Genomic DNA, 56,491 nt, shown 5'->3' with positions numbered 1-56,491 from the left:
GCGACGAATCCTTGAGCGGCCCGCCGCGACAGCAGCTTCACCGCCATGCCCCCACCGCAGCCGACGTCCAGCACCCGCTGACGGCCGCGCACGTCCATGTGCTCGATCGTCCACTCGGTGAGGCTCCGGTGCTGCACCGCCATCAGATTCCCGAAGAACCGCCCGGCGCGCCCGGACGGCCTGCGGAAGTTCTCCTCCATGAGCTCCAGCGGCCTTGCCAGCAGTGTCCCGATCATGGGTGTTCCTTTCCCGGTGAGCCCGGCGTCCGTGTGGTGCTGAGGGAAACGGTCGAGTGGTCTACGGCCGCTCACCCGCGGGGACCGAGCGCGGGCCCCGCCGCACGGCGGGCGGTGCGGTCCATCGCGGCCAAGTAGCCCCGCAGGAGCGGCCGGGCGGGTCCCGACACCGGCAGGCGGGGTGCCCGGGAACGGTGCCAGGGCAGGGGCTCGGGGGTGTCCGCGTCGCCGAGGAGGGCCGCGGCGAGGTAGGAACCGTGGGCCACCGACATCGCGAGACCGTGCCCGTTGCAGCCGCCCGCGTACCAGACACCGGGCCGCCCCCGGACCGGCCCCACCACGGGGAGGCCGTCCGCAGTGACCCCGATCCCGCCCGCCCACCGGTGCGTGACCTCCACCCCGGCCAGCGCCGGGTGCAGCGCCCGCAGCCACTGCTCCAGCCGGTGAAAGGCGAAGACCCGCAGCACGGCTCGACGGCGGGGCCCGATCCCGTCCGGGCACAGGGCGGTACCGCCCCCGACCACCAACCGTCCATCCGCGGTGAGACGGAAGTACGGGGCCAACGGCACCGCGTCGATCACCGCGAGGCCACCGTGACCGAGCAGCGCCCGCGCCTCATGTCCCAACGGCTCCGTCGCCACCGCGTGCACCTCGAGCCCGAGCACCGTGCCCACCGGCAGCCCGAGCCCGACCACCCCGGCGTTCACCGCCAGCACGGACTTCGGCGCCCTCACCGTGCCGTGCGGGAAGAGCAGTTCGGGCTCCTGTCCGTCCCCGCCGCGCACTTCCCGCAGCGGGCTGCCGCCGTAGAGCCGTACGCCCTTGGCCACGCAGGCCCTCGCCAGGGCCGCCGTCAGCGCGGCCGGGTCGAGGGTGGCGGTGTGCCGGTGGAGCAGGCCCGCGTGGTACGGCACGTCGACGCGGCGCCGGATGTCGGCGGCGCAGAGGACGGGCACCTCCAGGTCCAGGGCCCGGTAGGCGGCGGCCTGCCGGGCCAGGGAGGCGAGCCCGGTGCGGGAGCGCGCGGCGACGATCTGTTCCCCGTCCGCGCAGGGCACCCCGAGCCGGTCGCACAGCTCCACGACCCGTCGTACCGCCTCGACGCTGGCCCGGTGCATCCGGCGGGCGGCGGCGGCCCCGTGCCGGCGCACCGCCCGGTCGACCGGCGGACCCACCCGCGGCCCCAGCAGCCCGGTGCCCCGCCCGCTGGCCCCGGCCGCAGGCCGCCGCGCGTCCACCACCACGATGTCCAGGGAGGGTTGACGTTCCGCCAGGTGGTACGCCGTGGACAGTCCTACGAGCCCCGCGCCCACCACCGCGACATCGGCACCGATCCGGCCGCGCACGGTGGACGGCGGGTCCGTGCCGTCCGGGTCCCCGGACTCCCAGCAGGGCGTGCCCGGCGCGAACAGGGTCACCGGGGCGCCCCTTCCCCGGCCCCCGACAGCGACCCGAACCGCCGGTCGTGCCAGAGCAGGGGCCGGCCCGACGCCACCTGCACCGCGGCCACCCGTCCCACCACCGCGCTGTGGTCGCCGTAGCGGCGGATGTCCTCGACCAGGCAGACCGACCAGCCGAGCGCGTCGCCGAAGACGGGTGCGCCCAGGACCCGGCGGAGCGGGACCTCGCGGAACCGCTCCGCCGACGAGACGGCCGGATCCGCGAAGCGGGCGGCTCGCGAACTCTGGCTGTCCCGCAGCAGGTTGACCGCGAAGACGCCCTGGCCGCCGATCGCCGACAGGGTGTGGGAGCCGTTGCGCAGACAGGCGAGGAGGAGGGGCGGGCGGGCCGAGAGGGAGGTGAGGGAGGAAACGGTCATGCCGGTGGGGCCGGCCCCGCCCTGGGTGGTGATGACGGTGACGCCGGAGGCGAGTTTCGCGTACAGGCGCAGGCAGTGCTCGGTGTCGGGGCCGGGTTCGTCCCGCAGCTGTTCGCCCGGGTCGAACGGCCGGGCCAGGGCCAGGTCAGCCATGCGCGGCGTCCGCGAGACCGGCCGGTGACACCGCGCCGAGCAGACCCTGGAGGATCTTCTCGATGTTGGTGCGTAACGTCGACTCGGCCACCGGGTCGAGGATCTCGGCCAGCGTGGGGATCCCCAGGTCGAACGAGGCCCGGAAGGTGACGGTGGTGCCGTCCCCGTGCGCCTCGCAGGCCCAACTCCCCTCGAAGGTCTCGAAGTCACCGCTGAGCTGCTCGAACGCGATGGAGAGCGTGGCCGGCGAGAAGGTGTCGCGTTCCGTCCAGCGCATCAGCCCGTTGCGGAAGGAGACGGTCCACGCGGAGACCACGGAACCGTCGGGACGCGGCGGCTGCACCTCCACCGCCCGTACCGTCGTGGTGAGTTCGGGGTACCGGCTGAAGTCGCTGATCCTCCGGTAGGCGTGCTCGGGCTCGATGCCCTGAGCCGTCATCCGGACTGTCACATGGCGCATGGTCTACGTCCTCACTGGCGTGGGGGGGCTGTGGTGCTGATGTCGTGACGGTCAGGCGAGGCGGGCGTGCACGGCCCGCAGGGCATCGGCGAAGGCGTCCAGGAAGAGCCGGACCTCGTCGGCGTCGGCGATCGCCGGGGGCGTCAGCCGGAGCACGCGTGTGGAGTTGAGCGAGTGGTTGACCAGGACGCCGCGGCTCACCAGCTCCAGCAGCGTCTCGCCGACGGCCTGTGCCTGGGCGAACTCGATCCCGATCAGCAGTCCCCTGCCTCGGACCTCGTGCACCAGGCGTTCCCGGTAGGGGGCGCAGATCTCCTCGACTCCCGCGAGCAACTGCCGCCCGAGCACGGCGGCCCGGCCCACGATGTCCTCGCGGTCGATCGTCTCCACCGCCGCCAGCGCCGCCGCACAGGCGATCGGCGAGGCACCGAAGGTGGAGGTGTGGAGGTAGGGGTCGCGCGAGAACGGACCGTAGGCCTCCTCGGTCGCCACCATCGCGGCCACCGGCACGACCCCGCCGCTCAGCCCCTTCCCCACGAGAAGGACATCGGGCACCACTCCCTCGGCATCAACGCCCCACCAACCACCCAGCCGACCCAGCCCGGTCTGCACCTCGTCCACGATCAGGAAGGCGCCGTACGTACGACACAGTCCCGCCGCCTCCGCGAGATACCCGGGCGGCGGAATACGCACCCCGCCCTCCCCCTGCACCGGTTCGAGGATCACGCAGGCCCGGTCGCGACGCCCACGGAGTGCCGCCTCCAGCTCGGCCAGGTCCCCGTAGGCGACCTGCGCGGTGTCCGGCAACAGTGGCTCGAAGGGCTGCTGGTAAAGGGAGTTGGCGGTGACGCTCAGCGCCCCGAGTGTCTTGCCGTGATAGCCGGACACGGTGGTCACCAGCGCGTTGCGCCCATGGGCACGGGCCAGCTTCAGCCCCGCTTCGGTCGCCTCGGCACCCGAGTTGACGAAGTGGACGTGATCGAGACCCACCGGGGTCCGGGCGGCCAGCCCGGCGGCGGCCCTCGCGGCAACGGGCTCCAGGAACACCCGGGTCGCCAACGGATGCGCGTCCAACTGCCGCCGCACCGCGTCGAGTACGGCCGGATGCCGATGCCCCAGGATGAAGACGCCGTAGCCCCCGAAGTCCAGGTACCGACGCCCGTCGTCGGTATGCACCCAGGCACCCTCGGAGTACACCTCGGCCATCCCACCGAGCACCGTGCCCATGACCGCCCGACCGGTGCCGAGGTGACGGCGGTAGAGCTCGGCGGTGTCGGGGGGCGGGGCTGCGGGAGCGGGGACTGCCGGCTCTATGGGGGCGGGAGCGGGAGGGGCCACTTCTACGGCGTCTACGGCGGTCATGACGCCAGCTCCGCCGGGGTCTGGGCCGGCCGGGGCCGCCGTAGGCCTCCTCGGCCGGTGGCCCAGCACTCCACGTTGCGGGTCAGCGCCGAGCGGATCGCGGCGCGGGTGGGGGCCGTGCCGCAGTGCGGTGTGCCCAGGTCGGAGGCGAAGGGGAGTTCCCGCTGGAAGACCAGCAGCAGCTCGGCGTAGTCCTGGAGCCGGCGCCGTACCAGCGCGGGGAAGGACGGACCCTCCAGCAGCGGGAGCAGCAGGCGGTGCACCGCTTCCACGGGGATCAGCCGCGGCGGGTGCGGGCGTTCACCGTGCTGTCCGGCGAACTCCAGGCAGATGTCGACGACTTCCCGCTGCAGGATGGCCTCGCGCCCGGCGGTCAGCCAGTATTCGCCCTGCGCGACCCCGGATCTGACCAGGTCGCCCACCGCGCGGGCCACCACGTCCTGCGGCACCATGTCGATCCGCGTCCCGGGCGAGCCCGGGAGCACCGGGACCTGGCCCTTGACGATCCCTCCCAGCGCCCGGGTCAGACCCTGCACGCGGGCGATCCGGCCGGTGGACGAGTCGCCCATGACCAGGGACGGCCGCAGGATGACCCCGGGCACCTCGGCCGACCGTACGGCCTCCTCGGCCGCCGTCTTGGAGGCGAGGTACGCGGCCGCCCCGGGAAAACGCTCCCGTTCCTCGGCCGCGAGCGGGTTCGCCACGAAGGCGGTGCTCATGTAGAAGAAGGGCGCGTCGGCGCGGGCCGCGAGGTCGAGCATCGAGCGCGTGCCGTCCAGGTTGGTGCGCCAGATGTCGGCCGGGTCCAGCCGCCAGTTGGTGGCGGCGGCGGAGTGGACGACCACGTCCAACTCGGCGGCCAGGTCCAGCCGTTGGGCGGCGGAGAGCCCCAGGCCGGGGGCGCACAGGTCCGCCGTCACCTCCCGTACCCGGGGGTCGTCCAGGGGCGCCCGGTGCCGCAGGCAGATCAGGTCGTAGTCGTCGCAGAGCTCGTCGATCAGGGCTTGGCCGAGTACGCCCGCGGCGCCGGTGAGCAGCAGGGTCGGGCGTGGGTTCCGGGGGCGGGGGCGGGACGGACCGGTGGGTTCTGGCGGCATGGTTCGGAAACTCCCATCGGGTGGGGGGTGTTGGGGTGGGGTGGGGTCGGGTGGGACGCGGTTCGCGTGGACGTGGGGAATCGCACCCGGGGTCGGATCAGGCGACGGTGAGCGGGCCGTCGGCAAGGTGGGCCGCCAGCGGGCCGGTCATCCTGGACCGGGCGGGCGGGTGCAGGGAGAGCCCGTTGGCGCAGGCGGCGAGGTGTCCGACCTCGTCCGAACTCATGAAGTTGAGGCCGCCGAGCAGTTCCACCGCCCGGGGGACGATGCGGGCCAGGGCGTCCTGGACGGAGTACCGCACGTACAGCGAGTCGGCGAGCGTCGACTCGTCCGGGCAGCCCTCGTCGAGTCGGCGGGCGACACCTTCCGCGGCGGCCATCGCACCCTCGGCCTCCACCAGCAGCCGGACCCGCTCGGACTCGGGCACCCGCTCGTTGCGCAGCACCCGTTCCACCAGCGCACTGGCGACCCCGAGATAACTCCCCGTCATCAGCAGCTCGAACCAGACAAGGCCCGCGGTCTGCAGCTCGTCCAGCCGCCCGTCCGAGCCCGAGGTGCGCAGCAACAGTTCCGGCGGCACGAGCACATCCGTGAGAGTGACCTGGTCGCTCTCCGCCCCCGACAGGAAGGAACTGGTCCAGAAACCGCTGACACTCACGCCCTCGCTCTCGGCGGGCACCAGCGCCACCGCCAGCTCGTCGCGCGCCCCGTGCTCACCGGGTACCAGGACGCTGGCGGTGAGCAGATCCATGGACCGGGCGAGGCTGCACGGACGCTTCACCCCGCTGATCCGCACCCCGTCGGGTCCCACCGTGGCGGTCATCGACGGCGAGAGGATGCCGGCGCCGGGCCGCCCCTCGGCGAACCCGGAGGCCACCAGCCGATTCCCGGAGGCCACTCCCTCGACGAGCATCCACTCCAGCCCCTCGCCGTCGGTGACCAGGCCGACCAGGGTGGCCATGGAGAAGTGGTGCATGGTGGTGGCCACGGCCAGGGAGGGCGACCTGCTGCCCAGCGCACGCTGCACCCGCAGGGCGTCCAGCGCGGTGGCCCCCTTCCCCTTGCAGGCCACCGGCACCAGCAGACCGGGCCCCCCGCTGTCACGGAAGAGCCCGATACCCGGGCTGCGCGGACTCTCCAACTCCATGAGCGGCACCGCCCGCAGACTCTCGTCGAGCCCCGGCAGCATTTTCGTCAGTACGGCGCGTTCGCGCTCCAGAAACCTCATGTGCTCCCCTGCTCCGGGACGACCCGGTCGCGCTGAACCCCGTCCGGCGGACGGGAATGACGGGTGACGGGAATGGTGGGTGACGGGTGACGGGTGGCTGGTGACGGGTGGCGGGTGGCGGGTGGCGGGAATGACGTAGGGCAGGACTGGTCGGATGGCGGAACTGATCGCCGAGGCCCTACAGCGCCCGCGTGGCCCGCAGCAGCTGCCACACCGCCGCAAGACCAGGCCTCCCCTGGAAGGCGATGTACTCGGGCAGCACCACATGAGGCGCCCACTTCCGCTTGTACTCGAGCTGCGCGGCGGCCGGATAGATCCGCTCACCGTGCTGGGCGAGCAACCGCACGCAGCGCGTGAACGTCCGGCTCGCACACGGCAGTTCGTGCTCGTCGGCAAGACCGGTGAAGGGCGTGAAGCCGAAGTGCAGCCAGCCCGCGCCGTCGGCAGACATCCGCTCCATCGCGGTCGCGTTCAGCGCCTCCATCACCCCGGGCGGAGCGTCCGGAGAACGCCGGCTCAGGTCGTGCAGCCAACCCGGCCGACTCCCGAAGACCGGCGAGTAACTGATGTACCCGACGGCCACCCCGCCGATCCGCCCCACGAACAACCGCCGGTGCCGCTGCGCCAGCCCGGTCCGCTCACCCACCAGGAACCGGAGTTCCTTCGCACCGCCCTTGCCCTGCAGCCAGGCCCGGTCGATCAGATCCAGCTCGTTCCGCACCTCGTCGTCGGCCACGGTGGGTGCCTCGACCACCTCGAGACCGGCGCGACGGGCCCTGGATATCTTGTTCCGCAGCCGTACGAAGGCCGACCCGCGCAGCGTGAACCGGCCCAGGTCGACCGCGTACGACGCCCCCAGCTGATTCACCGTGAACCCGTGCGCCCCGTACAACTCGGCGTCCGCCCGCTGCAGTTGTACGGCCACCAGCCGCCGCGGCCGGGCCTGCGCCGCGAACGCGTCCAGCAGCCCCGCGCGCTGCTCCTCCGCCGCGAAGGGCCCCGCGAACTGCAGCAGGTGACGCCCCGACCGGCGATAGACGCAGGTGCCGTCGAACCGTGGATCCCGGAAGTATTCATTACCCTGATTGAGGGCAAGAAAAGAACTCGGATTGTCACTGTGCCGGACCAGGGTCTCAAAGACGGACGGCATCAGCACCCCTTCGGAAGTCACCGGAATCCCTTCCGGCCGAATTCGAATACGCCCGCTCGAATTCGAGGTACGCCGGATGCGGATCCGGCTCGAAAAGCACCCCGAACGGCTTGAGCGAATTCCCGAACAGGGCACGGTCCCCCAACAAATGCAGGGGAAGAGCGAGCAGCGCCCACTCCGGCTCCACCAGCACCGCCCACACCCCGGCCACGACCCCCGCGGTCACCAGGCTGTGCATGGTGTTGTACGCCACGAAGTACCAGCGCGAGATACACCCGCCCCGACTCCTCCGGAAGGCCAGGGCACCGGGAAGATAACCGACGACATCAATGACGACGAAGAGGGTGACGAAAACCCCCCACCGAATCTCCGAAAAATGCCACACGGCAAGCACGGCACACACGACCAGGCCACCCAGCCATTCCATGCGCAACAGCAGGAAGGTGGTTCTCGTCTCGAATCTGTTTTTCGCGTCCATGTACCCTCCGCCCTTCACCCTTGTTTACGGGGGAACCGACGGAAACCCTCACAGGAAAACAAATACAGAATTAATAACTCTTACGATAAACCCACGAGTACGGGACGTAGGCATCCCTGACGGAAGTCAACGGGTGATCGCGGGCCCTGCCCGGCACGAGCGCAGGGCCTGGCGGTGCAGGGGGAAAATCCAGGGGAGCGGGCGGCCGCGCGCTGCTACGGTCGGGCACCATGAGCTGGCTCCCCGATGACTTCGTCCACCCCGTCCTGGTACCACTGCCGGACGGTGGTCATCACCTCCGGCCGATCGGGGAGGCGGACACCGCGCTCGACTATCCGGCTGTGATGGGTTCGCGCGAACGGCTGTGGACCATCTTCGGCCCGGCCTGGGGCTGGCCCGCGGCCACCATGACCTACGAGGCCGACCAGGCCGACCTGCTGCGGCACGAGAAGGAGATCGCCGCGCACCAGTCCTTCAACTACGCGCTGTTGGACACGGCGGAGACAGCTCTGCTCGGCTGTGTCTACATCGACCCACCGGAGAGGACCGGCGCGGACGGCGAGATCTCCTGGTGGGTGGTGGACGACCTGGTGGGCAGCAAGGTCGAGCAGGCCCTCGACGCGCTGGTGCCGCAGTGGATCGCCGCGGACTGGCCGTTCGAGCAGCCGCGCTTCCTCGGCCACGAGATCTCCTGGTCGGACTGGCTCGCTCTGCCGAAGCATCCCGAGACGTAAGTCGTTGTTGCCCGTACCGATCCTGAGGGCTGTCGATCAAACGGGAGTCTCGATCGGGTGCCCGAAGCCGGCAACGGGCATAAGCACAGGGCCTCTTGGTAGCTCAGGGTTGCAAAGCCAACCGAGATCCAGGGGCCCTGTTGCCGTTGGACGGACGCGATCCGCTACCTGGTCGCGGGCGGGAACCCGTGACGGGCGATGCCCGCGGACTGCCCTGATCGGGGCCGGGTCGACGCCTTCTTCCGCCGGCGGCGCGAGTACGGGCTGCTCGCCAAGTTCCACGACCGGCTGCGCGGGACGGTCCGTGAACGCGAGGGCCGCGAGGCCGAGCCCACGGCGGGGATCATCGACGCGCAGTCGGTGCGGGCCGCCTCACGCGGCTACGACGGTGGGACGAAGGTGCCGGGACTACGAGACCCAGCCCGCCACCAGCGAGGCGATGATCCGCTGGTCGGTGGTCACGCGGATGAGCGGGCGTCCGGGACGGCCACGGGCCGCCGGCCGGCGCGGTGTTGACGTATCCGACGAGCGTGAGCGCGGCGGCGACACGCGGGCCCCTGCGGGGGAGAGCACGGAGATGAGGCCCCGGCGGACAGCGGACTCGACCGCATCCACGTGCTCCCCACGACGGGATCCAGCCGACAACGGCCAACGCCGGACCGTCAGTTGGAGACCCGGCGTTCCCTCCAGACAAGAATCGCCTCGCCCACGAGCGCGAGGATCACCAGCACCGCACAGCATGCGAAACCCAGCAGCCCGGCCACGACCACGTAGAGCGAACCGGGGTCCGTGCACGCCCAACTGGACGAGCAGTCGACGGTCCTCGGGTCCGCCCGCGGCCCCGTCGTGAGCCCGCCGACGACGACGCAGAGCACGGAGACGACGGCCGCGCCGGACAGCAGGGCCCACCGGACCCACCGGGCGCCCCACCACGACAGGATCCATCCCCCGACGATCACCGCCGGCAGGATGAACACGTAACCGGGGACTAGGCCCACTGTGAGTCTCTCCGCGACATCGAGGTGAGACGGGTCTGCCGTTGGGTGATGTGGTTGCCCATGTCGATCAACCCTACGGTGGGGTGCTTGACGGTCGGCAGGTCACCCTTCGGCTTCCGCGTCCTCACCTCCAGGCCGAGGCCGAGGTCGAGGTCGAGCCGGTCGCCGGACCTGAGCTTCACGCGCGTGAATGCGGCCACGGAAGCGGAATGTCTACCGCAGAGCCCCCACGGGTCATCCCAGCACGATCCCGGCACGGGGCCATGCGGTACCACCGCCCAGCCGAGGAAGGCATCCATCACCAATCCGCTCTCTGCTGGGGCGAGCGCGTACGCCTGATCTCTCCGCCGAAGCGCACACTGTTGCTGATCTGATGACGGCATTGCGAACACTATTGATGTTCCATATGTTCGAAGCTACGGTGTGTGACGTCTTACGCCTGACCTTCCGGGGGCCCGTCTTGTCACCTGTACTGGCCGCGGGCGCCGCACCCGCCCCGTCCGCGATGCGCGCGGTATGGGGCTCGCCGCTGTACCGCGGGGCGACCGTCGCGCTGTTCCTGTCCGGGCTCGGGGCCTCGGCCGCCGCACCGCAGATCACCCTGTTCCTGGTCGATGACCTGCATGTCTCGCTGACCACGGCAGGCCTCTACTACCTCACGAGCATCACCGCCCCGGTCGCCGGATATATCGTCGGCGCCCGCTCGGACCGCACGGGAAGACGGCTAGGGCTGTTCCGGCTGTGCGCCGTGGCCGGGTTCCTCGGCTGGTGCGCCATGGCCTTGGCGGACCAGGTGTGGATGCCGTTCGTGATCAGTGCCGTGGTTCTGGCGTTCGCGGGCGGTGCCGGGTCGCAGCTGTTCGCCGCGGTCCACGACGACCTGCGGGCCACTGCCAGCCCGGTCGGGGACGGGGTCGTCTCGGTCGTACGCATGGCGCTGACGGCCGGATGGATCGTGGGCCCGGTCGCGGGCTCACTGCTGGCCACGGCGGCGGGCCCGCGTGCGATGCTCGTGGCCACCGGGCTGTGCACCCTGGCGCAGATCCTCCCGATGGGCCTCGCGGGCGCCCGCTCGGCCCCACCGGGCGAGCAGGCCGCAGACGCGTCCCGAGCGTCGGCCGGGCGGCGCGTCGGGGTGCGGGGCATGCTGCCCCTGCTCGCCTTCACCGGGCTGTACGTGCTCGTCTACGCGGGAGAGCCGATCAAGTACGGCTACCTCACGATCTACATGCACGACGACCTGCGCCTGCCGACGGCGGTCAGCGGCGCCGTCATCGGCATCCAGCCCTTGATCGAGCTGGTCCTGATGCCGGTGGCGGTGGTCGTCGCCCGCCGGACCGGGATGATGCGCCTGATGGTCCTCGGCGCCGCGTTCGGCGTCGGCGCGAACCTGTGTTTCGCGCTCACCGGCAGCGCGGCGGGCATGTTCGCCGGCCAGGTCCTCATGGGCGGGGTGTGGGGGGTGTTCGCCGGCCTGGGCATCATCGTCGCCCAGCGCCTGCTGCCCGAGGCCGTCGCGACCGCCTCGGCCGTCTTCATGAGCTCGACCGCGATCGCCAGCGCCCTGGGCGGACTGACCGGCGGCCTCGGCGTGGCCGTGCTGGGACTGCCGCACGTGTTCCTCGCACCGGCCCTGTACGGCCTGGTTGCGACGGCCGGCATCGCCGTCATGAGCCGGTCCCGGCACGCCGTGGGCTGACGTCACCGACGGGCACCTCGCGGTCGGCGCCCCTGAGACACACCATCGGCATCGAGGCTTCTGCCGCGGCCCTGGCGCGTACGGGTACCGACCGCGGACACTGCCGCGGCAGGGGCCGACGGTCGCCGAGGGGCCCAGGGGCGGAGACGAAGCCGACTTCGCCAGCCGCACCCGCCTGTCCACATCCGGGCGCTGGACCCGCTCCGAGCACACCCGCATCCCGCATCCCGCATCCCGGACAACAGCGCACCGCCGTTGCCGAGGTCGCGGCCCGGCTTCCCGGCAACGCGGTGGCCCGGGGACTCTGATCGCTGTCAGACAGTTCTGACGACTGTGCCGACCCCTTCGAGCGCTGCCACTTCGTCGGCGGGCGCGGTGGTGTCGGTGACGAGGGTGTGCACGAGCGCGGAGGGGCCGACGTAGGCGTGGGCGGTGCGGCCGAGTTTGCTGCCGTCGGCGGCGGCGATGACGCGGCGCGTGGAGGCGATGATCGCCTTCTTCACCGCCGCGTCGTCGAGGTCGTAGGCGGTCAGGCCCTCGGCAGCGCTCAGGCCGCAGCAGCCGACGATCGCGGTGTCGAAGCGCAGCGCCGCCAGCGAGGCGAGTGCGAGGGGGCCGGTCAGGGCACCCTCGGCGGCGCGGGGCCGTCCACCGGGCACCATCAACTTGGTCGGGCCGGGAGCGTCGCCGAGTACGTGAATGGCCTGCAGCGACAGGGGCATCACGGTGATGTGCCGTCCACGCAGCAGGCGGGCCACCTCCAGGCAGGTGGTGCCGCTGTCGAGCAGGACGGTCTCGCCGTCAGCGATGAGCCGGGACACCTCGGACGCGATCCGGCGCTTCTCGTCGGCCGCCTCGTGGGCGCGCAGCGCGAAGGGCGGTTCCTCACCTCTGAGCAGCAGGGTGAGCGCCCCGCCGCGGACGCGCTGGAGGGCACCCTGCGCGGCCAGTGTGTCCAGGTCACGCCGGATGGTCATCTCCGAGGCGCCGGTCAGCTCGGCGAGTTCCGGGACCGTCGCACTGCCCGACTCCCTGACGGCCCGGGCGATCAGCCGGTGCCGGTCCGCGTTGCTCATACCGCGATTGAACACCACCCAGAAAGAACATCCAAACCGCGCGAATCTGCATATTTCAAACACAATACCCGTTCGCGATGACGGTTTACCTGAGCAGCCCCCTTCACCCCGCCCGTGCGGCGACCTTCGTCGACGTCGCCTTCGGCCAGGGCGCACACGACAGGTGATGACGCATCAGACATCCCAGCACCATCCCAGCACCATCCCGGCACCATCCCGGCACCATCCCGGCACGGGAACGAGCCAGGGGTCCGACTCCGAAGAGTCGGACCCCTCTTGACCTGCTCATTCAACAAATGCGACGTGATGGAATCGCGCCTACACGTTGAACCGGAACTCCACCACGTCCCCGTCCTGCATCACATAGTCCTTGCCCTCCATACGGGCCTTCCCCTTGGCCCGGGCCTCGGCGACCGACCCCGTCTCCACCAGGTCGGCGAAGGAGATGACCTCCGCCTTGATGAAGCCCTTCTGGAAGTCGGTGTGGATGACGCCGGCGGCCTCGGGGGCGGTGGCGCCCTTCTTGATGGTCCAGGCGCGGGACTCCTTGGGGCCTGCCGTGAGGTAGGTCTGGAGGCCGAGGGTGTCGAAGCCGACGCGGGCCAGGGTCGTCATGCCGGGCTCCTCGACGCCGACCGACTCCAGGAGCTCCATCGCCTCCTCGTCGTCGAGCTCGGCGAGGTCCGCCTCCAGCTTGGCGTTGAGGAAGATCGCCTCGGCGGGGGCGACGAGGGCGCGCTGTTCGGTCTTGAAGTCCTCGTCCACCAGCTCGTCCTCGTCCACGTTGAAGACGTAGAGGAAGGGCTTGGTCGTCAACAGGTGCAGGTCGTGCAGGAGTTCCTCGTTGCCGGAGCCCTGGACGATGCCCTGCGAGAAGAGGGTGTCGCCCTTCTCCAGGATCTCCTGCGCCGCCTCGACCGCCGCGACCTTCGGGCCGATGTCCTTCTTGATGCGCGACTCCCGCTGGAGGCGCGGCAGGACCTTCTCGATGGTCTGCAGGTCGGCGAGGATCAGCTCGGTGTTGATCGTCTCGATGTCGTCCTTCGGCGAGACCTTGCCGTCGACGTGGACGACGTTCTCGTCCTTGAAGGCGCGGATGACCTGGCAGATCGCGTCGGACTCACGGATGTTCGCGAGGAACTTGTTGCCCAGGCCCTCGCCCTCCGACGCGCCCTTCACGATGCCCGCGATGTCGACGAAGTCGACGGTCGCCGGGAGGATCTTCTGCGAGGAGAAGATCTCGGCCAGTTTCGTCAGACGCGGGTCGGGGACGCCGACCACGCCGACGTTCGGCTCGATCGTGGCGAACGGGTAGTTGGCCGCCAGCACGTCGTTCTTGGTCAGGGCGTTGAACAGGGTCGACTTGCCGACATTCGGCAGACCGACGATTCCGATCGTGAGCGACACGTTGCGACTTCCCGTACGTGAGTGGCGTGAGAGCAGTGGAGGGGCCCGGCCGGGGCTGCGGAGACCGGGGCCCGGGGCCGATCCACCAGTCTACGGCGTGAGCCGCGCCCTCCCGGCTCCGCGTCGAACACGTGGCCAAGCTCTGCCCATCGGCGTGTCTGAGGACCTATTCGGCACATAAACCGACCTAAGTTGGTCCAGTGGAGCAACACAGGACACGACCCCCACAGCCCGGCGCAAGACGCGGGGCCCCGCCTCTGCCCCCGCAGGCGGGCCGGGGCCCGAACGGCGGCCCGGCCCGCACGACCAGGCCGAACCCGCAGGCCCGCGGCACCGCGCAGCGCCGTCCGGCGGCCGTACGACGCCCGAGCCCTACGGCGGCCGAGACCGTACGCCAGCTGCCGAACCCCCGGCTCACCGGGCTCGGCGGCGGGCTGTTCTGCGCGGCCGTGATGTTCGTGCTCGGGTGTATCGACCAGTTCCTGTTCGGGGCGTCGCTGACTGTCTACAGCGTGCTGTTCGTGCCGGTGTGCGTGCTCACCGCGGTCTGGATCCGGCGCGGCGACCTGCTGACCGCACCGGTCGTCGTACCGATCGCCTTCGCCGTCGGCCTCTTCCCGCTCGCCGACGGCAGCGGCGGCCTCGGCAACCGCCTGATGGGCCTGTTCACCGGCCTCGCGACGCAGGCCGGCTGGCTGTACGGGGGGACGCTCATCGCGGGCCTCATCGCGACGGTCCGCAGGGTCCGGCTGCTGAGGCGGCGGCGACGGGCGTGAGTCCCCGGGCTCGGGCAGCCGGAACACTGACCTTGGGGCGATTCCGGGGGCCGTTCCAGGGGGGCCGCAGGACTGACCCCGGGGGCGATACCGGGGGCCTCCCAGGGGGTAGCTCCGGGGCAGGGGCCCAGAGGCGATCCCAAGGCGGGCTCCAGGACAGAGACCGGAGTCGATTCCCGGGCCCGTCCCAGGGGGCCAACTCCCGGACCGGGGCCGGGACCGGGGCCGGGGTCAATCCCAGGACCGGTTCCGAGGCCACCGGTCTTGGGGCGGTCGTAGGGCCGGTTCCGGGGCCACCGGTCTTGGGGCGGTCGTAGGGCCGGTTCCGGAGCTGGAGACTCATCCGCGGAGCGTTCCGCGTCGGCCGAGCCGTCCTCCGGGACCGTAGAAGCCCGCCCGAACCCGCGCGCTCGGCGACCAGTGCCGCCGCCTCTTCGCACAGGCCGCGGCGGACTCCCTCCGTAGTCACCCGCCACAGGCCCCCGCCTCGCGGCCGACGCCCACCGGCCACCGAGCCCCAGCCACCACCTCCGCCGGCACAGACCCGCACCGCCGACCCGCACCACCAACAACCGACCCCTACCGACCGCTAGCCCCCGCTAGTCATCCCCCGCCGCATGCATCGCCGCCCCCACGATCCCCGCGTTGTTCTGCAGCTGCGCCGGGACGATCTCCGCCTTGATGTCCTCGATGAAGTGCAGGAACTTGTCGGCCTTGCGGCTGACTCCGCCGCCGATGATGAAGAGCTCGGGCGAGAACAGCATCTCGACGTGGGCGAGGTACTTCTGGACCCGGTGGCCCCAGTGCTCCCACGTCAGCTCGCCGTCCTCCTTGGCCTTGCTGGACGCCTTCTTCTCGGCGTCGTGGCCGTTCAGTTCGAGGTGGCCCAGCTCCGTGTTCGGCACAAGGATGCCGTTGACGAAGAGGGCGCTGCCGATGCCCGTGCCGAAGGTCAGCAGGATCACCGTGCCCTTGCGGCCCTGGCCGGCGCCGAAGTGCATCTCGGCGACGCCCGCCGCGTCCGCGTCGTTCACGACCGTCACCGGGAGGCCGCCCAGCCGGTCGGCGAACAGCGCGCCCGCGTCCTTGTCGATCCAGCTCTTGTCGACGTTCGCCGCCGTACGGATCGTGGCCCCGCCGGTGACCACACCCGGAAACGTGAGCCCTACCGGTCCCGTCCAGCCGAAGTGGTCGACGACTTCCTTCACGCCGTCGGCCACTCCGTCCGGTGTCGCCGGGTGCGGGGTCAGCACTTTGCACCGCTCTTGGGTCAATTCGCCCTTGTCCAGGTCCACAGGGGCGCCCTTGATCCCGGATCCACCGATGTCCACGCCGAAGATCTGCATGGATCCACGCTACGACGAACGACTGACAGTCACTGCCCGGAGGGTGCCGTACGGTCCGAACCGGTGCGCTCGGCGACCAGCGCGGCCGCCTCTTCGCGCAGGTCACGGCGGAGTTCCTTGGGCAGCGAGAACGTGATGGACTCCTCGGCCGCCTTGACCAGCTCGACGTCCTCGAAGCCGCGGCCGGACAGCCACTCCAGGACCTGCTCGACCAGAACCTCCGGCACGGACGCTCCCGAGGTGACGCCGACCGTGGTCACGCCCTCCAGCCAGGCCTCCTCGATCTCGTCGGCGAAGTCCACCAGGTAGGCGGCGCGGGCGCCGGCCAGCTTGGCGACCTCGACGAGCCGTACGGAGTTGGAGGAGTTCTTCGAGCCGACCACGATCACCAGGTCCGCCTCCTCGCCCATCTGCTTCACGGCGAGCTGGCGGTTCTGCGTGGCGTAGCAGATGTCGTCGCTCGGCGGGGAGATGAGCAGCGGGAACTTCTCCTTCAGGGCGTCGACCGTCTCCATGGTCTCGTCGACCGAGAGGGTGGTCTGCGACAGCCATACGACCCTGGACGGATCCCGCACCTCGACCTTGGAGACGTCGGACGGGCCGTCGACCAGGGTGATGTGGTCGGGGGCCTCTCCGGAGGTGCCGATGACCTCCTCGTGGCCCTCGTGGCCGATGAGCAGGATGTCGAAGTCGTCGTTGGCGAAACGGACGGCTTCCTTGTGAACCTTGGTCACCAGGGGGCAGGTCGCGTCGATGGTGGCGAGACGGCCCTGCTTGGCCTCGTCGTGGACGACGGGCGCGACGCCGTGCGCGGAGAACATGACGATGTTCCCCTCGGGGACCTCCTCGGTCCGCTCGACGAAGATCGCGCCCTTCTTCTCCAGGGTCTGGACGACGTACTTGTTGTGCACGATCTCGTGCCGGACATAGATCGGAGCCCCGTACTGCTCAAGGGCTTTCTCGACGGCGATCACGGCGCGGTCCACGCCCGCGCAGTAGCCCCGGGGGGCGGCGAGCAGGACACGGCGGCCAGACGAAGCAGTCATGCGTCCCATCGTAAGGCCGCGCTCGACGGGTCAAAGATCGCGTCCTTGGGGAGACTGGCGTGGGGAACGGGAGGGGTGGGGCCGGGCACGACGTACGGGAGACGCGAGATGGCGGACAGGGACAGCGGTACGGCCACGGAGCCGGAGACCTCGGCCGGCGACGGGCCCCAGCTGCGGCGCAGCCTCGGTTTCCGGGATCTCGTCGTCTACGGGCTGCTGTTCATCGCCCCGATGGCGCCGGTCGGCGTGTTCGGCACCCTGGACGCCAAGTCGCACGGGGCCGTCGCGCTGGTCTACATCGTGGCCACGGTCGCGATGGCGTTCACCGCGTTCAGCTATGCGCAGATGGTGCGGGTCGTCCCTCAGGCGGGCTCGGTGTTCGCCTACGCGCGCGTGGGGCTCGGCAAGGAGGCCGGGTTCATCGCCGGCTGGATGGCGATGCTGGACTACATCCTGATCCCCGCGGTCGCCTACCTCTTCTCCGGGATCGCCATGAACGCGCTGGTCCCGGACGTCTCGCGGTGGGTGTGGACCGCGCTGGCGGTCGTCATCACGACCTGCCTCAACCTCTGGGGTGTGCGCGCGGCGGCCCGCGTGGGCTTCCTCGTCCTCGCGATGGAGATCGTCGTCCTCGTCATCTTCATCGTGTCGGCGATCGTCGTCCTCGCGCGCGACGGCGCCGAACGGGGCTGGCTGTCGCCGCTCTCCGGGGACGGCACGCAGGGCGCGTTCGCGCTGTCGGCGGTGATCGGCGCGGTCTCGGTGGCCGTCCTGTCCTACCTGGGCTTCGACGCGGTGGCCACCTTCGCGGAGGAGGTCACCGGCGGCTCCGAGAAGGTCGCCAGGGCGCTGCTGTTCTGCCTCGCCCTGGCCGGTGTCCTGTTCATCGCCCAGACGTACCTGGTCGCTCTCCTGGAGCCGACGACGTCCGCCCAACTGGCCGCCGACCCGGGCAGACAAGGATCGGCGTTCTACGACGCGGTCGACGTCTCGGTGGGCGACTGGCTGCACAACCTGGTCGCCGTCAGCAAGGCGATCGGCGCGGCGTTCGCGGCGCTGGCCGGGCAGGCGGCGGCGGCCCGCCTGGTCTTCGCGATGGCCCGCGACCGACGCCTCCCCCGCGCCCTGTCGAAGACCGACGACGGAGTACCCCGGGTCGCCCTGCTCTCCGCGGCGGTCATCACCCTGATCGCCGCGGTCTGGGCGACCCGCCGCGACGACGGCCTCGACCACCTGGTCTCGGTCGTCGACATCGGCGCGCTCACCGCGTTCACGCTGCTGCACGCGAGCGTGGTGGGCTGGTTCGCGGTACGGCGCCGGGGCGGCCCGGTGGTGTGGTGGCGGCACGTGCTGGTGCCGGTGCTGGGGGCGGCAATCACCATCGCCGTGATCGTGGAGGCGTCCGGGACCGCGCAGGTGGTGGGGGCGATCTGGCTGGCGGTGGGGTTGGCGGTGCTGGCGGTGCAGTCGCGCGGGGCGGTCCGGCAGTAGCTCCCCGGCGTGTGGGTGGGGGCGGGCGCCTCCCCGGGGGCTCCGCCCCCAGCCCCCCATCGGCCCTGAAGGGGCCTCGTCCTCAAACGCCGGACGGGCCGATTCTGCACGGCCTGCGTTGAGAGCGTGCCGGGCGGACTGGACATGCGCGACCTGGGTTGAAAGGGCGCCGGACGCACTGGGTACGCGTGCCCTGCCTTGAAAGGGGCCGTCGCCGGCCTGCCTCGGAAAGACGCCCGGCGGGCTGGATCGTGTCGGCCCGCGTCGAGCACTGACCGTCCGGCACCGCCAGGACGGCCGGTGGCCCGACCGACGACTCGGCCGACACGTCAACGGCAGCCCCACAACCACGACCGCCGGCCCGACCACCGACCCACCCCCCATGTGCCGCCCCACTCCACGCCTCGACCCCGTTGTCACAGGTGGCCGTTACTCTCGGGCGCATGGCTCTCAACACGGCTCCGGACGCGCCGCTCCCCGTCGGTGAGGTCTCCCGGCTGATCGGCGGGTGGATCGACCGGCTGGGTGCGGTGTGGGTCGAGGGGCAGATCACTCAGTTGTCGCGGCGGCCCGGTGCCGGTGTGGTGTTTCTGACGTTGCGTGACCCGTCGTACGACATCTCGGTGAGCGTGACGTGCTTCCGGCAGGTGTTCGACGAGGTCGCCGATGTCGTCAGCGAGGGCGCGCGGGTGGTCGTACTCGCGAAGCCGGAGTGGTACGCGCCGCGGGGGCAGCTGTCGTTGCGGGCGACCGAGATAAAACCGGTCGGGGTCGGGGAACTCCTCGCGCGGCTGGAGCAGTTGAAGAAGTCGCTGGCCGCGGAGGGACTGTTCGCGGCCGACCGGAAGAAGCCGCTGCCCTTTCTGCCGCAGCTGATCGGGCTGGTCTGCGGGCGCGCCTCGGCGGCCGAGCGGGACGTCCTGGAGAACGCGCGGCACCGCTGGCCCGCGGTCCGTTTCGAGGTGCGCAACGTGCCCGTGCAGGGCGTGCACGCCGTGCCGCAGGTCGTGCAGGCCGTGAAGGAACTGGACGCGCTCGACGGCGTGGACGTGATCATCGTGGCGCGGGGCGGCGGAAGCGTGGAGGACCTGCTGCCGTTCTCCGACGAGCAGCTCGTACGGGCCGTGTCGGCCTGCCGTACACCCGTCGTGTCCGCGATCGGGCACGAGCCCGACAACCCCCTCCTGGACTACGTCGCCGACCTGCGCGCCTCCACGCCCACCGACGCCGCGAAGAAGGTCGTACCGGACGTCGGCGAGGAGTACGAGCGCGTACGGCAGCTGCGCGACCGGGCCCGGCGGTGTGTCGTCGCGTTCGTGGACCGGGAGGAGCGTGGGCTGGCGCAGGCGTTGTCACGGCCGTCGATACAGGATCCGCACCGGATGATCGACGAACGCGCGGACCATGTCGCCGCCCTCCTCGACCGCGGCCGACGCACCCTCGGCCACCTCCTGGACCGCGCCGACTCGGAGCTGACCCACACGCACGCGCGCGTGGTGGCCCTCTCCCCCGCGGCCACCCTGAAGCGGGGGTACGCGGTGCTGCAACGGCCCGACGGGCATGTCGTCCGCGACCCCGACGAGGTGAGCGCGGACGAGGTGCTGCGCGCGCGGGTCGCCGAGGGTGAGTTCTCCGTACGAGTGGATACATAGGGTGGGCGAATGACCAGCAAGGTGACGGAAGAGGCGCTCGGCTACGAGCAGGCACGCGACGAGCTGATCGAGGTCGTACGGCGACTGGAGGCGGGCGGCACGACCCTGGAGGAGTCCCTCGCCCTCTGGGAGCGCGGCGAGGAACTGGCCAAGGTGTGCCGCCGCTGGCTGGACGGAGCCCGGGCGCGACTGGACGCGGCGCTGGCGGAGGAAGAGGAAGAGGGCACGGCCGGGGAAGCGGACGGCGAGTAGCGGGAGGGGACGACTCCCGGGGCGGGCGGCTCGCGCGGGCAACGGCTGGCGGGCAGCGGGTCGCAAGGAGCGGCAGCCGGCTGCGGACAGCAAGCCGAAGCGGCGGCCGGCGGCGGATAGCAAGCCAAAGCGGCCGCCGGCCGGCGCGGCGACGGCGAACGGCCGGCAACAACCAGCAGCCGACGACTCTCAGCGGACGGCGAAAACAACCGCCGCCAGCCAGAGGCAGACGGGCGACTAGCACCCGCTGGCAACAACCAGCGGGTTGCGGCAGCCGCCAACTGCCAGCAACGGCGCCCAGCTGGCAGCGGCCAGCAGCCGAGGACTGACAGCCGGCCGAGGACAAGTCACAACAGCCGACAACCAGCGACGGACCACACGTACCGCCCGCTGGCAGCCGACCGCGAGTCACAGGAGCCGACAGCTGTCAGCATCGGCGAACAGTTGGCAACGGCTGGCAGCCGATGGCAGGTATCGGCTGCTGACAACCCGCAGCGGACGGCACATAGCGTCGGCCGACAGCCGAGTTGCGGCGAGCGCCACTTGGTCGCGCCCGCGATCAGCTAGCAACTACTGGCCGCGGACGGCGAGTTACGACAGCCAGCGGCTGCCAGCCAGCCTCGCCGGCAGAGACCCGTCAGTGACGGCGGGCAGCCCGTATCCACTGCCGCCCTCTGTCGCCCGCCGCCGCCAGCGCCAACCCACTCACCAGCAACAGCCACCCCCGGCAAACCGCCCCCGCACCGATCCCGCGTGATACGGATCACCCCGCTCCAGTTTTGGTTGAATATTGAACCTCATGTCGCGTACGGTCGGTCTCGTCAGCCTATCCGGACCACGGTCCGGTTCCGGTTTCCGGCCACCCCGAGGAAGTCGTATGTCTCTCGTTCTTGACCCCGCCGCCCAGGACCTGCTGTTCCGCGAGGCCCGCACCGCGAACACGTTCACCGACGAGCCGGTGACGGACGAGCAGGTGCAGGCGATCTACGACCTGGTCAAGTACGGCCCGACCTCCATGAACCAGTCGCCGCTGCGCATCACCCTGGTCCGCTCCCCCGAGGCCCGCGAGCGCCTCGTGAAGCACCTCTCCGAGGGCAACCAGAAGAAGACCGCCGCCGCCCCGCTGGTCGCGATCCTCTCCGCGGACAACGAGTTCCACGAGGAGCTCCCGAACCTCTTCCCGCACTTCCCGCAGGCCAAGGACGCCGTCTTCGGCGAGCGTTCGGTCCGTGAGGGCAACGCCGCGCTGAACGCCGCCCTCCAGGCCGCGTACTTCATCATCGGCATCCGCGCCGCCGGCCTCGCCGCCGGCCCGATGACCGGTCTCGACTTCGCGGGCGTCCAGAAGGAGTTCCTGGACGGCGACCACACCCCGTTCGTCGTCATCAACATCGGCAAGCCGGGCGAGGACGCCTGGTTCCCGCGCTCCCCGCGCCTTGCCTACGACGAGGTCGTCACCACCGTCTGAGGCACAGAACACCCATGGCACGCGGAAGGCCCCCGGCGCACACGGCGCCGGGGGCCTTCGTCACACCTGTCGGGCTACTTCGTCCTCAACGCCTTCGCCATCTCCGTCAGTTGATCGAACGACCCCGTGCCCGCCACGACCGTGGTCGAGCCCTTGTCCGCGAGCACGAGCGCGTCGTAGCGGCCGCCGGTGTAGCGGGTCCAGGTGTGGCCGTCGATGTCCTGGGTCGTCTTCGTCGCGGCGCCGCCCTGGCTGGCGGTGTCGATGAAGTCGGCCGGCTTCTGAGTCGACTGCTCTATCTGCACGTACTGTCCGCCGGGGGCACTGAATCCGAGGTGCCAGGCGTCGAACGCGGCGCCGTCGTAGCTGACCGAGGTCGCCTTCCAGGTCTTCGACAGGCCCTCCGGGGCCGCCACCGGGTACGGCGCCGCGCGGCGTGCCGTGAGCAGCTCCACGCGGTAGTCGACCCGCTTGATGTCGGGAGCGTGGTCGCTGTGCGGGATGAAGATGTAGACGATCGCCGCCGCGATCCCGATCAGGCCCAGGGAGAGAATCATGTCCCGGACCGTCTTCTGCTTGCCGTTCTGCTTACCGTTCGAACCTGCCACGTCCCTATCGTCGCAGGTGCCCTGGTCCGCTCATCCGTGGGCCCCCCTGCTCATTTTGTCTGCCTGGCGATAGAGTCGGGGCCATACCCTCATCCGGCCGTCGTCGTATCAGAAAGGTGCGCTCCGATGACCGAGCATCATCATCTGCCGTCCGAACTCGAAGTCCCCTCCGAGGCCCCCGACCGCAACCTCGCCCTGGAACTCGTCCGGGTGACCGAAGCCGCCGCGATGGCCGCGGGCCGCTGGGTCGGGCGCGGTGACAAGAACGGCGCCGACGGTGCCGCCGTGCGCGCCATGCGGACCCTCGTCTCCACCGTCTCGATGAACGGCGTCGTCGTCATCGGTGAGGGCGAGAAGGACGAGGCGCCGATGCTCTTCAACGGCGAGCGCGTCGGCGACGGGACCGGGCCGGAGTGCGACATCGCCGTCGACCCGATCGACGGGACCACCCTCAACGCCAAGGGCATGCCGAACGCGATCGCCGTGCTCGCCGCCGCGGACCGGGGTTCGATGTTCGACCCGTCCGCCGTGTTCTACATGGACAAGCTCGTCGCCGGGCCCGAGGCCGCCGAGTTCGTCGACATCGAGGCCCCGATCTCGGTGAACGTCCGCCGGGTCGCCAAGGCCAAGCGGGTCACCCCCGAGGACGTCACCGTCGTCGTCCTGGACCGGCCGCGGCACGACGGCATCATCAAGGAGATCCGGGAGACCGGTGCGCGGATCAAGCTGATCTCCGACGGCGATGTCGCGGGCTCGATCCTGGCGCTGCGCGAAGGCACCGGCGTGGATCTGCTCCTCGGCATCGGCGGCACCCCCGAGGGCATCATCTCGGCCTGTGCCGTGAAGTGCCTCGGAGGCGTGATCCAGGGCAAGTTGTGGCCCAAGGACGACGCCGAGCGGCAGCGGGCGCTGGACGCGGGGCACGACCTCGACCGCGTGCTGACCACCGACGACCTGGTGTCCGGCGAGAACGTGTTCTTCGTCGCGACCGGGATCACGGACGGCGAACTGCTGCGGGGCGTCCGGTACCGCGCGGAGACCGCGACGACCGACTCCATCGTGATGCGGTCCAAGTCCGGGACCGTCAGGCGAATCGATTCGGAACACCGGCTGAGCAAGCTGCGGGCGTACAGCGCGATCGACTTCGACCGGGCCAAGTAGCCACGACATAGCGACAACAGGCCACGACCACACGGTCGTACGTGAAAGGGGCGCCCCCGGTGCGGTGGGGGCGCCCCTTTCTACGTCGGTCGGTCAGCCGGCCGCCGCTATACGGCCCGCCGCTCGCGCCTTCTGGAGTTCCAGGTCGCGGCGGCGGCGCCTCGCCAGGACCACGCGGCGCTCGGCGGCGGTGAGGCCGCCCCAGACGCCGTAGGGCTCGGGTTGCAGGAGTGCGTGCTCCCGGCACTCGACCATGACCGGACAGCGGGCGCAGACGCGCTTGGCGGCGTCCTCGCGGGAGAGTCGGGCGGCGGTGGGTTCCTTGGAGGGTGCGAAGAACAGGCCTGCCTCGTCGCGCCGGCACACCGCTTCGGTGTGCCAGGGAGCGTCTTGGTCCCTGTCTCGCGCAGGCACCCGCTGAGCCGGGACAGCAGCTACCTGCAGGGACGAATGCGGCGGTTGCAGCACGGTCTACTCCTGACGACGGCTTCGCGAGCGAGAGACGATGCAGCAAGGCCTACCCGCTGTGCGCGCGCCTATGCACTGAGTTCCGAACCGCTGGTTTTCGGGCGCTTCTGCGCGATGTCAGGGCCGTACGGGTGTGGACCGATCAGCTCCACATGTGTCCCGATTCACAACCGTCAACGGTCCAAGTGTTTGCGCAAATTCTTGTCGACCTTGCGCTGAACCCGATCGAGAATGTCCGCAACGAGCTTGCCCCGCTTGGGTTTTGCCTCGATGTTTCCGAGGACGGCCCATCCGTCGACATAGACCACGGGCGCGTCCGGCTCGACGGAATCCAGCGTGTCCACCTCGAAGTTGCCGAGGACCCCGCCGCCGGTGCCGCGCAGCGACACGTTCTCCGGGACGCGGATCTCGACGTTGCCGAAGACCGAGACCGCCTTGATGACGACCTGCTGGTACTCGAAGATCGCCTCGCTGAGGTCGATCTCGACACTGCCGAACACGGCGTACGCGTGCATACGGCGGCCCGCGCGCCAGCGGCCCTTGCGCATCGCGGCGCTGAACACCGCCACCACGTGCTCGTCGGCCTCGGCCGGGATCGCGCCCTCCGTCGGGCGGTTCGGAGCGGGGCTGTACGACGGGGTCGTCGCCCGGTGTCCATGGGCGGCCGGCAGATCCTGGATGAAGACCTCCAGCTCGCCGACCGTCTTGGCGCTCAGCACCCCCTCGACCCGCTCGGCGTGCTCGTCCGCGTCCAGGCGGCCCTCGGCCAGGGCCTCGCGCAGGATGTCGGCGATGCGGTCACGGTCGGCGTCCGAGGCGCGCAGCGCGGAGCCGGGCGGGTCCGCGACTGCGGGCGCGGGCTGCGGGGCCGTGGGCGCGGATGCGGGCTGCTTCTGAAGGTCCACGGCAGCAGCGTACCGAAACGCGATAGATCGCGACTAGGGGTGTGGACAACGTTGGCGTGGCGGATGTCCGGCGAACTGAGCCTTACCTCACAAGCTCGCTGTCAGTGGCAGGTTCTACGCTGGTGAGCGCCCGCCAGTGTCGGCGGGCGGCCGTCTGTCGAGTGAGGAATGGGCTGCGATGCCTGAGTTCGCGTACACCGATCTGCTCCCCATGGGAGAGGACACCACCCCGTACCGGCTGGTGACCTCCGAGGGTGTCTCCACCTTCGAGGCCGACGGGCGGACGTTCCTCAAGGTCGAGCCCGAGGCGCTGCGCAAGCTCGCCGCCGAGGCCATCCACGACATCCAGCACTACCTGCGGCCCGCCCACCTCGCGCAGCTGCGCCGGATCATCGACGACCCCGAGGCGTCGAACAACGACAAGTTCGTCGCGCTGGACCTCCTGAAGAACGCGAACATCGCGGCCGCCGGTGTGCTGCCCATGTGCCAGGACACCGGTACGGCGATCGTCATGGGCAAGCGCGGGCAGAACGTCCTTACGGAGGGCGGCGACGAGTCGGCCCTGTCGCGCGGCATCTACGACGCCTACCTCAACCTCAATCTGCGGTACTCGCAGATGGCCCCGCTGACCATGTGGGACGAGAAGAACACCGGGTCGAACCTGCCCGCCCAGATCGAGCTGTACGCGACCGACGGCGGCGCCTACAAGTTCCTGTTCATGGCGAAGGGCGGCGGCTCGGCCAACAAGTCGTTCCTCTACCAGGAGACGAAGGCGGTCCTCAACGAGGGCTCCATGATGAAGTTCCTGGAGGAGAAGATCCGTTCGCTCGGTACGGCCGCCTGCCCGCCGTACCACCTGGCGATCGTCGTCGGCAGCACGAGCGCCGAGTACGCGCTGAAGACCGCGAAGTACGCCTCCGCGCACTACCTGGACGAGATCCCGGCGGAGGGTTCGGAGCTGGGGCACGGGTTCCGGGACAAGGACCTGGAGCAGAAGGTCTTCGAGCTGACGCAGCGGATCGGGATCGGGGCGCAGTTCGGCGGCAAGTACTTCTGCCACGACGTTCGGGTGGTGCGGCTGCCCCGGCATGGTGCGTCCTGCCCTGTCGCCATCGCCGTGTCCTGCTCCGCCGACCGGCAGGCCGTCGCGAAGATCACCGCCGAGGGCGTGTTCCTTGAGCAGTTGGAGACGGACCCGGCGCGGTTCCTGCCGGAGACGACCGACGAGCATCTCGACTCCGCCGAGGAAGATGTCGTGCGGATCGATCTCAACCAGCCCATGGACGACATCCTCGCCGAGCTGACCAAGTACCCGGTGAAGACCCGGCTTTCGCTCTCGGGGCCGCTTGTCGTGGCGCGTGACATCGCGCACGCCAAGATCAAGGAGCGGCTCGACGCGGGCGAGGAGATGCCGCAGTACCTGAAGGACCACCCGGTGTACTACGCGGGGCCCGCGAAGACCCCTGAGGGTTACGCGTCCGGGTCCTTCGGGCCTACGACCGCCGGGCGCATGGACTCGTACGTCGAGCAGTTCCAGGCGGCGGGTGGGTCCAAGGTGATGCTGGCCAAGGGGAACCGGAGCAAACAGGTCACCGACGCGTGTGACGCGCACGGTGGCTTCTACCTCGGGTCGATCGGTGGGCCGGCCGCTCGGCTCGCCCAGGACTGCATCAAGAAGGTCGAGGTCGTCGAGTACGAGGAGCTCGGCATGGAGGCGGTCTGGAAGATCGAGGTCGAGGACTTCCCGGCGTTCGTCGTGGTCGACGACAAGGGCAACGACTTCTTCCAGAACCCGGCGCCGGAGCCCACGTTCACGCATATTCCGGTGCGGGGGCCGGGGCTGGCCTAGCAGTTTTCTCGCCCCCGCCGCCCCTACCCGTCCCATCCCCAGGGGCTCTGCCCCGTTTCACCCCGCCAGGGGGCTCCGCCCCCTGGACCCCCGTTCGGCCCCTAAGGGCCTTGTCCTCAAACGCCGGACGGGCTGGAATGTCCCGCATGTTGTCCCAGTTCGTCCCAGGGACATGCGGGACGGCATTTTCAGGTGCTTTGCCGGAAAAGCTCCGGATCGACTGGACCACACCCCGTGGTCCTCGGTCGACTCGGAGGAACCCCCCATGTTCGGACGCACTCTGCGCAACGGACTCGTCGCCGCGGTCGCGGCCGTCGCCGTCTTCCCGGTGACGGCCGTCGCCGCCACCGCCACCCCCGCCCCGCACCACGTGACCGCCCACCACGTGACGCGGCACGCGGTGGGTCAGGTCACCACCCGGCACTTCAAGCGGCTGAACGTCCGTTCCGGCCCGGGCACCGGGTACCGCGTGGTCGGTTCGCGGCGGGTCGGGCGGACGCTGCCCATCGTCTGCAAGACGTACGGATCGAACGTCTACGGCAACCACCGCTGGTACAAGCTCCCGCACCACGAGGGCTACGTCTCCGCGCACTACGTCAGCAACCGCAGCGCCGTCCGCTGGTGCTGACCCTCGTCTGACCCACGGCACCACCCGGCGGGACGGCCCCATGCGTCCTGCCGGGTGGTGCCAGGTCAACACCCCTTCATATTCCGGTGATCGGGGTGTGGCACGCGGCCGGCCCCGGGAACGGATCACGGCGTTCACCCCGGTACGGCGAGGAGCAGGATGGAAAGCCACGTGACGGTCGAGCAGCAGCAGCCTCTCTCCGGCCCTTACGACGACGCGGGGCCGCTCCTGACCGAACGGCTCCGGCTCCTCAAGCGGCGGACCGGGCTGAGCCTGGCCGCGCTGGCCGCCGTCACCCCGTTCAGCAAGTCGACCTGGCACCGCTATCTCAACGGCGACCAACTCCCGCCCCGGGCAGCCGTCGAGGCCCTCGCCCGGCTCGCCCGCACCGACCCCGGCGCGCTGCTCTCCCTGTGGGACACAGCGGTCCAGGAGCAGTCCAGGCCGTCCGCCACTCCCCCCGCACAGCCTCCGGTCCCGGCCGCGCCGCCCGTGCCGTCTGCGCCGCCCGTGCCATCCGTACGACCCCGTCGGCTGCGTGCCCCCGCCCGCGCCCTCGTCGCGCTCGCCGCCATGGCCACCACCGTCGCGGTAACCGCCGGTGCCGCCGACGTCCTCGACCACACGGTGGCCTCGTGCCGGGGCAGCGGCTGTCAGGGGGCCCTCCCGTCCTCGGAGACCTGCGCGCGGGACGCCCGTACCGAGAGCGTCGTGAACCGGGCCCGTCAGGTCGTGCTGCTGCGGTACTCGCCGTCCTGCGCCACCGTCTGGTCGGAAGTGCGCACCCGGGTCGGCGGGTCCCGGGAGATCTCCATCAGGGCGGGACAGGACGAGCTGTCCGCCGAGTACCCCGGGGACCGCTCGGACGGTTACAGCAGCCCGATGCTGGCCACCCCCGACCCGCGCGGGGCACAGGCCTGTGCCGAGGTGGGCGGACAGCCGGTGTGCACCGGGCCCGGCCGCTGAGCGCTCGGCCGAGACACTCCGTTTCCGTCCGCTGAGGTGGGAACACGGGAGGTGTCCGCGATGCTGTCCCCCACAGGAGGTGATCGGCGATGGCCGACGGTCAGACAGTGGGTCCGTTCCGTATCGAGCACGATTCGATGGGGGAGGTGCGGGTCCCGGTCGACGCGAAGTGGCGGGCGCAGACCCAGCGGGCGGTGGAGAACTTCCCGATCTCGGGGCAGCCCATCGAGCGCGCCCACATCGAGGCGCTCGCCCGGATCAAGGGCGCCGCCGCGAAGGTGAACGCCGAACTGGGCGTACTCGACAAGGACATCGCGGAGGCGATCCAGGAGGCCGCCCGTGAGGTGGCCGCCGGGAAGTGGGACGAGCACTTCCCGATCGACGTGTTCCAGACCGGGTCCGGGACCTCGTCCAACATGAACACCAACGAGGTGATCGCCACCCTCGCGACCGAGCGGCTCGGCAAGGACGTCCACCCGAACGACCACGTCAACGCCTCGCAGTCGTCCAACGACGTCTTCCCGTCCTCCATCCACATCGCGGCCACCGGTGCCGTGATCCACGACCTCATCCCCGCGCTGGAGCATCTCGCGGGGGCACTGTCGCGCAAGTCCGTCGAGTTCGCCGATGTCGTCAAGTCCGGGCGGACCCACCTGATGGACGCGACGCCGGTGACGCTGGGGCAGGAGTTCGGCGGGTACGCGGCCCAAGTCCGGTACGGCGTCGAGCGGTTGGAGGCCTCGCTGCCCCGGCTCGCGGAGCTGCCGCTGGGCGGGACCGCCGTCGGGACCGGGATCAACACCCCGCCCGGGTTCTCCGCCGCCGTGATCGCCGAGGTGGCGCTGGTCACCGGGCTGCCGCTGACCGAGGCGCGGGACCACTTCGAGGCGCAGGGCGCGCGGGACGGGATCGTCGAGACCAGCGGGCAGCTGCGGACCATCGCCGTAGGCCTGACGAAGATCGCGAACGATCTGCGGTGGATGGCGTCCGGGCCGCGGACCGGGCTCTCGGAGATCTCGCTGCCCGATCTGCAGCCGGGGTCCTCGATCATGCCCGGCAAGGTCAACCCGGTCATTCCGGAGGCCGTGCTGATGGTCGCCGCGCAGGTCGTCGGCAATGACGCGACCGTCGCCACCGCCGGGGCAGCCGGCAACTTCGAGCTCAATGTGATGCTGCCGGTGATCGCCAAGAACGTCCTGGAGTCGATTCGGCTGCTCGCCAACGTCTCGCGGCTGCTCGCCGACCGGACCGTCGAGGGGATCGTCGCGCACCGGGAGCGTGCGCGCGAATACGCCGAGTCCTCGCCGTCCGTGGTCACTCCGCTCAACAAGTACATCGGGTACGAGGAGGCCGCCAAGGTGGCCAAGAAGGCACTGGCGGAACGGAAGACGATCCGCCAGGTCGTGCTGGAGAACGGCTATGTGGAGCGCGGTGACCTCACCGAGGCACAGCTCGACGAGGCCCTCGATGTCCTGCGGATGACGCGTCCGTAACCAATTGTCGCCCTGGCGTGAACCGTGACGCGCACCGCAGCGTCGTATGCCCCGGGCACCTAATATCTCTTCATGACAGACGGTGGAGCGGTACGAGCGGTGGAAGCGGGTACGTCTACGGCCTTCTGGGCGCCCGGGGATCAGATCCTGTGGCGCTACCGGGAGAACGCCGGACCGCGCTTCCACATCGCCCGCCCCGTCACCGTCGTCCGGGACGACGAGGAGCTGCTCGCCGTCTGGATGGCGCCCGGCACCGAGTGTGTGAGACCGGTGCTCGCGGACGGTACGTCGGTGCACGGGGAGCCGCTGGAGACCCGGTACACGAAGCCGCGTACGGTCCGCCGCGACCACTGGTTCGGCACGGGTGTGCTGAAGCTGGCGCGGCCCGGTGAGCCCTGGTCGGTGTGGCTTTTCTGGGAGCCCGGATGGCAGTTCAAGAACTGGTACGTGAACCTTGAGGAACCGCAGGTCCGTTGGGACGGCGGGGTCGACTCGGTGGATCACTTCCTGGACATCTCCGTGCACCCGGACCGCAGTTGGCGCTGGCTCGACGAGGACGAGTTCACGCAGGCCCAGCGGGACGGTCTGATGGATCCCCAACTGGCCGAGCGGGTAAGGGAAGCGGGCCGGTCCGCGGTGGAAGTGATCCGCGCGTGGGGGTCTCCGTTCGCGGACGGGTGGCAGCACTGGCGCCCGGATCCGTCCTGGGCTGTACCTTCACTTCCGGAGGACTGGGACCGCACCCCCGCGCACATGTCCACATGAGACCCTTGATGCGCCCCCGGTGCGCAACCGTAGGATCGTCCTCCGCAAGGGCACCGCACAACTCCCGGGGCATGTACCGGGACTGACCAGACGTCACCGAGGGGCGGCAGGACGTGAGCGAGGGGTATCAGGGCGACACCGGAGCGAGCCGCCGGTCCGCCGGTGGCACAGGAACAGCCTCTGACCACGCGGGAATTCCGTTCCTGGGGCACGTATTCCGGGTATCGGCATTTCGGCGGGACGATCCGCACGCGCGGCGTGCGGTCCCGGACGGACGGATTCGACACGAGTGACGGAGCACCCCACCTCCTTCGAGCGCCCGAGCGGCGCCGACCCCGCAGACCCCCGCGGGGCGCTCCTGCACACCTCGACGCCGTCCAGGCCGTCCGGTGGAGCCGGCTTACCGGCACAGGCACGCACCGGCGAGCCGCCGGGTACGAGCACGTCCCGCGCCAAGGGGAAGGACCCGGCAGGTACCCCTGTGAAGCCCGACACCGCAGGTGGCTCCGAGCACTCCCAGCCCTCGGCCGCCGAACCCGACACCCATCGCCCCCGCCCCTCGCCCGACGGCATCCCGGCCCAGCCGGGCGGCGCCGAGGTCTCCGACGCGGCCGCCAAGGAACGCCGTACGGGACAGGGGCTGCCGTCCGGCGGTCCCATGCCGATGCGGCGGGACGGGGACCGGCTGCGCTTCGTGGGCGCCGCGACCCGGCGGATCGCCCGCGGCATCGACCTCGACGAGATCGTCATGGGGCTGTGCCGGGCGACCGTACCGACGTTCTCGGACGCGATCCTGGTCTATCTCCGCGACCCGCTCCCGGTGGGCGACGAGCGGCCCACGGGTCCCGTCGTGCTGCGCCTGCGCCGTACCGACCGCATCCCGGAGGAGCGGGACACGGAGAACGGCTTCATGCCCGCGATACAGCCGGAGCAGCCCTCCGAACTGTCCGCGGTCACCGCCGAGTTGTGCGAGGTACGGCCCGGCGGCGCGCTGAACGAGGTGCTGCGGGGCGTCCGTCCCGTCTTCGCCGACTCGCCCGCCGCCCGCGCCGCACTGCCCGAACTCCTCGGTGAGGGCGGCGAGTTGATCGTCCCGGCCGGTCAGCGCGCGATCCTCGCGCCGCTGCGCGGCCGGCGCCGGGTGATCGGCGCCGCGCTCTTCCTGCGCCGCCCCGAGCGCATGGCGTTCGAGGCCGACGACCTCCTGGTCGCCGCCCAACTCGCCACGCACAGCGCGCTGGGCATCGACAAGGCGGTCCTCTACGGCCGTGAGGCGTACATCGCCGACGAGCTCCAGCGCACCATGCTCCCGGAGACCCTGCCCCGCCCCACCGGCGTGCGGCTGGCGTCCCGTTACCTCCCCGCCGCCGAGACGGCACGCGTCGGCGGCGACTGGTACGACGCGATCCCGCTGCCCGGCAGCCGGGTCGCCCTGGTCGTCGGCGACGTCATGGGCCACTCCATGACCTCGGCCGCGATCATGGGCCAACTCCGCACCACCGCCCAGACGTTGGCCGGTCTCGACCTGCCCCCGCAGGAGGTCCTGCACCACCTCGACGAACAGGCCCAGCGCCTGGGCACCGACCGCATGGCGACCTGCCTCTACGCGGTCTACGACCCGGTCTCGCACCGCATCACCATCGCCAACGCGGGACACCCGCCGCCGGTGCTGCTGCACCTGGGCGGCCGGGCCGAGGTCCTCCGCGTGCCGCCCGGCGCCCCGATCGGCGTCGGCGGGGTCGACTTCGAGGCCGTAGAGCTGGACGCGCCTGCTGGAGCGACGCTGCTCCTCTACACGGACGGGCTCGTCGAGTCGCGGCTTCGGGACGTCTGGACCGGGATAGAGCAGCTGCGCGAGAAGCTCGCCGCGGTCGCGCAGCTCACCGGACCCGATCATCCGCCGCCCCTTGAGGCCCTGTGCGACGAGGTGCTCGACATGCTCGGCCCGGGCGACCGGGACGACGACATCGCGCTGCTCGCCGCCCGCTTCGACGGGATCGCGCCGAGCGACGTGGCGTACTGGTTCCTCGACCCGGAGGACTCGGCCCCCGGCCAGGCCCGCCGGCTGGCCCGCCGCGCGCTGGCCCGCTGGGGCATGGAGGACATGAGCGACTCGGTGGAGCTGCTGGTCAGCGAGGTCGTGACCAACGCCGTGCGCTATGCGTCACGGCCGGTCACGCTCCGGCTGCTGCGGACCGACGTGCTGCGCTGCGAGGTCGGCGACGACGTGCCCCAGCTGCCCCGGCTGCGGCAGGCGCGGGCCACGGACGAGGGCGGACGCGGGCTGTATCTGGTCAACAGACTGGCCCGTCGGTGGGGAGCCACGCGGCTCAGCACCGGGAAGGTGGTCTGGTTCGAACTGAACCGGAATTAGACCTCGTCCAAAAGTTGCCGACATACCGGCGTCGGAGTTGACTGCTGGGGTACGCGAAGCGAAAGCGACCTACTTTCTTCCGAACAGGAGGACGCTCGTGACGCAGGCACCCCAGCACACTCCGTACACGACGAACAACGTCGGCATTCCGGTGGAGAGCGACGAACACTCGCTCACCGTCGGACCCGACGGCCCGATTCTGCTCCAGGACCACTACCTCATCGAGAAGATGGCCCAGTTCAACCGGGAGCGGGTCCCCGAGCGGGTGGTGCACGCCAAGGGATCCGGTGCGTACGGCTTCTTCGAAGTGACCAACGACGTCAGTCAGTTCACCCGGGCCGACCTCTTCCAGCCGGGCAAGCGCACCGAGATGCTGGCGCGGTTCTCCACCGTCGCCGGTGAGCAGGGCTCGCCCGACACCTGGCGCGACCCGCGCGGCTTCGCGCTCAAGTTCTACACAGAGCACGGCAATTACGACATGGTGGGCAACAACACCCCGGTCTTCTTCGTCCGGGACACCATCAAGTTCCAGGACTTCATCCGCTCGCAGAAGCGCCACCCGGCGACCGGGCTGCGCAGCAACGACATGCAGTGGGACTTCTGGACCCTCTCCCCCGAGTCGGCGCACCAGGTGACCTGGCTGATGGGCGACCGGGGCATCCCGAAGACGTACCGCCACATGAACGGCTACAGCTCCCACACCTACATGTGGATCAACGGCGCCGGTGAGCGGTTCTGGGTGAAGTACCACTTCAAGACCGACCAGGGCATCGAGTACCTCACGCAGGCCGAGGCCGACGAACTCGCCGGGTCCGACGGCGACAAGCACCGCCGTGATCTTCACGAGTCGATCGAGTCCGGGAACGCGCCGAGCTGGAGCCTCAAGGTCCAGATCATGCCGTTCGAGGACGCCGCGGACTACCGCTTCAACCCCTTCGACCTGACGAAGGTCTGGCCGCACGGGGACTACCCGCTGATCGACGTCGGCCGCATGACCCTGAACCGGAACCCGGACGACTACTTCGTCCACATCGAGCAGGCCGCCTTCGAGCCCTCGAACCTGGTGCCGGGCATCGGCCCCTCGCCGGACAAGATGCTGCTGGGCCGGCTGTTCTCGTACCCGGACACCCACCGGTACCGGATCGGCCCCAACTACACCCAGCTGCCGCCGAACCGCCCACACTCCCCGGTCAACTCGTACGCCAAGGACGGTCCGATGCGGTACGAGGCGTCCAACGCGGCGCGGCCGTACGCCCCGAACTCCTACGGCGGCCCGGCCGCCGACTACGGGCAGTTCGGCGAACCGGCGAGCTGGCAGACCGCCGGTGAACTGGTCCGCGAGGCAACGAAGTTGCACGCCGAGGACGACGACTGGGGCCAGGCGGGCACGATGGTCCGCGAGGTCCTCGACGACGCGGCCCGCGACCGGCTCGTGGCGAACGTCAGCGGCCACCTGAAGGCCGACGTCTCCCGCTCGGTCCTCGACCGCGCCCTGCAGTACTGGCACAACATCGACAAGGAACTCGGCGACCGGATCGCGGCGAACTTCGCCTAGCGGTACGGGAGTTCACCCAGCGGCACACGAGAGGGCGCCCGGCGAAGTGCCGGGCGCCCTCTCTCCGTGCGACCCGACTACTGGTTGAGCTGGTCGAACGGGTTGTCCGTGTTGCCGTCGGTCGGTGTCACCGGCGGACTGATCGTCGGCGTCGGGGTGGGTGTCGGGGTCGGCGTCGGAGTCGGGGTCGGCGTCGGTGACTCCGTCGTCGGGGTCGGCGACGGCGACTTGGTCGTCGGGGTCGGGGACGGCGTCGCCGACTGGGTCGGGGTCGCCGTCGGCGTGAAGTCCGGCTCGACGGCCGCGCCCTGGTCGGTGTCCAGGTCGAACTTGCCGTTCGCCTTGGTCACTCCGAACATGTACGTCGCCCAGATCTGCGCCGGGTAGCCACCACCGTTGATACGGCCGCCGCCCGCGGTGATCAGGCCGGTCGCACCGGTCAGCGGCACCTGGTTGTGCGTCGTGGCGTCCTCGCCGAACAGGCCCACCGAGGTGACCAGGTCGGGTGTGTAGCCGGTGAACCAGGCCGACAGGTTGTTGTCGGAGGTACCCGTCTTGCCCGCGACCTGCTGCCCGTCGCGCTTGCTGTTCTCGGCCACCGACACCTTCGCCGTACCGTCGTCGACCACACCGGTCAGCACCGAGGACACCGTGTCCGCGGCCTCGCGCGGGATGACCTGGGCGCCGATCGGGTTCGGCATGGTGACCGTGCGCGTGTTGTGCGCGACCGACTTGATGATCGCCGGGGTGACCTTCTTGCCGTGGTTGTCGAAGGTGGCGTAGACGCCGGCCATCTCCATCGGACTCGCGCCCATGGTGCCGAGGGTCTGCGCCGGTACGGCCTTCAAGTCGTCGGTGTTCATGCCCAGTTCGCCCGCGGTCTTCATGACCTTGTCCATGCCGACGTCGACACCGAGCTGCGCGAAGACCGAGTTGATCGACTTGTTCATGGCCGTCTGGACGGTGACCTTGCCGTAGCTCTGGTCGTCCTCGTTCTCCGGCGCGAACCCGATGTCGCTGCCCACGACCGGGCGCTTGCTGGTGCCGTCGTAGAGCGTGTCGGTCGTGATCGTCTTGCCGGACTGCGTCTTGGCCTGGTCGGCCAGGGCCGCGGCCAGGATCACCGGCTTGAAGGTGGAGGCGGGCTGGTAGTCGGTGCGGGTCGCGTTGTTCCTGAAGTGCTTCAGATAGTCCACACCGCCGTACATCGCCACGACCGCGCCCGTCTTCGGGTTCACGGACGCCGCGCCGGGCTGGACGTTGCCGTCGACCTTGCGCTTCTTGGCGTCGAGCTTGCCGGTCAGCTGCGACTTGACCGACTTCTCCAGCTGGGCCTGCTTCTTCTTGTCGATGTTGAGCGTGATCGTCCAGCCGCCCGCGTCGACCAGCGCCTCGGCCTCCTTGGTGTCGGAGGCCTGCCCCGAGGAGATCAGCTGCTTCTCCAGGGCCGCGTTGGCGGCGGTCACCATGTAGCCGGTCTGGCCCGCCATGCCGGCCTCGGGCTTGGGCGCCTTGGGGATCGGGAACGTCATGGCCTCGCGCTTGGTGGAGCTCAGCCAGCCCTGCCCGACCATGTTGTCCAGGACGTAGTTCCAGCGCGCCTGCACCAGCTTCTTGCCGGTGTCGGTCGCGATCGCCCAGTCGTACTGGTTCGGCGCCTGCAGCAGCGCGGCGAGATAGGCGCCCTGCCGCACGTTCAGGTCCTTGGCGTCGACCCGGTAGTAGGCCTGGGCGGCGGCCTGGATGCCGTAGGCGCCGCGGCCGTAGTAACTGGTGTTGATGTACCCGGCGAGGATGTAGTCCTTGGACTTCTCGCGGTCCAGCTTCAGCGAGATGACCATTTCCTTCAGCTTGCGCGTGACGGTCTGGTCCTGCGTCAGGTAGTAGTTCTTCACGTACTGCTGGGTGATCGTCGAACCGCCCTGCGCGCCCTTGCCGGAGACCGTGTTGAGCAGGCCGCGGGCGGTGCCCTTGAGGTCGACGCCGGCGTCGCTGTAGAACGTCTTGTTCTCGGCGGCGACGAACGTCTCCTGGACGGCCTTGGGGACCTGCGAGAGGTCGACGTTCTCGCGGTTCACATCGCCCTTGCGGGTCAGGATCGAGCCGTCGCTGTACTTGTAGACGTTGCTCTGCAGCTTCGCGTCGGCGTTGCCCGCGGGGATGCTGATCATCATGTAGAGCACGATGAACGCGCCGATGCCGAGCAGGCAGAAGCCGAGGAACGTGCCGAGGATCTTCTTCCAGGTGAAGAGCCTGCGTATGAAGCTCTTGCCGCCCTTGGCGTCCTTGCCGCCCGTGGCACCCGCGCCATCCGCCCCCGACGAGCGGCGGGTCTTGGGCGCCGCGCGGTGGCCACCGCGTTGGCGCGCTCGTCTCTCTTCCGCTCGTCCCATGAGTCCGTTTCGCTCCGCTTCGCTCTCTTGTGCTCTGGTGTCACACAGGTTCGCCCGTCAAGTCAGCTCAGAAAGCTAACACCAGGAGTTGTGACAAAGGGCTGTCGATCCGGTCCATTACGGACGTGACAATCAGCACCCGTCCTTATGGAACCGACGTACGAGAGGGGTTGAGGGTTGCCGTACCCGGGTAAAGTGATATCACTTTGATTCAACCAAGCTACGGGGGAACACCATGACCACCGAAGTACCCGCGGACGTACCCGACATGCCTGCCCCGCGCGTGCGGGAGTTCGCCGCGCACAGCATCGGCGGCGCGCTCGCGCTCGCCCTCGGCCTGACCGGGCTGCTCGTCTCCGCCGGACTGCTGGTCGGAGCCGGTGCGGTCGACTCGGGCGGCGCCAAGGCCGCGCTGATCATCGGCGGCGTCCTCGTCCTGCTCGCCGCGTTCATCGCGATGCGCGGGCTGAACACGGTCGCGCCGGGCGAGGCGCGGGTCGTGCAGCTCTTCGGGCGGTACCGGGGGACGATCCGGCAGGACGGGCTGCGCTGGGTGAACCCGTTCACCTCGCGCACGAAGATCTCGACCCGGGTCCGCAACCACGAGACCGCGGTCCTCAAGGTCAACGACGCCTACGGCAACCCGATCGAGCTGGCAGCGGTCATGGTGTGGAAGGTCCGCGACACCGCGCAGGCCACCTTCGAGGTGGACGACTACAGCGACTTCGTCGCCATCCAGACCGAGGCGGCGGTACGGCACATCGCCATCGAGTACCCCTACGACTCCCACGACGAGGGCGGACTCTCGCTGCGCGGCAACGCCGAGGAGATCACCGAGAAGCTCGTCCTCGAACTGAGCGCCCGCGTCGAGGCGGCCGGCGTCCAGATCATCGAGTCCCGCTTCACGCATCTCGCGTACGCGCCCGAGATCGCCTCGGCGATGCTCCAGCGGCAGCAGGCCGGTGCGGTCGTGGCGGCCCGGCGGCAGATCGTCGACGGCGCGGTCGGCATGGTCGAGGCCGCGCTGGCCCGGATCACCGAGCAGGACATCGTGGAGCTGGACAACGAACGGAAGGCGGCCATGGTCTCCAACCTCCTGGTGGTGCTCTGCGGGGACCGGGCACCGCAGCCCGTGCTGAACACGGGCACCCTGTACCAGTGACCGAACCTTCCGAGGCCTCCGAGCCGAAGCGCCGGCCGCAGCAGCGCAAGCAGGTGCTGCTGCGGCTGGACCCGGCCGTGTACGAGGCGATCGCGCGCTGGGCCGGGGACGAACTGCGGTCCGCGAACGCGCAGATCGAGTTCCTGTTGCGGCGGGCGCTGGCGGAGGCGGGCCGGTTGCCCGGTGAAGCTGGACCGCTGCCTCGTCGTGGCCGGCCTCCTGGGGGCTCCGCCCCCAGACCCCCGTCGGCCTGAAGGGCCTCGTCCTCAAACGCCGGACAGGCTGAATCATGCCCACCGGCATGTGGCAGAACCGTGACAATCGGCTCCCACCTGCGCCTCCGTACCCCCCGCCATGATCTACACACCGTGCGTATACACACCGCGTATACCCCGTGTGTAGAGTGCTCCGCATGTCCATCGGTCACACCCTTCTGGGGCTCCTGGAGTCCGGCCCGCGCCACGGTTACGACCTGAAGCGGGCCTTCGACGAGAAGTTCGGTCACGACCGGCCGCTGCACTACGGCCAGGTCTACTCGACGATGTCCCGCCTGCTGAAGAACGGTCTCGTCGAGGTCGACGGCATCGAGGCCGGCGGCGGTCCCGAGCGCAAGCGGTACGCGATCACCGACGCCGGGATCACCGACGTACAGAAGTGGCTCGCGACGCCGGAGAAGCCCGAGCCGTATCTGCAGTCGGCCCTCTACACCAAGGTCGTCCTCGCGCTGCTGACGCACCGGAACGCGGCGGAGATCCTCGACGTGCAGCGTTCCGAGCATCTGCGCAGCATGCGCATCCTGACCGACCGCAAGCGCAAGGGCGATCTCGCGGACCAGCTGATCTGCGACCACGCCCTCTTCCATCTGGAGGCCGACCTGCGGTGGCTGGAGCTCACCGCCGCGCGCCTCGACAAACTCGCCGAGGTGGTGGCCAAGTGACGACACATCCCGCCGGTTCCCTGCTCGCGGCCCAGGAGCTGCGCAAGGCCTACGGGCCGACGACCGCGCTGGACGGCGCGGAGTTCTCTATCCACCCCGGCGAGGTCGTCGCGGTGATGGGGCCCTCCGGGTCGGGGAAGTCCACGCTGCTGCACTGTCTCGCCGGGATCGTGCCGCCCGACTCGGGCTCGATCACGTACAACGGGCAGGAGATGGCGACGATGAGCGACGCCCAGCGCAGCGCGCTGCGCCGCTCGGAGTTCGGGTTCGTGTTCCAGTTCGGGCAGTTGGTGCCGGAGCTGACCTGCGTCGAGAACGTCGCGCTGCCGCTGCGGCTGAACGGCACGCACCGCAAGGAGGCCGAGCGGACCGCGCTCGGCTGGATGCAGCGGCTCGAGGTCGACGACCTCGCGAAGAAGCGGCCCGGCGAGGTCTCCGGCGGTCAGGGGCAGCGCGTCGCCGTGGCCCGCTCGCTGGTCACCAGCCCGCGGGTGCTGTTCGCCGACGAGCCGACCGGCGCCCTCGACTCGCTCAACGGCGAGCGCGTGATGGAGCTGCTGACCGAGGCGGCCCGGTCCACGAACGCGGCCGTCGTGCTGGTCACGCACGAGGCGCGGGTGGCCGCGTACTCGGACCGCGAGATCGTCGTACGGGACGGCAAGTCCAGGGACATGGAGCGCATCGTATGAACGTGCGTCAGTGGTCGGCCGACTTGGCCATGGGGGTGCGGTTCGCCTTCGGCGGCGGGCGTGAGGGCTGGGTGCGGGCCGTCCTGACGGCCGTCGGCGTCGGGCTCGGGGTGGCGCTGCTGCTGCTCACCACCGCGCTGCCGAACGCGCTGTCCGAGCGCGACGCGCGCGGCAACGCCCGGATGGACTTCACGTACAGCGGGAAGCAGTTGGCGAAGGCGGACAACACGCTCATCGTCGCCGACACGCACACCACGTTCCGCACCAAGGATGTGCGGGGCCGGCTGCTGGAGCCCGAGGGTGCCAAGGCGCCGCTGCCGCCCGGGGTCGCGAAGTTCCCCGCGGTGGGCGACATGGTCGTCTCCCCCGCGCTGGAGAAGCTGCTGAAGTCGGACTCCGGAAAGCTGCTGCGCGAGCGGCTGCCCTACCGGATCACCGGCACCATCGCGGACCAGGGACTCATCGGGCCCGCCGAACTCGCCTACTACGCGGGCGGGAAGGGACTGGAAGGGCGTCAGTCCGGCGGCACCGTCGAGCGCATCGACTACTTCGGGCCCTCCCCGGGCAACACGCCGGACAAGCTGGACCCGGTGCTGCTCCTGCTGATCCTGATCGTGTTCATCGTGCTGCTGCTGCCGGTCGCCGTGTTCATCGCGGCCGCCGTGCGCTTCGGCGGCGAACGCCGGGACCGACGGCTCGCGGCGCTGCGGCTGGTCGGCGCCGACGGGCGGATGGCGCGCCGGATCGCGGGCGGCGAGGCGCTCGCGGGGGCGCTCCTCGGGCTCGTCTTCGGCACCGGATTCTTCCTGGCCGGGCGGCAGTTGGCGTCCCTGATCGACGTGCGGGACATCAGCCTGTACCCCAGCGACCTCAACCCGTCGCCCGCGCTCGCCCTGCTCGTCGCCGTCGCCGTACCGGCCGCGGCCGTGCTGGTGACACTGCTCGCGCTGCGCGGGGTCGTCATCGAGCCGCTCGGTGTGGTCCGCAAGGCGAAGCCGCCGCGCCGCCGGCTGTGGTGGCGGCTGCTGCTGCCGCTGGCCGGTCTCGCGATGCTCTACCCGATGACCGGCAAGGGCGACTCCAACGGCAACTTCAACCAGTGGCTGGTGATCGGCGGCACGGTCCTGCTGCTCGTCGGCGTCACCGCGCTGCTGCCCTGGGTCGTCGAGGCCACCGTGGCGCGGCTGAACTCCGGCTCGGTGTCCTGGCAACTCGCCGTCCGCAGGCTCCAGTTGAGCAGTGGTACGGCCGCCCGGATGGTCAACGGCATCGCGGTCGCGGTGGCCGGGGCGATCGCCCTGCAGATGTTGTTCTCCGGCGTCCAGGGCAACTACACCAAGCCGACCGGCAACGACCTGCGCCGGGCCCAGATGGAGGTCTCCATCGACAGCGGCACCTCGCTGGCCGAGGCCGACCACAAGCTCGCGGGGACCAAGGGCGTGCGCGCCACGTCGGCCATCTCGCAGACCACGATCGGCGAGCGGGCGAAGAACCCGGACGACGTGGCGGAAGTGGCCGTCGGCAGCTGCGCCCAGCTGAGTGAGGTGGCCCACCTGACGGCCTGCCGCAACGGTGACGTCTTCCGGATCACCGGCGGCCCCGACCCCGGGGCCACCACCAAGACGGAGCAGCTGGCCAGGGCCGGCCGAACGGTGTACTTCGACCCGTCGTACGACGAGATGCCGAGCGCACCGGCCACCTGGAAGATGCCGGCCGGAGTGAAGACGGCGACCCACCGCGAGGACCCGAGCGGCTACGCGCGTGACGGACTGCTGATCACCTCGGGCGCGCTGCCCGCGAGCGCGGTGAAGGGCCTGGAACAGAAGGTGTTCGTCTCGCTCGACCAGTCGGTGCCGGACGCGAGCGACCACGCGCGGAACACCGTCGCGGGGATGGACCCGCTGGCGGACGTGTTCGTCATGTCGGCCAACGACGAGTCGCCGCAGTTCCGTTCGATCCGCACCGGGCTGTTCATCGGTGCCGGCTGTGTGCTGCTCCTGATCGGTGCGAGTCTGCTGGTCTCGCAGCTGGAGCAGTTGCGCGAGCGCAGGAAGCTGCTGTCGGCGCTGGTCGCCTTCGGCACCCGGCGGCGCACGCTGAGCCTGTCGGTGCTGTGGCAGACGGCGATCCCGATCGGCCTCGGCCTGGTGCTGGCCACGGTGGTGGGGCTGACCCTGGGCGCGGTGCTGCTGAAGATGAGCGCCACGGCGATCCGGATCGACTGGTCCAGTGTGCTGGCCATGACCGGCATCGGCGCGGGGGTGGTCCTGGCGGTGACCCTGCTGAGCCTGCCGCCGCTGCTGCGGATGATGCGGCCGGACGGCCTGCGCACGGAGTAGTACTCCATCCGCGGCCGCCCGCCCGCCCCGTCTCAGAGCCCGTACTCCCGCACCACGCGCCGGACTTGGGCGAAGAGCATGCCCACGTTCACGGACTTGCGGCAGACGACCACGGCGACGACGTCCTGTTGCTCGGTCATCCGCACGAACAGATGGGTGAGGTTCTCGCTGTTGACGAGGATCTCCTGGAAGTAGTGGTGGTCACTGGTGATCCCGCGGCGTTCCTTGAAGACGTCCTCGATCATCGCGACCGTCCGGCCCTGGAACAGGTCGAGGGTCGCACCCGCCAGCAGGTCGAGGACCTCTGGCGGGTGGTTGTCGATGGTCTCGTACGACAGCAGCATGCCGGTGGACATGTCGACCACACCCGAGGCCACACAGTCGGGGGCATCGGTGCGGAGGGTTTTGACCAGGCCCATCACCTGGTCGGAGAATCCTGGGGTCATACGTTTCGTCGCCATCCCTTCACACTCCTTCTGACGCCTTCTCCGTGAGGATCGACTCGATCCGGTCGAGCGTCGGCCGGGCCGCGAGGTGCAGCCGGTCGACGTCCATCCCCTCGTCGCCGAGCACCACCATCAGCGCGGTGTCGCCCACGGCGTAGGTCGCGGCGCAGCCGTGACTGCCGTACGTCACGGTCTGGCGCAGCGTGCCGCGGTCGGTGGCCTCGGCGGTGCGCCGGGCCAGGCCCAGGCCGGCCGCGGCCAGCGCGGCGAGGGCCTCCGGGTCGATCGTGTCGGCGGTGTCGGCCGCGATGAGCAGTCCGTCGGCCGCCGTGAGCGCGGTGTCGGTGATACCGGTCACCTTTTCCCGCAGTTCGCGCATTTCCAAAGTCAGGGCTTTGTGATCCACTTACTCAACTCCCCTAAAACTGATCGCATTTGTCCATCGGGGTCATTTCCAGGTTCCGTTCCGCAGGCGGAAGAACCCTTTCCAACCCGCCCCGCTCTTCTCGGGGACGAGAGTCTCGGTGATCCCGCTGGCGCCCGGATTACGGCGGGGCAGCTCGGCGGGCGCGGTGAACTGCGGCGGTGGGAGCGCCGGTTGCTCACGACGGCGTACGACGGGTGCCTCGGCCGGCACCCGCACCGGGATCGGCACGGGGCTGTCCGCGCACTCCAGCAGTCCCTCGGCAAGCATCCGGGCGACCTCGGCGGTGACCGGGTAGACCCCGCGCCCGGTACGGAACGCGAGATCGCGTGCGGTACGGCGGCCGTCGACATGGGCGAGCAACTCCCGTTGCAGCAGCCCGAGTCCGGCCTCGTCGAGGACGTGCGCCGGGGGCCGCGGGCGCTCCCGGTCGGGGCGTACGGGATACGGCAGCGCGGCGATCGCGGCGGCTTTCCGGACCGCGTCCTGGAGCAGCCGGGAGGAGGGCTCGCCGAGCGTGACCGGGGCGAACGGCCGCTCGTCCGGGGCGAGTTCGCAGTCGTCGATGTCACCGGCGACGACCGCGAAGGCCGCGTCGTGAAGGGCCAGCACACACACGATCCGCAACTCGGCGGCGCCCGCGTACCCATGGGCGACCAGCCCGTCCAGCGGCCAGCGCGTGCCGCCCGACTCCCGTACCAGATCGGCCCATTGCTCGCCGCCGACCCGGCCGGAGCGCAGCAGCAGCGCCTCGGGGCCCGGAGCACCCGGACTCTCCACGGCTACGACGAGTCCGCCGCGCAGATGGAAGGTGCCGCCGGGTCTGCCGGACACCCGCAGTCCCCCGGTGAACTCCTCGCGCCCACAGGTCGCCAGAGCCCGCGCGAGCAGGTCGTGACCGACCCGGCCGAGGGAATCCCGAATGCCCGACATCACTCCCCTAGGCTTTTCGTACACGCAACTGACGTGTAGCACTGAGGGGTGAAGGTGTATCAGTCCGCGCGCATATTCCGGACGGGTTCTTCCTACCTGCCTGCGGGTGACGGAAGTTGAGAATTCCCGCCGTTCGATTTCCTTTGTCCGACGCTCATTTGACCGAACGGGGGCGGGTCAGTTGCCGGTGCCCAACACCCTTACGGGCAGCGGCCGTAGCGCCTCGCGCAGGGCGGTGGCCAGTTCCTGGTACTCGGCGCGGCGGGCCGCGCCGGTGCGCATCGCGAGGGCGATCCGGCGGGTCGGGGCGGGCTCGGTGAAGTAGCCGGTGAGGAGCTGGTCGCTGCGGGCCGTCTCGACGCGGACAGCGGTACGGGGCAGGAGCGTGACCCCGAGGCCGCCGGCGACCAGTTGCACCAGCGTGGACAGCCCGGCCGCGGTCGTGGTGACCGGGGCGTCCGCGCGCCCGGCCTCGCGGCAGATGTCGAGGGCCTGGTCGCGCAGACAGTGCCCCTCGTCGAGCAGCAGCAGGTTCAGCTCGCGCAGCGCCTCGCGCGGGATGCCGGTCTGCCCGCCGAGGGGGTGACCGAGCGGGGTGACGAGCACGAAGTCCTCGTCGAACAGCGGGAGTTCGACGACTCCGGGCACCCCGAGCGGCACGGCGAGCAGCAGCAGGTCGAGGCGCCCGGTGGTCAGCCCTTCCAGCAGGTTCGCGGTCTGCTCCTCGTGCACCTGGAGATCGAGGTCCGGGTACCGGTCGTGCACCAGCCGCAGCACGGTCGGCAGCAGATACGGCGCGACGGTCGGGATGACCCCGAGCCGCAGCGCCCCGGTGAACGGCGCCCGCACCGCCTCCGCCTCCTCCAACAGCGCCACGACCTCCTCCAGCACCGCCTTCGCCCGTACGGCGAGCCGCTCACCGGCGGGCGAGAGCAGCACCTTGCGGGTGGTGCGCTCCAGCAGCGTGACGCCGAGGGTCTCCTCCAGCGCGGCGACGGCACCGGAGAGGGCGGGCTGGCTCATGCCGATCGCGGTCGCGGCGTCCCGGAAGTGGAGGTGCTCGGCGACCGCGGAGAAGGCGCGCAGCTGCGCGAGGCTGGGCTGGCGCCTCTTACTCGTATTACTAACGGTCACTGATAACCGCCTCCGATCAACACGACCCAGTGTAGCTATTTCCACAATCAATGCACGTTGTGCCAGGATCGGGGCCGACCAACCCACGAGAAGCACCCATTCCGCTTGGGTGTTGCTCCGCTGCAAGGAGAGCCTGTGCTCACTGTCGGTGACAAGTTCCCGTCGTTCGATCTGACCGCCTGTGTCTCGCTGGAGAAGGGCCAGGAGTTCCAGCGGATCGACCACAAGACCTACGAGGGCAAGTGGAAGATCGTCTTCGCGTGGCCCAAGGACTTCACCTTCGTGTGCCCCACCGAGATCGCCGCCTTCGGCAAGTTGAACGACGAGTTCGCCGACCGTGACGCCCAGGTGCTCGGCTTCTCCGGCGACTCCGAGTTCGTCCACCACGCCTGGCGCAAGGACCACGACGACCTGCGCGACCTGCCGTTCCCGATGCTCGCCGACTCCAAGCACGAGCTGATGCGCGACCTCGGCATCGAGGGCGAGGACGGCTTCGCCAAGCGCGCGGTGTTCATCGTGGACCAGAACAACGAGATCCAGTTCTCCATGGTGACCGCGGGCTCGGTCGGCCGTAACCCGAAGGAGGTCCTCCGGGTCCTCGACGCGCTCCAGACCGACGAGCTCTGCCCGTGCAACTGGACCAAGGGCGACGACACGCTGGACGCGGGCGCGCTGCTCGCCGGGGAGTGACCTGAGATGTCACTGGACACCCTGAAGTCCGCCATACCGGACTACGCCAAGGACCTGAAGCTCAACCTCGGTTCGGTCATCGGCAACTCCGACCTGCCGGCGCAGCAGCTGTGGGGCACGGTTCTCGCTACGGCGATCGCGTCCCGGTCGCCGCTTGTACTGCGGGAGTTGGCGCCGGAGGCCAAGGCCAACCTGTCGCCCGAGGCGTACGGCGCGGCCAAGTCCGCCGCCGCGATCATGGCGATGAACAACGTCTTCTACCGGACGCGGCATCTCCTGTCCGACCACGAGTACGGCACGCTGCGGGCCGGGCTGCGGATGAACGTCATCGGCAACCCCGGGGTCGACAAGGTCGACTTCGAGCTGTGGTCGTTCGCCGTGTCCGCGATCAACGGGTGCGGGATGTGTCTCGACTCGCACGAACAGGTGTTGCGCAAGGCGGGTGTTGAGCGCGAGGTGATTCAGGAGGCGTTCAAGATCGCGGCGGTTGTGGAGGCGGTGGGGGTCACGCTGGAGGCGGAGGCGGTTCTGGCCGCTGAGTGACTTCGGCTGACCGTCCGTCTCGCTGGGGGCTTCGCCCCCAGACCCCCGTTTCCCGCCCACCCACCCGTTTACTGGCGTTTGAAGGTGAACCTAAAAGCGCCCGTAAACGGGTGGGTGGGCAAAGACCCGGAGCCCCCAGGGTTTTACGGCGCCTGGTCCGACGGTTCCGGATCGGGCGCCGGCAATGAGGACACCGCCGTAGCTCCCCGCCCCGGTTCCTGGGAGTACGACTTCAGGTAGCTCACCACCGTGTTCAACACCGCCACCAGCGGCACCGCCACCACCGCTCCGCCGATCCCCGCGACCATCCCACCCGCGGCGACCGAGAGGACCACCGCGAGCGGGTGCACCCGGACCGCGCGGCCCAGGATGAAGGGCTGGAGGATGTGGCCCTCGATCTGCTGGACCGCGAGGACCACCGCCAGGGTCATCAGGGCCGTGAACACGCCCTGGGTGACCAGCGCGACGACGACCGCCAGCGCGCCGGACGCCACCGCGCCCACCAGGGGGATGAACGAGAACAGGAAGATGAACACGGCCAGCGGTACGGCCATCGGCACGCCGAGGAAGTAGATGCCGACGCCGATGCAGACCGCGTCGATGAACGCCACTATCACCGTGCCCCGGACGTAGGCCGTGAGCGTGCGCCACGCGCGGGGACCCGCGCCCGCCATCGCCGGCCGCGCCGCCGCGGGCACCAGCTTCAGCGACCACTGCCAGATGCGCGGGCCGTCGTAGAGGAGGAAGAGGGTCGAGAAGACCGTCAGGAGGATGCCGGTCAGGGCCTCGACGATGACCTGGACGCCCTCCAGGCCCGCCGACGTGATCTGGTCGGTGTTCGCGCCGATGGCCTCGCGGAGGTTCTTCGCGATCTGGTTGATCTGCTTCTCGGTGACGTGGAACGGGCCCTTGAGCAGCCAGTTGCGCAGGTCGTCGACGCCGTTCTGGACCTGGTCCGAGAGGTTGTCGATGTTCGCCATGACCTGCCAGGTCACGAACCAGCCGATCAGCCCCATCACGATGAAGCCGAGGATCGCGGTGAGCGCCGTGGCGACGCCGCGCGGGAAGCCGTAGCGGATGAGGCGGGCGACCGTCGGCTGGAGGAGGGCCGTGATGAGGAGGGCCGCGACGAAGGCCAGGACGACCAGTTGGACCGCGCTGATGACGCGCATCAGGACCCAGACCGTGCCGGCCAGGATCAGCAGCCGCCAGCCGGCCTCGGCGGCGACACGCACGCCCCAGGGCACGGCGAGCGCGGGGTCCGGGCGGTCGCGGGCGATGGTGACCGGGACGGGCTCCCGGGGCTCGGGGTGTTCGGCGGGCGGTTCGGGCGCTGCCTCGGTGTGTTCCTTCGCCACCTCGGCGCGGCGCTCGTCCAACCGCTCCCCCATCTCGCTCAGTCCGGCACCGACCTTGCCGAGCCATCCTGGTACTCGCGACATGATGCGTCCTCTTCCCCCGTCCTGCCCCACTACTCCCCCCTGGAGTCGCTGCGAGTCCGACCGTACAGGGCGAAGGCCCCTCCCCCTATGACGGGGAGGGGCCTCGTGAGGTTGAGCGGCCCGGAACGGGCGTACGACCTAGTACCAGCTGTTCGCCTGCCAGAACGACCAGGCCTCGCACGGGCTGCCGTAGCGGCTGTCCATGTAGTTGAGGCCCCACTTGATCTGGGTGGCCGGGTTCGTCTGCCAGTCCGAACCGACCGAGGACATCTTGGAACCGGGCAGGGCCTGGAAGAGGCCGTAGGCGCCGGAAGAGGCGTTGACCGCGCGGTAGTTCCAGCTGGACTCGTGGTCCACGATGTTGCTGAAGCACTGGAACTGGCCGCTGGGCACCATGGAGGCGGCCATCGACTGGATCTGCGCGACCGTGTAGGAGCTCTGCACGGGGAAGCTCGACGAGGAGCTGCTCGCCTTGGCGGACGCGGCCTTCGCCGCGGCCTTCTCCTTGGCCAGCTTCTCCGCCTTCTCTGCAGCCGCCTTCTTGGCGACGGCGGTCTTGGCGGCGGCCAGGCGGGCCGACTCCTCCGCGTCCTTCTTGGCGCTGGCGTCGGCCTGGATCGCCTGGGCGTCGGCCTGCTGCGTCAAGGAGGCGGTCTGCACCTGGGCCTGCTGGCCCGTGGGGATGTCCGCCAGGAGCGTGGTGTCGGCTGCCGTCGTCTCGGCGTCATTGTTCTGCGCCTGTGCGACGCTGCCCGAGGCAACGCCTACGACGCTTCCGACGGCGGTGACCGCGGTGGCCGAAGCCACTGCGAATCCCCGGACCGAAATCCGGCTCACACGGTGTCCTTCCAGCATCGTCCGCTTCGGTGACCCTGGCGGACGCAATCGTGCCCCTGAACGCTGGCCTCCCAACTACGGGGTCACGGGAGGCACGGGCCCGGTGGGCAACTCCCGCTCGGGGAGCGCCGCGTGGAGAGCGGGCGGCATACGACTTCGCTGTGGAGTTGGCTGTGATGCTCAAGTGGTGCGTACCGCTGGGGGTACACGTGTGTCGTATGCGGGGCCTGACAGGAATGAGACTCTGCCGTAACCGGACGCCGAGTGGCAATTCTGAGTTGCGTGTGAAAGCTCACATCCCGTTTGCCCCACGGGATTTCGAGAAACAGCGGGACGCCGAAGCGCCGCCCCGCTAAGCTCATCGGCTTTACGGAGCGGCGCCAACTGGCCTGTACTACCTCAGATTTGACCGTCCTCCAGCATTTCGGTCACAAGCGCCGCGATCTGGGACCTCTCGGACCTCGTGAGGGTCACATGCGCGAAGAGCGGATGACCCTTCAGCTTCTCCACCACGGCGACGACACCGTCGTAGCGGCCGACCCTGAGGTTGTCCCGCTGGGCCACGTCGTGGGTGAGGACCACCCGCGAGTTGGCGCCGATCCGGGACAGGACGGTCAGCAGGACGTTCCGCTCCAGGGACTGCGCCTCGTCCACGATCACGAACGCGTCGTGCAGCGAGCGTCCGCGGATGTGGGTGAGCGGCAGGACCTCGAGCATCCCGCGGGCGGTGACCTCCTCGATGACCTCGCGGCTGGTGACCGCGGACAGCGTGTCGAAGACCGCCTGGGCCCAGGGGCCCATCTTGTCGGCCTCGGAGCCGGGCAGATAGCCCAACTCCTGTCCGCCCACCGCGTACAGCGGCCGGAAGACCATCACCTTCTTGTGCTGGCGGCGCTCCAGGACCGCCTCCAGGCCCGCGCAGAGCGCGAGCGCGGACTTGCCGGTGCCGGCCCGGCCACCCATGGACAGGATCCCGATGTCCGGGTCGAGCAGCAGATCCAGCGCGATGCGCTGCTCCGCGCTGCGGCCCTTGATGCCGAACGCCTCCCGGTCGCCGCGCACGAGGCGGACGTTGCCGTCGGCCGTGACCCGGCCGAGCGCCTTGCCGCGCTCGGACTGGATCGTCAGACCGGTGTGGACAGGGAAGTCCGCGGCCTCCGGGACGTAGACGTGGCCCTCCTCGAAGAGGATGTCCACCTGTTCGCCCGGCAGGGTCAGTTCGGACATTCCGGTCCAGCCGGAGGAGCCCGTGATGGCGAGCTCCGCGCGGTACTCCTCGGCGAGGAGTCCGACGGAGGACGCCTTGATCCTGAGCGGAAGGTCCTTCGACACGACGGTGACGTCGTACCCCTCGGCCTGCAGGTTGCGGGCGACCGCGAGGATGCGGGAGTCGTTGTCCCCCAGGCGGTAGCCGCTGGGCAGCACGCTGGGGTCCGAGTGGTTGAGCTCGACCCTGACGGTGCCGCCGAGTTCCCCGATCGGGATGGGGGCGTCGAGGCGACCGTGCCGGACGCGGAACTCGTCCAGCAGGCGCAGGGCCTGCCGGGCGAAGTACCCGAGTTCGGGATGGTGCCGCTTGGCCTCCAGCTCTGTGACCACGACGATCGGCAGCACGACTTCGTGCTCGTCGAAGCGGTTCAGTGCGTTCGGGTCGGCCAGCAGAACGCTGGTGTCGAGAACATAGGTGCGCCGGTCAGGCATACGGCGCTTTGTGCTGGTCACCACGGAAGGACGTACCCCCTCGGAAGAGGTCGGGGAGCGACGGAGAGGAGCTGGACCGGTCCAGGCCGCATTGCGCGGGCCGAGAACCGGCCCTCCGTCTCGCCCGTACTGACCGCACGGTCGAACTGGTGCAAAGGGCCTCCCGGGCGGACGGCCCCGTGCCGTCCGCTGAGATACGACACCCGTGGTTCGGGCGTCGACCTGCTTGGCTTATGCCCTCGAACATGCGCCGCCATGCCACGGCATATGACGGCGCCCTGGTGAACTCCTTGTTACTTACGTCCCAAGGGGGGTGGTCCCGCCGACTCCAGGCGTTCTGTCCGTCATCCGCCGTAGCGGCCCGATCCTGCTCCGCTACGGCCGGTCACGCGCCGTAGCGGCCTCTTCATCCGCCGTAACGCCGGTGTCGCGCCGCGTAGTCACGCATCGCGCGCAGGAAGTCGACCTTGCGGAAGGCCGGCCAGAAGACTTCACAGAAGTAGTACTCGGAGTGGGCCGTCTGCCAGAGCATGAATCCGGACAGCCGCTGTTCGCCGCTCGTCCGGATCACCAGATCGGGGTCGGGCTGGGCACCCGTATAGAGGTGCTTGCCGATGAGGTCGACGTCCACGTGCTCGGCGAGCTCCTCCATGGAGGTGCCCTTGTCGGCGGCGTCCAGGATCATCGAGCGGACCGCGTCGGCGATCTCCTGGCGGCCGCCGTAGCCGATGGCGACGTTGACGAGTATCCCGTCGACGTGCGCGGTGGACTCCTCCGCCTCCTTGAGGACGGACTGCATCCCGGTCGGCAGCAGGTCGAGGGTGCCGACGTGGTGCACGCGCCAACGGCCGTCCGCGGCAAGGGAACTGACGACGTTCTCGATGATGCCGAGCAGCGGGCCGAGTTCTTCCTGGGGGCGGTCGAAGTTGTCCGTCGACAGCAGCCAGAGCGTCACGACCTCGACGTCCGTCTCGCTGCACCAGCCGAGGAACTCCTCGATCTTGTCGCCGCCGGCCTGGTGCCCCTGGACGGTGGTGGAACCCGCGGCCTTCGCCCAGCGCCGGTTGCCGTCCATGATGACGCCGATGTGCTTGGGCACCTGCTCGTGGTCGAGATGGCCTCCCACCCTGCGTGCGTAGAACCTGACCAGCAGGCGGCGCAGGGTGTCGCGCAGGTTCACGTGTTGTCAGCCCCTCCGTGGATGGCAGTCCCCGGCGTCGAAGCCTACCCCCGCCGGAGCCCTGTTCCCCCAAGGGGTGTCTGGGCTCATCCCGGTTCGGCACGAAGGTCGGACCCGGCCGACGCGCGGAGGGCCGGTGCGGGGCACAAAAAATCGGGCCGGTCCGTGGGGGGGATACGGACCGGCCCGAGGGGGGGTTTCCACCATAACCCTTCGTAAGTGATGCTGCGCGCATCAGCGCGCCACAACTACTCTCCGAAACCGTCCGACGACGCGTCAGGGGGTGCGGAAGCCCCGATTCCGACCCTGATCATGGCCGATTCACAGCGGATTCCAAGGAGAACGTGGAGGTTTTCCGCCGACCCGCAGCGTGTCGCTCTCAGGGGTGACGCCGTCAGCGAACGTCCGCTTGACGGGGCAGGGCACCGCGCGGCCCCCTCCACCGCGCGGTGCCGACCGCGCGGCTTTGCTCACGCGAATTACCTTGGTCTGAACTTACGTGAGGTCGCGGGCGGGATGCGAGTCGATCTCGATAACGATGTGGAAAACCCGTGTACGTATGGGGGACGTGAGGTGACGGGGTCCCGGCCGGGCGTGGCGGCCTCCGCTTCCCGGACACACCGAGCGGGACCGGCAGGGGTTACCGGGTGCCCAGGAGGGGCGGGGCGGGCCCGGACATTCGTACGGCGACCACCGAAGGACCACGGCAGAACTACGGCCACTCGGGCGCGCGGGATTTCGCCAAATGGCGGGCGGCGCCCGGAGGTTGGGCACTCACGCGTGCGGCTTGCGGATGTCGAAGAGGTGGCGGGTGCTGTGCGCCACGAACGGGCCCTCGGCCTCGATCCGCTCGTGCAGGGCGCGGAGTTGGGGTTCGTAGGCCTCGACCGTGAAGTCGGGGACCATCCAGATCACCTTGCGGAGGAAGTGGACGACGGCCGCGATGTCGTGGAACTCCATGCGCAGCCGCTCGGCGCGGAGTTCGACGATCTCCAGGCCCGCCGCCTCGGCGCCGGCCCGTTCGCGTTCGGGGTCGCGGGCGCCGCTCACAGCCTCCGGCTGGGGGCCGACGAAGTGCTCGACGAGCTCGAACGCGCTGCGGGGGCCGACGTGTTGGGCGAAGTACGTGCCGCCGGGCCGCAGGACGCGGGCGATCTCCGGCCAGTGGGCGCGGACCGGGTGGCGGCTCAGGACGAGGTCGAAGGCGCCGTCGGCGAAGGGCAGCGGGGCGTCCTCGGGCGCGGCGACCACCACGACCCCGCGCGAGCGCAGCAGTTCGGTGGCCTTGGCGACGTTCGGCGGCCAGCCCTCGGTGGCGGCGACGAGCATCGGGGGCTGCGCGGCGGCCCGGCTCAGCGCGAAGTCGAAGACCTCCCCGCCCCCGGTCTGCACGTCCAGGGCGGTGGTCGCGCGCGAGAGCCGGTCGCCGGCGGACCGGGCGTACCCCCACGAGGGACGCGCCTCGGTGGCCCGGCCCTCGAACCAGGAGAAGTCCCAGCCCTCGGTGGGGACGGCGACACCTTCCGCGACGAGGTCCTCGAAGCTGCCCGTACCGCTCCCGTTGTTGTCCATGGGGCGATGGTCGCAGGGCGTTGTCAGTGGGCGCTGCTAATTTCCGAAGCATGGCCAAGGAGGGGGACGAGGACATGGACAACGGGGATACGGGACTGCCGTACCACGGCGACGAGAAGGCGATGCTGCACGCGAGCCTGGACCGGGTCCGGGACGCGGTGCTGTGGAAGCTGGACGGGCTGGACGAGGAGCAGGCCAGACGCCCGATGACCCCCTCGGGCACGAGTCTGCTCGGGCTGGTGAAGCATCTGGCGTCGGTGGAGTACGGCTACTTCGTGGAGAGCTACGGCCGCGAGGTGGAGCCTCTGTGGTTCGACGCGTACAAGGGCGAGGACATGGCCGCGGGCCCGGACGAGACGACGGAACAGATCGTCGCCTTCTACGGCCGTGCCCGCGCCGCCGCCGACCGCACGATCGCGGAGCTGCCGCTGGACGCGGTCGGCCGGCCGCCCTGGCGCAAGCACTCCGTGTCCCTGCGCTGGGTGCTGGTCAATCTGATCGAGGAGACGGCGAGACACGCGGGGCACATGGACATCGTGCGGGAGCTGATCGACGGGGCGGCCGGGGATCACCGGCCGGCGGAGGCGTAGTTCCGGGGGGCGAGGGCCGATGTTCAGGGGACGAGTGCCCTGACCTCCTCCGCCGCGAAGCGTACGAAGCCCTCCGGGTCGGGTTCGTCGCCGGTGGGCTGGAGGACGACCGTGTCGGCGCCGGCTTCCGCGAGGCGCTGGACGGCCTTGGCGACGGTGCCCGCGTCACCGGCGACACCGAGGTCGGGGACCGACTCCACGCCCTCGTCGGCGAGTTCGGCGCGCAGGCGGGCGGCGGCGTCGGGGCCGGTGGCGGTGAGGAGATAGACGACGACCTTGTGCGGCTCGGTGCGGCCGGCCGACTCCCGTCCCTCGTCGATGAGTCGACGGGCCCGGCGGACGCCGTCCGGTGGGGTGCTCGCGGTGAGGATCGTGCCGTCGGCCGCCGCGCCGGAGAGGCGGAGGGTGCGTGGTCCGGTGGCGCCGGCGAGGATCTCGACGGGTCCGGCCGGCGGCCAGTCGAGGGCGACGTCGTCGAGCTTGACGTACCGCCCGTCGGTCGTGAGGCGCTCGCCGCGCAACAGGGCGCGCAGGGCGTCGAGATGCTCGCGCAGCAGGGTCACCGGGGACTCGGCGCGGGCGCCGACCTGTCCCATCCAGTCCTGTACGCCGTGCCCGACGCCGACGATCGCGCGGCCCGGGAACAGCCGGTCCAGCGTGGCGACCTCCATCGCGGTGATGGCGACGTTCCGCAGCGGCACCGGCAACAGGCCGACGCCGACGCGCACTTGCCCGCTCCACGCGAGCGCGGCGGCGGCCGCCGAGATCCCGCCCTCCCGGAAACAGTCCTCCCACAGCCAGAGCTCCTCGAGCCCCGAGGCGTCGGCGAGTCGAACCACCGCCCGCAGTCGCTCGGGAGGCAGTTGGGGACGGAATACAGCGCCGAGGTCGGTCATGGTTTCTTCCTACCCGGGGAGAGTGCCGTGGACAACAGCTTTACGCGTGGCTGGAGTTGAGGTCGGCGCGCGCGTAGCGCAGGAGCACGACGCCGTTGCCGAAGGTGCGGGACTCGGTGAGGCGGAGCGGGGTGCGGGTGTCGGAGACGGGGAACATCGGGGTGCCGCGGCCGAGGACGATCGGGTTGACGTACACCTTGATCTCGTCGACGAGGCCGAGGCGGAGGAAGGTCGCGGCGAGGTCGGCGCCGCCGAGGCCCAGGTCGCCGCCGGGCTGTTCCTTGAGGGCCAGCACCTCCTCGCGGACGACCTCGGGCACGACGGTGGTGTTCCACTCGGCGGGGCCGCTGGGCAGGGTCCGCGAGTACACGATCTTCGGCATGTCCCGCCAGATGCGGGCGAACTCGGCGATGACGGCGGGGGCTTCGGGGTCCGCGTCGGCGGTGGGCCAGTAGTCGGCCATCAGTTCATGGGTGACGCGCCCGTCGACGAAGGCACCCATGTGCTTGAGGGTGTCGTTCATGTGCTGGTGGAGTTCCTCGTCGACCAGGTGCCAGTCGATGTCGTGGCCGGGGCCCTCCATGTAGCCGTCGAGGGACACGGACATCATCAGGCTGATCTTCCGCATGGGTGCACCGCCTCGTTCGTGGCCGGCCCCGCTCGGCGCCGGGTCCACCACCGTCTCACGCGACCGCGAACGCCCCCAGCATCAACCCGGTGAACGCTCCCCCGAGCATGAACGGCCCCAGCGGGATCGCCGTCTTACGGCCCGCCCGGCGCAGGGCGACCATGCCGAGGCCGTAGACAGCGCCGTAGAGAATCCCCGCGAAGGCGCCCGTGACGAGCACCGGCCAGCCGTACCAGCCGAGGGCGGTGCCGAGGCCGAGGGCGAGTTTCACATCGCCGAAGCCCATGCCGGAGGGGTTGATGAGGTACAGCACCAAGTACGTGGCCCCGAGGGCGAGTCCGCCGTAGAGGGCGGTGGGCCAGGAGCCGGCGTCGGCGGGGAGCGCAGCCGCGATGCCGAGGAGGGCGAGGGTGGCCGCGGCGAGCGGGAGGGTGAGGACGTCGGGGAGGCGGTGGACCCGGAGGTCGACCAGCGCGAGGAGGACGGCGACGGGGGCGGTGAGCAGCCAGACGACGAGTTCGGGCCGGGGGCCGGTGGCCGCGGCGAGGGCCGCGCAGACGAGGGCGGTCGCCGCGGACACGGCGGGGGTGCGGGGGCCGTAGGGACCGCAGTGCGCGCTGGTGGTGACGGTGGTGCAGCGGGCCCGGCCCAGCCAGCCGTCGAACGGGCCCGTGATCGGGTGGCCGTCGGGGCACTGCCCCTTCCAGGGTTCCTCGGGGTCCACGGAGAGGCGGTGGGCGGCACGGGGCAGCAGGAGGCCCGACCACGCGCCCCACAGGGCACCCAGGACGATCGGAATCAGGCGCACGCGGGGACGATATCGAGTGGGCGGTGGTCGGGGCATGGGTCCGTGGGCCCATGTGGGGCCTACTCCCTTGTGGATACGGTCGGTTGACACCGGAGCGGGAGCAGTGCGGGAAGGTGACCTGACATGGGACGACGCTGGAGTGACGGGCGCGGCAAGCTGATCGTGCGGGGCGCCGCGGGGACGGTCGCCGTCCCGCTGGAGCTGGCGACCTCCTACCGGGCGCGGACGAAGGGGCTGCTCGGCCGGGACGGGATCGACGGGGCGATGCTGCTCTCTCCGGCGAGCAGTGTGCACACGTTCCGGATGCGCTTCCCGATCGATGTGGCGTACCTGGACCGGCACTTGAAGGTCATCGCCGTCCACACGATGAAGCCGGGGCGGCTGGGGTTGCCGCGGCTTCGGTCCCGGCATGTGGTGGAGGCGGGGGCGGGGGTCATGGCCGGGTGG

Annotated in this window: 56 protein-coding genes (1 of these 56 cut by a window edge); 25 read left to right on the top strand and 31 right to left on the bottom strand. The window is 70.2% G+C overall.

The features are described 5' to 3' along the window. The 9 genes from OO69_RS44010 to OO69_RS43970 form a co-directional block, all read right to left on the bottom strand. Positions 1–236: the start of a class I SAM-dependent methyltransferase gene (locus tag OO69_RS44010; protein WP_051801696.1), read on the bottom strand. 445 nt of this gene lie to the left of the window's left edge; only the first 236 of its 681 coding nucleotides appear in the window; it begins with the start codon at positions 234–236; its stop codon lies beyond the left edge, outside the window. Positions 237–307: 71 nt separating this feature from the next. Further along, positions 308–1,654: an NAD(P)/FAD-dependent oxidoreductase gene (locus tag OO69_RS44005; protein ID WP_033286615.1), complete on the bottom strand. Its 1,347-nt coding sequence runs from the start codon at positions 1,652–1,654 to the stop codon at positions 308–310. After that, on the bottom strand, positions 1,651–2,208 hold the full coding sequence (locus tag OO69_RS44000; protein ID WP_051801694.1) for a flavin reductase family protein: 558 nt from the start codon (positions 2,206–2,208) through the stop codon (positions 1,651–1,653). The genes OO69_RS44005 and OO69_RS44000 overlap by 4 nt, the downstream gene beginning before the upstream one ends. Further along, entirely contained in the window at positions 2,201–2,668 is a 468-nt protein-coding gene (locus OO69_RS43995) for a type II toxin-antitoxin system RatA family toxin (protein WP_033286614.1), read from the bottom strand. The genes OO69_RS44000 and OO69_RS43995 overlap by 8 nt, the downstream gene beginning before the upstream one ends. 51 nt (positions 2,669–2,719) lie before the next feature. Beyond that, complete coding sequence (locus OO69_RS43990; protein WP_051801692.1) at positions 2,720–4,030, bottom strand: aspartate aminotransferase family protein; 1,311 nt, start codon at positions 4,028–4,030, stop codon at positions 2,720–2,722. Continuing rightward, positions 4,027–5,127 carry an SDR family oxidoreductase gene (locus OO69_RS43985; RefSeq protein WP_051801689.1) on the bottom strand — a complete coding sequence of 367 codons (1,101 nt, stop codon included), beginning with the start codon at positions 5,125–5,127 and terminating at the stop codon, positions 4,027–4,029. Before OO69_RS43985 ends, OO69_RS43990 begins: the two co-directional genes overlap by 4 nt. Positions 5,128–5,224: 97 nt before the next feature. Next, positions 5,225–6,355, bottom strand: a complete 1,131-nt coding sequence (locus tag OO69_RS43980) for an acyl-CoA dehydrogenase family protein (RefSeq protein WP_033286613.1) — start codon at positions 6,353–6,355, stop codon at positions 5,225–5,227. Between the two features lie 178 nt (positions 6,356–6,533). Next, on the bottom strand, positions 6,534–7,505 hold the full coding sequence (locus tag OO69_RS43975; RefSeq protein ID WP_033286621.1) for a bifunctional lysylphosphatidylglycerol flippase/synthetase MprF: 972 nt from the start codon (positions 7,503–7,505) through the stop codon (positions 6,534–6,536). Beyond that, positions 7,489–7,983, bottom strand: a complete 495-nt coding sequence (locus OO69_RS43970; protein ID WP_033286612.1) for a hypothetical protein — start codon at positions 7,981–7,983, stop codon at positions 7,489–7,491. Before OO69_RS43970 ends, OO69_RS43975 begins: the two co-directional genes overlap by 17 nt. Before the next feature lie 230 nt (positions 7,984–8,213). Between OO69_RS43970 and OO69_RS43965 the strand changes: the two genes are divergently transcribed. After that, positions 8,214–8,717 carry a hypothetical protein gene (locus OO69_RS43965; RefSeq protein ID WP_033286611.1) on the top strand — a complete coding sequence of 168 codons (504 nt, stop codon included), beginning with the start codon at positions 8,214–8,216 and terminating at the stop codon, positions 8,715–8,717. A 198-nt stretch (positions 8,718–8,915) separates the two neighbouring features. Next, the gene (locus OO69_RS49100) at positions 8,916–9,233 is read left to right on the top strand and encodes a hypothetical protein (protein WP_051801687.1); all 318 of its coding nucleotides are present in this window, start codon (positions 8,916–8,918) and stop codon (positions 9,231–9,233) included. A 146-nt stretch (positions 9,234–9,379) separates the two neighbouring features. Here OO69_RS49100 and OO69_RS52220 read toward each other — a convergent pair whose 3' ends face one another. Both OO69_RS52220 and OO69_RS43950 read right to left on the bottom strand, forming a co-directional pair. Then, positions 9,380–9,676, bottom strand: a complete 297-nt coding sequence (locus OO69_RS52220; protein WP_158713490.1) for a hypothetical protein — start codon at positions 9,674–9,676, stop codon at positions 9,380–9,382. A gap of 29 nt (positions 9,677–9,705) precedes the next feature. Beyond that, positions 9,706–9,915, bottom strand: coding sequence for a hypothetical protein (locus OO69_RS43950; protein WP_033286609.1), 210 nt, complete (start codon positions 9,913–9,915; stop codon positions 9,706–9,708). A gap of 260 nt (positions 9,916–10,175) precedes the next feature. Here OO69_RS43950 and OO69_RS43945 point away from each other — a divergent pair, with 260 nt between their 5' ends. Next, positions 10,176–11,414: an MFS transporter gene (locus OO69_RS43945; protein WP_199811145.1), complete on the top strand. Its 1,239-nt coding sequence runs from the start codon at positions 10,176–10,178 to the stop codon at positions 11,412–11,414. A gap of 314 nt (positions 11,415–11,728) precedes the next feature. Here the strand turns inward: OO69_RS43945 and OO69_RS43940 are convergent, their stop codons facing one another. Beyond that, complete coding sequence (locus OO69_RS43940) at positions 11,729–12,490, bottom strand: DeoR/GlpR family DNA-binding transcription regulator (RefSeq protein WP_033286608.1); 762 nt, start codon at positions 12,488–12,490, stop codon at positions 11,729–11,731. Between the two features lie 318 nt (positions 12,491–12,808). Next, a complete protein-coding gene (ychF, locus tag OO69_RS43935) occupies positions 12,809–13,897 on the bottom strand; it encodes a redox-regulated ATPase YchF (RefSeq protein ID WP_033286607.1) in 1,089 nt (362 codons plus the stop codon). 200 nt (positions 13,898–14,097) lie between these two features. Between ychF and OO69_RS43930 the strand changes: the two genes are divergently transcribed. Continuing rightward, a complete protein-coding gene (locus tag OO69_RS43930; RefSeq protein WP_078652847.1) occupies positions 14,098–14,673 on the top strand; it encodes a DUF6542 domain-containing protein in 576 nt (191 codons plus the stop codon). Positions 14,674–15,272: 599 nt separating this feature from the next. Here OO69_RS43930 and ppgK read toward each other — a convergent pair. Continuing rightward, on the bottom strand, positions 15,273–16,019 hold the full coding sequence (gene ppgK, locus OO69_RS43925) for a polyphosphate--glucose phosphotransferase (RefSeq protein ID WP_033286606.1): 747 nt from the start codon (positions 16,017–16,019) through the stop codon (positions 15,273–15,275). A 29-nt stretch (positions 16,020–16,048) separates the two neighbouring features. After that, positions 16,049–17,074, bottom strand: coding sequence for a 4-hydroxy-3-methylbut-2-enyl diphosphate reductase (locus OO69_RS43920; RefSeq protein WP_033286605.1), 1,026 nt, complete (start codon positions 17,072–17,074; stop codon positions 16,049–16,051). 99 nt (positions 17,075–17,173) lie between these two features. Between OO69_RS43920 and OO69_RS43915 the strand changes: the two genes are divergently transcribed. The 4 genes from OO69_RS43915 (at position 17,174) to OO69_RS43900 (ending at position 21,928) form a co-directional block, all read left to right on the top strand. Next, on the top strand, positions 17,174–18,556 hold the full coding sequence (locus OO69_RS43915) for an APC family permease (protein ID WP_033286604.1): 1,383 nt from the start codon (positions 17,174–17,176) through the stop codon (positions 18,554–18,556). 443 nt (positions 18,557–18,999) lie between these two features. Next, positions 19,000–20,208 (top strand): exodeoxyribonuclease VII large subunit, encoded by a 1,209-nt coding sequence (gene xseA, locus OO69_RS43910; RefSeq protein WP_033286603.1) that lies wholly within the window; start codon positions 19,000–19,002, stop codon positions 20,206–20,208. Between the two features lie 9 nt (positions 20,209–20,217). Further along, positions 20,218–20,460 carry an exodeoxyribonuclease VII small subunit gene (locus OO69_RS43905; protein ID WP_033286602.1) on the top strand — a complete coding sequence of 81 codons (243 nt, stop codon included), beginning with the start codon at positions 20,218–20,220 and terminating at the stop codon, positions 20,458–20,460. Between the two features lie 877 nt (positions 20,461–21,337). After that, on the top strand, positions 21,338–21,928 hold the full coding sequence (locus OO69_RS43900) for a malonic semialdehyde reductase (protein WP_033286601.1): 591 nt from the start codon (positions 21,338–21,340) through the stop codon (positions 21,926–21,928). 74 nt (positions 21,929–22,002) lie between these two features. Here OO69_RS43900 and OO69_RS43895 read toward each other — a convergent pair whose 3' ends face one another. Next, complete coding sequence (locus OO69_RS43895; RefSeq protein WP_033286600.1) at positions 22,003–22,536, bottom strand: DUF4245 domain-containing protein; 534 nt, start codon at positions 22,534–22,536, stop codon at positions 22,003–22,005. A 126-nt stretch (positions 22,537–22,662) separates the two neighbouring features. On the opposite strand from OO69_RS43895, the gene glpX reads away from it, so the two are divergent. Continuing rightward, positions 22,663–23,697, top strand: a complete 1,035-nt coding sequence (gene glpX / locus OO69_RS43890) for a class II fructose-bisphosphatase (protein WP_033286599.1) — start codon at positions 22,663–22,665, stop codon at positions 23,695–23,697. 93 nt (positions 23,698–23,790) lie between these two features. Here glpX and OO69_RS43885 read toward each other — a convergent pair whose 3' ends face one another. Continuing rightward, complete coding sequence (locus OO69_RS43885) at positions 23,791–24,165, bottom strand: WhiB family transcriptional regulator (protein ID WP_026150672.1); 375 nt, start codon at positions 24,163–24,165, stop codon at positions 23,791–23,793. A gap of 173 nt (positions 24,166–24,338) precedes the next feature. Then, positions 24,339–25,070 (bottom strand): DUF1707 SHOCT-like domain-containing protein, encoded by a 732-nt coding sequence (locus tag OO69_RS43880; protein WP_033286598.1) that lies wholly within the window; start codon positions 25,068–25,070, stop codon positions 24,339–24,341. A gap of 178 nt (positions 25,071–25,248) precedes the next feature. Here OO69_RS43880 and OO69_RS43875 point away from each other — a divergent pair, with 178 nt between their 5' ends. The 7 genes from OO69_RS43875 (at position 25,249) to OO69_RS43845 (ending at position 34,700) form a co-directional block, all read left to right on the top strand. Continuing rightward, positions 25,249–26,919 (top strand): fumarate hydratase, encoded by a 1,671-nt coding sequence (locus OO69_RS43875; protein ID WP_033286597.1) that lies wholly within the window; start codon positions 25,249–25,251, stop codon positions 26,917–26,919. Between the two features lie 265 nt (positions 26,920–27,184). Beyond that, complete coding sequence (locus tag OO69_RS43870) at positions 27,185–27,547, top strand: SH3 domain-containing protein (RefSeq protein WP_033286596.1); 363 nt, start codon at positions 27,185–27,187, stop codon at positions 27,545–27,547. Between the two features lie 159 nt (positions 27,548–27,706). Next, positions 27,707–28,513 (top strand): helix-turn-helix domain-containing protein, encoded by an 807-nt coding sequence (locus OO69_RS49630; RefSeq protein WP_051801685.1) that lies wholly within the window; start codon positions 27,707–27,709, stop codon positions 28,511–28,513. Between the two features lie 89 nt (positions 28,514–28,602). Beyond that, the gene (locus OO69_RS43860) at positions 28,603–30,006 is read left to right on the top strand and encodes a class II fumarate hydratase (protein WP_033286595.1); all 1,404 of its coding nucleotides are present in this window, start codon (positions 28,603–28,605) and stop codon (positions 30,004–30,006) included. Positions 30,007–30,078: 72 nt separating this feature from the next. Further along, a complete protein-coding gene (locus OO69_RS43855) occupies positions 30,079–30,771 on the top strand; it encodes a DUF402 domain-containing protein (protein WP_234444685.1) in 693 nt (230 codons plus the stop codon). 289 nt (positions 30,772–31,060) lie between these two features. Beyond that, positions 31,061–33,145 carry a SpoIIE family protein phosphatase gene (locus tag OO69_RS43850; RefSeq protein ID WP_033286593.1) on the top strand — a complete coding sequence of 695 codons (2,085 nt, stop codon included), beginning with the start codon at positions 31,061–31,063 and terminating at the stop codon, positions 33,143–33,145. 97 nt (positions 33,146–33,242) lie between these two features. Beyond that, on the top strand, positions 33,243–34,700 hold the full coding sequence (locus OO69_RS43845) for a catalase (protein ID WP_033286592.1): 1,458 nt from the start codon (positions 33,243–33,245) through the stop codon (positions 34,698–34,700). 77 nt (positions 34,701–34,777) lie between these two features. On the opposite strand, the gene OO69_RS43840 is transcribed toward OO69_RS43845, so the two are convergent. After that, positions 34,778–37,093 (bottom strand): transglycosylase domain-containing protein, encoded by a 2,316-nt coding sequence (locus OO69_RS43840; protein ID WP_033286591.1) that lies wholly within the window; start codon positions 37,091–37,093, stop codon positions 34,778–34,780. A 235-nt stretch (positions 37,094–37,328) separates the two neighbouring features. Between OO69_RS43840 and OO69_RS43835 the strand changes: the two genes are divergently transcribed. The 5 genes from OO69_RS43835 to OO69_RS43815 all read left to right on the top strand — a co-directional run bounded on the left by OO69_RS43835 (position 37,329) and on the right by OO69_RS43815 (position 42,220). Next, positions 37,329–38,255 carry an SPFH domain-containing protein gene (locus OO69_RS43835; RefSeq protein WP_033286590.1) on the top strand — a complete coding sequence of 309 codons (927 nt, stop codon included), beginning with the start codon at positions 37,329–37,331 and terminating at the stop codon, positions 38,253–38,255. Further along, positions 38,252–38,509: a hypothetical protein gene (locus OO69_RS43830; RefSeq protein ID WP_033286589.1), complete on the top strand. Its 258-nt coding sequence runs from the start codon at positions 38,252–38,254 to the stop codon at positions 38,507–38,509. The genes OO69_RS43835 and OO69_RS43830 overlap by 4 nt, the downstream gene beginning before the upstream one ends. A 158-nt stretch (positions 38,510–38,667) precedes the next feature. Continuing rightward, on the top strand, positions 38,668–39,192 hold the full coding sequence (locus OO69_RS43825; protein ID WP_033286588.1) for a PadR family transcriptional regulator: 525 nt from the start codon (positions 38,668–38,670) through the stop codon (positions 39,190–39,192). After that, positions 39,189–39,881, top strand: a complete 693-nt coding sequence (locus OO69_RS43820; protein ID WP_033286587.1) for an ABC transporter ATP-binding protein — start codon at positions 39,189–39,191, stop codon at positions 39,879–39,881. The genes OO69_RS43825 and OO69_RS43820 overlap by 4 nt, the downstream gene beginning before the upstream one ends. Then, entirely contained in the window at positions 39,878–42,220 is a 2,343-nt protein-coding gene (locus tag OO69_RS43815; protein WP_033286586.1) for an ABC transporter permease, read from the top strand. The genes OO69_RS43820 and OO69_RS43815 overlap by 4 nt, the downstream gene beginning before the upstream one ends. A 32-nt stretch (positions 42,221–42,252) precedes the next feature. Here OO69_RS43815 and OO69_RS43810 read toward each other — a convergent pair whose 3' ends face one another. The 4 genes from OO69_RS43810 to OO69_RS43795 all read right to left on the bottom strand — a co-directional run bounded on the left by OO69_RS43810 (position 42,253) and on the right by OO69_RS43795 (position 45,157). Next, entirely contained in the window at positions 42,253–42,681 is a 429-nt protein-coding gene (locus OO69_RS43810; protein ID WP_026150674.1) for a hypothetical protein, read from the bottom strand. A 4-nt stretch (positions 42,682–42,685) separates the two neighbouring features. Further along, positions 42,686–43,045 carry a roadblock/LC7 domain-containing protein gene (locus OO69_RS43805; RefSeq protein WP_033286585.1) on the bottom strand — a complete coding sequence of 120 codons (360 nt, stop codon included), beginning with the start codon at positions 43,043–43,045 and terminating at the stop codon, positions 42,686–42,688. A 69-nt stretch (positions 43,046–43,114) separates the two neighbouring features. After that, positions 43,115–44,023: a hypothetical protein gene (locus tag OO69_RS43800; protein WP_033286584.1), complete on the bottom strand. Its 909-nt coding sequence runs from the start codon at positions 44,021–44,023 to the stop codon at positions 43,115–43,117. A 177-nt stretch (positions 44,024–44,200) separates the two neighbouring features. Next, positions 44,201–45,157 (bottom strand): LysR substrate-binding domain-containing protein, encoded by a 957-nt coding sequence (locus OO69_RS43795; protein WP_033286583.1) that lies wholly within the window; start codon positions 45,155–45,157, stop codon positions 44,201–44,203. 135 nt (positions 45,158–45,292) lie between these two features. Here OO69_RS43795 and OO69_RS43790 point away from each other — a divergent pair, with 135 nt between their 5' ends. After that, complete coding sequence (locus tag OO69_RS43790) at positions 45,293–45,847, top strand: peroxiredoxin (protein ID WP_033286582.1); 555 nt, start codon at positions 45,293–45,295, stop codon at positions 45,845–45,847. A 6-nt stretch (positions 45,848–45,853) separates the two neighbouring features. After that, positions 45,854–46,390 (top strand): alkyl hydroperoxide reductase, encoded by a 537-nt coding sequence (locus OO69_RS43785; protein WP_033286581.1) that lies wholly within the window; start codon positions 45,854–45,856, stop codon positions 46,388–46,390. A 143-nt stretch (positions 46,391–46,533) separates the two neighbouring features. Here OO69_RS43785 and OO69_RS43780 read toward each other — a convergent pair whose 3' ends face one another. The 5 genes from OO69_RS43780 to OO69_RS43760 all read right to left on the bottom strand — a co-directional run bounded on the left by OO69_RS43780 (position 46,534) and on the right by OO69_RS43760 (position 53,122). Next, on the bottom strand, positions 46,534–47,832 hold the full coding sequence (locus OO69_RS43780; protein WP_033286580.1) for an AI-2E family transporter: 1,299 nt from the start codon (positions 47,830–47,832) through the stop codon (positions 46,534–46,536). Between the two features lie 138 nt (positions 47,833–47,970). Next, positions 47,971–48,687 carry a transglycosylase SLT domain-containing protein gene (locus OO69_RS43775; RefSeq protein ID WP_078652846.1) on the bottom strand — a complete coding sequence of 239 codons (717 nt, stop codon included), beginning with the start codon at positions 48,685–48,687 and terminating at the stop codon, positions 47,971–47,973. 381 nt (positions 48,688–49,068) lie between these two features. Beyond that, on the bottom strand, positions 49,069–50,394 hold the full coding sequence (locus tag OO69_RS43770; protein WP_033286578.1) for a PhoH family protein: 1,326 nt from the start codon (positions 50,392–50,394) through the stop codon (positions 49,069–49,071). A 382-nt stretch (positions 50,395–50,776) separates the two neighbouring features. After that, positions 50,777–51,550, bottom strand: coding sequence for an isoprenyl transferase (locus OO69_RS43765; protein ID WP_033286577.1), 774 nt, complete (start codon positions 51,548–51,550; stop codon positions 50,777–50,779). A gap of 774 nt (positions 51,551–52,324) precedes the next feature. After that, on the bottom strand, positions 52,325–53,122 hold the full coding sequence (locus tag OO69_RS43760) for a class I SAM-dependent methyltransferase (protein ID WP_033286576.1): 798 nt from the start codon (positions 53,120–53,122) through the stop codon (positions 52,325–52,327). 50 nt (positions 53,123–53,172) lie between these two features. Between OO69_RS43760 and OO69_RS43755 the strand changes: the two genes are divergently transcribed. Then, positions 53,173–53,712: a DinB family protein gene (locus OO69_RS43755; protein ID WP_234444684.1), complete on the top strand. Its 540-nt coding sequence runs from the start codon at positions 53,173–53,175 to the stop codon at positions 53,710–53,712. 23 nt (positions 53,713–53,735) lie between these two features. Here OO69_RS43755 and OO69_RS43750 read toward each other — a convergent pair whose 3' ends face one another. The 3 genes from OO69_RS43750 to OO69_RS43740 are packed head-to-tail and all read right to left on the bottom strand — an operon-like array spanning position 53,736 to position 56,080. Continuing rightward, complete coding sequence (locus tag OO69_RS43750; RefSeq protein WP_033286574.1) at positions 53,736–54,608, bottom strand: LLM class flavin-dependent oxidoreductase; 873 nt, start codon at positions 54,606–54,608, stop codon at positions 53,736–53,738. A gap of 40 nt (positions 54,609–54,648) precedes the next feature. Then, positions 54,649–55,236: a dihydrofolate reductase family protein gene (locus OO69_RS43745; RefSeq protein ID WP_033286573.1), complete on the bottom strand. Its 588-nt coding sequence runs from the start codon at positions 55,234–55,236 to the stop codon at positions 54,649–54,651. Between the two features lie 55 nt (positions 55,237–55,291). Beyond that, on the bottom strand, positions 55,292–56,080 hold the full coding sequence (locus tag OO69_RS43740) for a prepilin peptidase (RefSeq protein ID WP_051801684.1): 789 nt from the start codon (positions 56,078–56,080) through the stop codon (positions 55,292–55,294). A gap of 87 nt (positions 56,081–56,167) precedes the next feature. Here OO69_RS43740 and OO69_RS43735 point away from each other — a divergent pair. Then, positions 56,168–56,491 (top strand): DUF192 domain-containing protein (locus OO69_RS43735; protein ID WP_033286571.1); only part of this gene is annotated, 324 nt, incomplete at its 3' end.

Source organism: Streptomyces sp. NRRL F-525 (assembly GCF_000716605.1).
Taxonomy (GTDB): Bacteria; Actinomycetota; Actinomycetes; order Streptomycetales; family Streptomycetaceae; genus Streptomyces.
This window is presented reverse-complemented; position numbering and strand designations above follow the sequence as displayed.

Bases quoted from the DNA above. Each gene is read 5' to 3' on its own strand.
- OO69_RS43940 (WP_033286608.1), bottom strand. From the start codon at position 12,490: ATGAGCAACGCGGACCGGCACCGGCTGATCGCCCGGGCCGTCAGGGAG.
- OO69_RS43740 (WP_051801684.1), bottom strand. From the start codon at position 56,080: ATGCCCCGACCACCGCCCACTCGATATCGTCCCCGCGTGCGCCTGATT.
- OO69_RS43745 (WP_033286573.1), bottom strand. From the start codon at position 55,236: ATGCGGAAGATCAGCCTGATGATGTCCGTGTCCCTCGACGGCTACATG.
- OO69_RS43965 (WP_033286611.1), top strand. From the start codon at position 8,214: ATGAGCTGGCTCCCCGATGACTTCGTCCACCCCGTCCTGGTACCACTG.
- OO69_RS43875 (WP_033286597.1), top strand. From the start codon at position 25,249: ATGCCTGAGTTCGCGTACACCGATCTGCTCCCCATGGGAGAGGACACC.
- OO69_RS43995 (WP_033286614.1), bottom strand. From the start codon at position 2,668: ATGCGCCATGTGACAGTCCGGATGACGGCTCAGGGCATCGAGCCCGAG.
- OO69_RS43785 (WP_033286581.1), top strand. From the start codon at position 45,854: ATGTCACTGGACACCCTGAAGTCCGCCATACCGGACTACGCCAAGGAC.
- OO69_RS43780 (WP_033286580.1), bottom strand. From the start codon at position 47,832: ATGTCGCGAGTACCAGGATGGCTCGGCAAGGTCGGTGCCGGACTGAGC.
- OO69_RS43990 (WP_051801692.1), bottom strand. From the start codon at position 4,030: ATGACCGCCGTAGACGCCGTAGAAGTGGCCCCTCCCGCTCCCGCCCCC.
- OO69_RS49100 (WP_051801687.1), top strand. From the start codon at position 8,916: ATGCCCGCGGACTGCCCTGATCGGGGCCGGGTCGACGCCTTCTTCCGC.
- OO69_RS43900 (WP_033286601.1), top strand. From the start codon at position 21,338: ATGTCTCTCGTTCTTGACCCCGCCGCCCAGGACCTGCTGTTCCGCGAG.
- OO69_RS43835 (WP_033286590.1), top strand. From the start codon at position 37,329: ATGACCACCGAAGTACCCGCGGACGTACCCGACATGCCTGCCCCGCGC.
- xseA (WP_033286603.1), top strand. From the start codon at position 19,000: ATGGCTCTCAACACGGCTCCGGACGCGCCGCTCCCCGTCGGTGAGGTC.
- OO69_RS43755 (WP_234444684.1), top strand. From the start codon at position 53,173: ATGGCCAAGGAGGGGGACGAGGACATGGACAACGGGGATACGGGACTG.
- OO69_RS43805 (WP_033286585.1), bottom strand. From the start codon at position 43,045: ATGCGCGAACTGCGGGAAAAGGTGACCGGTATCACCGACACCGCGCTC.
- OO69_RS43860 (WP_033286595.1), top strand. From the start codon at position 28,603: ATGGCCGACGGTCAGACAGTGGGTCCGTTCCGTATCGAGCACGATTCG.
- OO69_RS43980 (WP_033286613.1), bottom strand. From the start codon at position 6,355: ATGAGGTTTCTGGAGCGCGAACGCGCCGTACTGACGAAAATGCTGCCG.
- OO69_RS43815 (WP_033286586.1), top strand. From the start codon at position 39,878: ATGAACGTGCGTCAGTGGTCGGCCGACTTGGCCATGGGGGTGCGGTTC.
- OO69_RS43760 (WP_033286576.1), bottom strand. From the start codon at position 53,122: ATGGACAACAACGGGAGCGGTACGGGCAGCTTCGAGGACCTCGTCGCG.
- OO69_RS49630 (WP_051801685.1), top strand. From the start codon at position 27,707: ATGGAAAGCCACGTGACGGTCGAGCAGCAGCAGCCTCTCTCCGGCCCT.
- OO69_RS43800 (WP_033286584.1), bottom strand. From the start codon at position 44,023: ATGTCGGGCATTCGGGATTCCCTCGGCCGGGTCGGTCACGACCTGCTC.
- OO69_RS43870 (WP_033286596.1), top strand. From the start codon at position 27,185: ATGTTCGGACGCACTCTGCGCAACGGACTCGTCGCCGCGGTCGCGGCC.
- OO69_RS43985 (WP_051801689.1), bottom strand. From the start codon at position 5,127: ATGCCGCCAGAACCCACCGGTCCGTCCCGCCCCCGCCCCCGGAACCCA.
- glpX (WP_033286599.1), top strand. From the start codon at position 22,663: ATGACCGAGCATCATCATCTGCCGTCCGAACTCGAAGTCCCCTCCGAG.
- OO69_RS43840 (WP_033286591.1), bottom strand. From the start codon at position 37,093: ATGGGACGAGCGGAAGAGAGACGAGCGCGCCAACGCGGTGGCCACCGC.
- OO69_RS43775 (WP_078652846.1), bottom strand. From the start codon at position 48,687: ATGCTGGAAGGACACCGTGTGAGCCGGATTTCGGTCCGGGGATTCGCA.
- OO69_RS44000 (WP_051801694.1), bottom strand. From the start codon at position 2,208: ATGGCTGACCTGGCCCTGGCCCGGCCGTTCGACCCGGGCGAACAGCTG.
- OO69_RS43905 (WP_033286602.1), top strand. From the start codon at position 20,218: ATGACCAGCAAGGTGACGGAAGAGGCGCTCGGCTACGAGCAGGCACGC.
- ppgK (WP_033286606.1), bottom strand. From the start codon at position 16,019: ATGCAGATCTTCGGCGTGGACATCGGTGGATCCGGGATCAAGGGCGCC.
- OO69_RS43975 (WP_033286621.1), bottom strand. From the start codon at position 7,505: ATGCCGTCCGTCTTTGAGACCCTGGTCCGGCACAGTGACAATCCGAGT.
- OO69_RS43810 (WP_026150674.1), bottom strand. From the start codon at position 42,681: ATGGCGACGAAACGTATGACCCCAGGATTCTCCGACCAGGTGATGGGC.
- OO69_RS43920 (WP_033286605.1), bottom strand. From the start codon at position 17,074: ATGGGACGCATGACTGCTTCGTCTGGCCGCCGTGTCCTGCTCGCCGCC.
- OO69_RS43855 (WP_234444685.1), top strand. From the start codon at position 30,079: ATGACAGACGGTGGAGCGGTACGAGCGGTGGAAGCGGGTACGTCTACG.
- OO69_RS43915 (WP_033286604.1), top strand. From the start codon at position 17,174: ATGGCGGACAGGGACAGCGGTACGGCCACGGAGCCGGAGACCTCGGCC.
- OO69_RS43825 (WP_033286588.1), top strand. From the start codon at position 38,668: ATGTCCATCGGTCACACCCTTCTGGGGCTCCTGGAGTCCGGCCCGCGC.
- OO69_RS43970 (WP_033286612.1), bottom strand. From the start codon at position 7,983: ATGGACGCGAAAAACAGATTCGAGACGAGAACCACCTTCCTGCTGTTG.
- OO69_RS43750 (WP_033286574.1), bottom strand. From the start codon at position 54,608: ATGACCGACCTCGGCGCTGTATTCCGTCCCCAACTGCCTCCCGAGCGA.